44 protein-coding genes and 1 tRNA gene are annotated in these 48,795 nt (G+C 58.7%); 13 read left to right on the top strand and 32 right to left on the bottom strand.

The genetic code is table 11. From position 1 onward, the window contains the following. Nucleotides 1-312 precede the first annotated feature (312 nt). From tyrS to uvrA, 25 genes are all read right to left on the bottom strand, one after another. Nucleotides 313-1,572: a tyrosine--tRNA ligase gene (gene tyrS / locus HMPREF2943_RS07565; protein ID WP_070711252.1), complete on the bottom strand. Its 1,260-nt coding sequence runs from the start codon at nucleotides 1,570-1,572 to the stop codon at nucleotides 313-315. 37 nt (nucleotides 1,573-1,609) lie between these two features. Next, entirely contained in the window at nucleotides 1,610-1,789 is a 180-nt protein-coding gene (locus tag HMPREF2943_RS07570) for a Trm112 family protein (RefSeq protein WP_010190039.1), read from the bottom strand. 11 nt (nucleotides 1,790-1,800) lie between these two features. Continuing rightward, complete coding sequence (locus tag HMPREF2943_RS07575) at nucleotides 1,801-2,394, bottom strand: hypothetical protein (RefSeq protein ID WP_070711253.1); 594 nt, start codon at nucleotides 2,392-2,394, stop codon at nucleotides 1,801-1,803. Between the two features lie 35 nt (nucleotides 2,395-2,429). Continuing rightward, on the bottom strand, nucleotides 2,430-3,995 hold the full coding sequence (locus HMPREF2943_RS07580) for a vWA domain-containing protein (RefSeq protein WP_070711254.1): 1,566 nt from the start codon (nucleotides 3,993-3,995) through the stop codon (nucleotides 2,430-2,432). A gap of 38 nt (nucleotides 3,996-4,033) precedes the next feature. Next, on the bottom strand, nucleotides 4,034-5,161 hold the full coding sequence (locus HMPREF2943_RS07585) for a hypothetical protein (protein WP_070711255.1): 1,128 nt from the start codon (nucleotides 5,159-5,161) through the stop codon (nucleotides 4,034-4,036). 97 nt (nucleotides 5,162-5,258) lie between these two features. Then, nucleotides 5,259-6,296, bottom strand: coding sequence for an ornithine cyclodeaminase (locus tag HMPREF2943_RS07590; RefSeq protein WP_070711256.1), 1,038 nt, complete (start codon nucleotides 6,294-6,296; stop codon nucleotides 5,259-5,261). 26 nt (nucleotides 6,297-6,322) lie between these two features. After that, entirely contained in the window at nucleotides 6,323-7,840 is a 1,518-nt protein-coding gene (locus HMPREF2943_RS07595) for an amino acid permease (protein WP_070711257.1), read from the bottom strand. 213 nt (nucleotides 7,841-8,053) lie between these two features. Further along, nucleotides 8,054-9,478, bottom strand: coding sequence for an argininosuccinate lyase (gene argH / locus HMPREF2943_RS07600; protein WP_070711258.1), 1,425 nt, complete (start codon nucleotides 9,476-9,478; stop codon nucleotides 8,054-8,056). A gap of 32 nt (nucleotides 9,479-9,510) precedes the next feature. Next, nucleotides 9,511-10,725, bottom strand: a complete 1,215-nt coding sequence (locus HMPREF2943_RS07605) for an argininosuccinate synthase (RefSeq protein WP_070446924.1) — start codon at nucleotides 10,723-10,725, stop codon at nucleotides 9,511-9,513. A gap of 75 nt (nucleotides 10,726-10,800) precedes the next feature. Continuing rightward, nucleotides 10,801-11,286, bottom strand: a complete 486-nt coding sequence (locus tag HMPREF2943_RS07610; protein ID WP_070446922.1) for an arginine repressor — start codon at nucleotides 11,284-11,286, stop codon at nucleotides 10,801-10,803. 4 nt (nucleotides 11,287-11,290) lie between these two features. Further along, entirely contained in the window at nucleotides 11,291-12,208 is a 918-nt protein-coding gene (gene argF / locus HMPREF2943_RS07615) for an ornithine carbamoyltransferase (protein ID WP_070446921.1), read from the bottom strand. Beyond that, the gene (locus HMPREF2943_RS07620; RefSeq protein WP_070446919.1) at nucleotides 12,205-13,383 is read right to left on the bottom strand and encodes an acetylornithine transaminase; all 1,179 of its coding nucleotides are present in this window, start codon (nucleotides 13,381-13,383) and stop codon (nucleotides 12,205-12,207) included. Before HMPREF2943_RS07620 ends, argF begins: the two co-directional genes overlap by 4 nt. Continuing rightward, nucleotides 13,380-14,315 carry an acetylglutamate kinase gene (gene argB / locus HMPREF2943_RS07625; protein ID WP_070446917.1) on the bottom strand — a complete coding sequence of 312 codons (936 nt, stop codon included), beginning with the start codon at nucleotides 14,313-14,315 and terminating at the stop codon, nucleotides 13,380-13,382. The genes HMPREF2943_RS07620 and argB overlap by 4 nt, the downstream gene beginning before the upstream one ends. Nucleotides 14,316-14,333: 18 nt before the next feature. Then, entirely contained in the window at nucleotides 14,334-15,491 is a 1,158-nt protein-coding gene (gene argJ, locus HMPREF2943_RS07630; RefSeq protein WP_070711259.1) for a bifunctional glutamate N-acetyltransferase/amino-acid acetyltransferase ArgJ, read from the bottom strand. Between the two features lie 82 nt (nucleotides 15,492-15,573). Then, entirely contained in the window at nucleotides 15,574-16,617 is a 1,044-nt protein-coding gene (gene argC, locus HMPREF2943_RS07635; protein WP_070711260.1) for an N-acetyl-gamma-glutamyl-phosphate reductase, read from the bottom strand. Between the two features lie 144 nt (nucleotides 16,618-16,761). Next, on the bottom strand, nucleotides 16,762-17,214 hold the full coding sequence (locus HMPREF2943_RS07640; protein WP_070711261.1) for a hypothetical protein: 453 nt from the start codon (nucleotides 17,212-17,214) through the stop codon (nucleotides 16,762-16,764). A gap of 173 nt (nucleotides 17,215-17,387) precedes the next feature. Next, nucleotides 17,388-19,901 carry a phenylalanine--tRNA ligase subunit beta gene (gene pheT / locus HMPREF2943_RS07645; protein ID WP_070711262.1) on the bottom strand — a complete coding sequence of 838 codons (2,514 nt, stop codon included), beginning with the start codon at nucleotides 19,899-19,901 and terminating at the stop codon, nucleotides 17,388-17,390. Between the two features lie 29 nt (nucleotides 19,902-19,930). Beyond that, nucleotides 19,931-20,977, bottom strand: a complete 1,047-nt coding sequence (gene pheS, locus HMPREF2943_RS07650) for a phenylalanine--tRNA ligase subunit alpha (protein WP_070446907.1) — start codon at nucleotides 20,975-20,977, stop codon at nucleotides 19,931-19,933. A gap of 96 nt (nucleotides 20,978-21,073) precedes the next feature. Then, nucleotides 21,074-21,874, bottom strand: coding sequence for a TrmH family RNA methyltransferase (locus HMPREF2943_RS07655; RefSeq protein WP_070711329.1), 801 nt, complete (start codon nucleotides 21,872-21,874; stop codon nucleotides 21,074-21,076). A 115-nt stretch (nucleotides 21,875-21,989) separates the two neighbouring features. Further along, entirely contained in the window at nucleotides 21,990-22,442 is a 453-nt protein-coding gene (locus HMPREF2943_RS07660; protein ID WP_070711263.1) for an NINE protein, read from the bottom strand. 212 nt (nucleotides 22,443-22,654) lie between these two features. After that, a complete protein-coding gene (gene rplT / locus HMPREF2943_RS07665) occupies nucleotides 22,655-23,038 on the bottom strand; it encodes a 50S ribosomal protein L20 (protein WP_005323264.1) in 384 nt (127 codons plus the stop codon). Between the two features lie 56 nt (nucleotides 23,039-23,094). After that, nucleotides 23,095-23,289, bottom strand: a complete 195-nt coding sequence (gene rpmI / locus HMPREF2943_RS07670; RefSeq protein ID WP_039675593.1) for a 50S ribosomal protein L35 — start codon at nucleotides 23,287-23,289, stop codon at nucleotides 23,095-23,097. A gap of 36 nt (nucleotides 23,290-23,325) precedes the next feature. Then, the gene (gene infC / locus HMPREF2943_RS07675) at nucleotides 23,326-23,847 is read right to left on the bottom strand and encodes a translation initiation factor IF-3 (protein WP_080550383.1); all 522 of its coding nucleotides are present in this window, start codon (nucleotides 23,845-23,847) and stop codon (nucleotides 23,326-23,328) included. Nucleotides 23,848-24,096: 249 nt separating this feature from the next. Beyond that, entirely contained in the window at nucleotides 24,097-25,035 is a 939-nt protein-coding gene (locus HMPREF2943_RS07680) for a serine hydrolase (RefSeq protein WP_246817296.1), read from the bottom strand. Nucleotides 25,036-25,058: 23 nt separating this feature from the next. Next, complete coding sequence (gene uvrA, locus HMPREF2943_RS07685; protein ID WP_070644840.1) at nucleotides 25,059-27,896, bottom strand: excinuclease ABC subunit UvrA; 2,838 nt, start codon at nucleotides 27,894-27,896, stop codon at nucleotides 25,059-25,061. A gap of 76 nt (nucleotides 27,897-27,972) precedes the next feature. On the opposite strand from uvrA, the gene HMPREF2943_RS07690 reads away from it, so the two are divergent. The 4 genes from HMPREF2943_RS07690 (at nucleotide 27,973) to HMPREF2943_RS07705 (ending at nucleotide 33,039) form a co-directional block, all read left to right on the top strand. Continuing rightward, a complete protein-coding gene (locus HMPREF2943_RS07690) occupies nucleotides 27,973-28,575 on the top strand; it encodes an MBL fold metallo-hydrolase (RefSeq protein WP_070711265.1) in 603 nt (200 codons plus the stop codon). Between the two features lie 95 nt (nucleotides 28,576-28,670). Then, nucleotides 28,671-29,594, top strand: a complete 924-nt coding sequence (locus tag HMPREF2943_RS07695) for a DoxX family protein (RefSeq protein ID WP_070446965.1) — start codon at nucleotides 28,671-28,673, stop codon at nucleotides 29,592-29,594. 180 nt (nucleotides 29,595-29,774) lie between these two features. Beyond that, a complete protein-coding gene (locus tag HMPREF2943_RS07700) occupies nucleotides 29,775-32,015 on the top strand; it encodes a HelD family protein (protein WP_070711266.1) in 2,241 nt (746 codons plus the stop codon). 10 nt (nucleotides 32,016-32,025) lie between these two features. After that, nucleotides 32,026-33,039, top strand: a complete 1,014-nt coding sequence (locus HMPREF2943_RS07705; protein ID WP_070711267.1) for an App1 family protein — start codon at nucleotides 32,026-32,028, stop codon at nucleotides 33,037-33,039. An 85-nt stretch (nucleotides 33,040-33,124) separates the two neighbouring features. Here the strand turns inward: HMPREF2943_RS07705 and HMPREF2943_RS07710 are convergent, their stop codons facing one another. The 4 genes from HMPREF2943_RS07710 to HMPREF2943_RS07725 all read right to left on the bottom strand — a co-directional run bounded on the left by HMPREF2943_RS07710 (nucleotide 33,125) and on the right by HMPREF2943_RS07725 (nucleotide 36,816). Beyond that, nucleotides 33,125-33,565 (bottom strand): universal stress protein, encoded by a 441-nt coding sequence (locus tag HMPREF2943_RS07710; RefSeq protein ID WP_070446890.1) that lies wholly within the window; start codon nucleotides 33,563-33,565, stop codon nucleotides 33,125-33,127. 139 nt (nucleotides 33,566-33,704) lie between these two features. After that, entirely contained in the window at nucleotides 33,705-34,151 is a 447-nt protein-coding gene (locus tag HMPREF2943_RS07715) for a universal stress protein (protein WP_070446888.1), read from the bottom strand. A 111-nt stretch (nucleotides 34,152-34,262) separates the two neighbouring features. Beyond that, a complete protein-coding gene (gene uvrB, locus HMPREF2943_RS07720) occupies nucleotides 34,263-36,356 on the bottom strand; it encodes an excinuclease ABC subunit UvrB (protein WP_070446886.1) in 2,094 nt (697 codons plus the stop codon). 97 nt (nucleotides 36,357-36,453) lie between these two features. Next, on the bottom strand, nucleotides 36,454-36,816 hold the full coding sequence (locus HMPREF2943_RS07725; RefSeq protein WP_201828125.1) for a DUF4259 domain-containing protein: 363 nt from the start codon (nucleotides 36,814-36,816) through the stop codon (nucleotides 36,454-36,456). A gap of 104 nt (nucleotides 36,817-36,920) precedes the next feature. On the opposite strand from HMPREF2943_RS07725, the gene HMPREF2943_RS07730 reads away from it, so the two are divergent. Next, on the top strand, nucleotides 36,921-38,285 hold the full coding sequence (locus tag HMPREF2943_RS07730; protein ID WP_070711269.1) for a DUF4185 domain-containing protein: 1,365 nt from the start codon (nucleotides 36,921-36,923) through the stop codon (nucleotides 38,283-38,285). A 14-nt stretch (nucleotides 38,286-38,299) separates the two neighbouring features. Here the strand turns inward: HMPREF2943_RS07730 and coaE are convergent, their stop codons facing one another. After that, complete coding sequence (gene coaE / locus HMPREF2943_RS07735; RefSeq protein WP_070644851.1) at nucleotides 38,300-38,902, bottom strand: dephospho-CoA kinase; 603 nt, start codon at nucleotides 38,900-38,902, stop codon at nucleotides 38,300-38,302. A 113-nt stretch (nucleotides 38,903-39,015) separates the two neighbouring features. Then, nucleotides 39,016-40,476, bottom strand: coding sequence for a 30S ribosomal protein S1 (rpsA, locus tag HMPREF2943_RS07740; protein ID WP_010190105.1), 1,461 nt, complete (start codon nucleotides 40,474-40,476; stop codon nucleotides 39,016-39,018). 241 nt (nucleotides 40,477-40,717) lie between these two features. Between rpsA and HMPREF2943_RS07745 the strand changes: the two genes are divergently transcribed. After that, complete coding sequence (locus tag HMPREF2943_RS07745) at nucleotides 40,718-41,458, top strand: class I SAM-dependent DNA methyltransferase (RefSeq protein WP_070711270.1); 741 nt, start codon at nucleotides 40,718-40,720, stop codon at nucleotides 41,456-41,458. A 60-nt stretch (nucleotides 41,459-41,518) separates the two neighbouring features. Next, complete coding sequence (locus HMPREF2943_RS07750; RefSeq protein WP_070644855.1) at nucleotides 41,519-41,989, top strand: RDD family protein; 471 nt, start codon at nucleotides 41,519-41,521, stop codon at nucleotides 41,987-41,989. 3 nt (nucleotides 41,990-41,992) lie between these two features. Here HMPREF2943_RS07750 and polA read toward each other — a convergent pair whose 3' ends face one another. After that, the gene (polA, locus tag HMPREF2943_RS07755; RefSeq protein ID WP_070711271.1) at nucleotides 41,993-44,644 is read right to left on the bottom strand and encodes a DNA polymerase I; all 2,652 of its coding nucleotides are present in this window, start codon (nucleotides 44,642-44,644) and stop codon (nucleotides 41,993-41,995) included. Nucleotides 44,645-44,735: 91 nt separating this feature from the next. On the opposite strand from polA, the gene HMPREF2943_RS07760 reads away from it, so the two are divergent. From HMPREF2943_RS07760 to HMPREF2943_RS07785, 6 genes are all read left to right on the top strand, one after another. Further along, nucleotides 44,736-44,809, top strand: a tRNA-Leu gene (locus tag HMPREF2943_RS07760). A 67-nt stretch (nucleotides 44,810-44,876) separates the two neighbouring features. After that, the gene (locus tag HMPREF2943_RS07765; protein WP_070446871.1) at nucleotides 44,877-45,152 is read left to right on the top strand and encodes a hypothetical protein; all 276 of its coding nucleotides are present in this window, start codon (nucleotides 44,877-44,879) and stop codon (nucleotides 45,150-45,152) included. A 136-nt stretch (nucleotides 45,153-45,288) separates the two neighbouring features. Next, nucleotides 45,289-46,104 (top strand): DUF368 domain-containing protein, encoded by an 816-nt coding sequence (locus HMPREF2943_RS07770; RefSeq protein WP_070446869.1) that lies wholly within the window; start codon nucleotides 45,289-45,291, stop codon nucleotides 46,102-46,104. Between the two features lie 3 nt (nucleotides 46,105-46,107). Beyond that, complete coding sequence (locus HMPREF2943_RS07775; protein WP_070644859.1) at nucleotides 46,108-46,989, top strand: ABC transporter substrate-binding protein; 882 nt, start codon at nucleotides 46,108-46,110, stop codon at nucleotides 46,987-46,989. After that, nucleotides 46,982-47,935 (top strand): amino acid ABC transporter permease, encoded by a 954-nt coding sequence (locus HMPREF2943_RS07780; RefSeq protein WP_070446865.1) that lies wholly within the window; start codon nucleotides 46,982-46,984, stop codon nucleotides 47,933-47,935. The genes HMPREF2943_RS07775 and HMPREF2943_RS07780 overlap by 8 nt, the downstream gene beginning before the upstream one ends. Further along, nucleotides 47,935-48,699: an amino acid ABC transporter ATP-binding protein gene (locus tag HMPREF2943_RS07785; protein ID WP_070446863.1), complete on the top strand. Its 765-nt coding sequence runs from the start codon at nucleotides 47,935-47,937 to the stop codon at nucleotides 48,697-48,699. Before HMPREF2943_RS07780 ends, HMPREF2943_RS07785 begins: the two co-directional genes overlap by 1 nt. The last annotated feature ends 96 nt before the right edge of the window (nucleotides 48,700-48,795 follow it).

Consider the following 48,795-nt stretch of genomic DNA (forward strand, 5'->3'; position numbering starts at 1 on the left):
CTATTGAGTTCTCAAACATCATCCGCACACTCTTTGCACTAAATCTTTTTATTCACTGCTCTGAGTGGCTGGAGTTCAGACTCTAGCCAACAAGTTTGAATCTTGTCAACTGGGAGTTAATCTCCGTGTCACCAGCTTCTCGCGGCGACCTCGATAAATATACGCAGAGCTCCATATAACACCAAATCCGCTGGTCAACTTCTATATTTGGTCCTTTTGCGGCCTTACAGCGCTATCTCACCGGAAAACGACGAATCCCGCCGCACTATGCGACGGGATTAACCACTGCAGGATCTCCGGTGGCGGGCCTAACTAGTTGAGCTTGGCACCAGCAAAGTTCTTCTTGCCACGACGAAGCACAAGCCACGCACCGTGCAGCAAGTCCTCGGCGGCTGGTTCCCAATCATCAGACTCGATGCGCTGGTTATTGACATATGCACCGCCCTCCTTGATGGTTCGACGAGCTGCGCCCTTGGAATCGGCAAGGCCAGAAGCAACCAACAGGTCCACAATCGTGCGTGGCTCATCAGCAGCAATGTCAGCGACAGTGGTCTCAGACAGCACACCAACCAGTGTCTGCTCGTCCAATTCAGCAAGCTCCGCCTTACCGAACAAGGCCTGTGCGGCAAGCTCAACGGATTTCGTGGCTTCCTCACCGTGGACCAAATTGGTCATTTCCTGCGCCAGGCGGCGCTGTGCCTCACGACGGAAGGGCTCCTCGGCAACCTTCTGCTCGTACTCAGCGATTTCTTCCTGGCTGAGGAAGGTAAACCACCGCAAGTAGTCGATGACCACGGAGTCACCCGCGTTGAGGAAGTACTGGTACCAGGAGTAAGGCGATGTCTTCTCCGGATCGAGCCAGAGCTTTCCGCCACCAGTGGACTTACCAAACTTCTGTCCCTGGGCATCCGTCACGAGCGGAACCGTCAGGCCGTGCACCTTGGCTCCCTTGACGCGTCGGTTGAGATCGACGCCCGAAACGATATTGCCCCACTGATCACCACCACCGATTTGCAGAACACAATCAAACTCGTCGTGCAGATGGACATAGTCATTGGACTGCAAGAGCATGTAGGAAAACTCGGTGTACGAGATGCCATCAGACTCCAAACGGCGCTTGACGGTGTCACGGTCCAGCATGGTGTTGAGAGAAAAGTTCTTTCCCACATCACGCAAGAAATCGATGACGGTCATTTTCGAAGTCCAGTCAGCATTGTTGACCATGGTGGCGGCGTTATCGCCCTCAAAATCAATGAACTGACGCAGTTGCTTCTTAATGGCGACCATATTGTCGTTGATGGTCTCCTGCGAGAGCATGGTGCGCTCCCCTACATCGCGCGGGTCACCGATCTGGCCCGTCGCGCCACCTGCCAGGGCAATCGGATGGTGACCAGCCTTCTGGAAGCGGCGAAGCATAATCATCGGTACGAGGTGTCCGGCATGCAGCGAATCGCCTGTCGGGTCAAAACCGCAGTACAACGTGATGGGTTCTTCGCAGGCCTCACGGAGTGCGTCGAGGTCGGTGGACTGGTTAATGAGGCCGCGCCACTGCAGCTCATCAATGATATTCATGAAGGCTCCTTTGAAAATCGATTCGTTCTTTTGAAATCTAGTTCTGCCGCGGCCACGGCGTAGCGTGGTCCACCAGCATGACGGGGATGTCGTTCTCAATGGGATAGGCCACGCCAAGACGTTCATTGACCAAGACCTGTTCCTCGGCCAGATACTTCAACGGACCTTTATCCTGCGGACACACCAAGATGTCAAGCAGTTGCGAATCGAGACTCATAAGCGCTAAGCCTACACTTCCCTAGATTCCAAAGAAGGAAGGGTCCCACCATATTCGAGCTTGAGCGCCATGGAATGATTGCGAAGCTTGCGGACCGAGTTCTGGGAAATCGCCTCCTTGATTTGCTCCATTTCGCGGCCCAGGATGCTGAGCGATTCACTCATCTCCTCGACAGCAACCGGATCCTCCAGGTCTGTCACATCGAGGTAAGACCTCACCAGTTCTTTGGAGTGTTCTTCAATCATGTCGCGCACGAGGGCTTGCTGGTGCGGAGCCTCATCGAGTCGGTGCCAATTGTCTAACACCCACACCGCTGACTCATCGAAAGAATCCCACGCACGTTGGACAGGACTAGGAAGCTTGTGCGCTGTAAAGGTGTACCGGACTTCCTCCAAGGTATGGATAAGCTCGCCTTCCCCTGCCTTTGGTGGCTCCAAAACCTTCTCTTGCCGTGGCGGCGTCACGAATCCAGCAGCCATACCTGTGCAGATTGCGACGACCGGCCACAGGAAGCCCAAACCGCCGCCACTTAACACATGGAGGACAACGACGAGCGCGGTAACCGCAACGCCGACAACAACTTTTCGCGAGTTCAAGGCGTTCATGTAGGGCAGATCCTCCTGGGAAAGGTGGAGTTGGTTTACTGGTAGGCACGAATTTCTTCGAATGCGGCAGCGAGGTCACCGTTGAGCGCATCAAAGGTCTTGCCACCAGTGAGCTGAGCAAGTTCTTCCATCTCTTGGATATTGGCTTCACCATACAAGATGACAAAGACCGGAATCTCTTTTTTGTCCTCGGGCAGCTGCTCATAGGCTTCCTTGAACTGTGCAAATGTGCGCCCACGGGTAACTTCGCCGTCGGTCATGAGCACGACAGTGCCAATATCGCCGCCACTGGTATCCACTTCATCGAAAGCATTCAGGACGGCCTCGAAGGTCGCGGTATCACCATCCGCAACGAGGCGTTCCACGCGGTCTGCAAGCTCCTTGGTGGTTGCCGGCTGATCCTTATCCACGCGTGCACGAGTTGGCTGCTGGGGCTCTGAAGAATACGGAATCAGCTTGATATGCTCGCGATTTCGGAAGGCAACTTGGCCTTCGCCATCTGGGGTGCCGTCAGCTGAGCCGTCGATAAGCGGGAGCAAACTACTCTTGAGTAGATCCATACGCTCGCCTTCCATGGAGCCGGAGGTATCGAGGACCAAAGCCGTGTTGCCAGGATTGCGCAGTTCATGGGCAAAGGCAGCCTCCAGCGCATCAACGGTTTGCTCGTTTGCTGGGTAGGGCAGCTCAAAAACAGTGCCGGGCAAGTCAGAATTATCTACCCGCAAATGAAAGTCTGTGAGCTTGTCTGGATGCTCCGCAAACCACCCAGCAAGCGCCTGTACTTTTGCTTCTGCGTCTTTGTCTGAAGAGCTCACCAAGGAAGACAACGGATAGTCAGCCGAAATCACTCCATCGGAGGGGATGACCACCTCTATGTCTACTCCCTCATCTTTGAGCTGGTAAAGCACAGATTCATAGTTAAAGATTGCATCGGCTTGCTCCGGGTGTTCGCGGAAGCGGTCCGCTAACCAGCCAGAGGAACCTGATGTCAGGGTTTGGTTGCCAAAGAGCTTCTGCACTTTGCCAGTGGATTGCCTGATGTCCTTTTCCGTGAGGGCGCGTCCTGTGTCCGCAAAAGCAGTCGTTGCTGCCGATAGCGCGGAGAAACCCGAATTTGAGGTAGAGGGATCCGTCATGCCAAAAGTTATTTCGGAGTCGGCGATTTCTTGCCACGTCGGCTGCTTGCCGGTCCAGCCTTGCTCTTGTGCCACAGCGGACTGCACGCCGAGAGCTATCGGGGAACGTGCCACGCTGTGTTCTCTTCCCAGCTGGCCATCTGCACCAATAATGCGCGCATAGCGATTGGTGGCAAACCACGTCGCGTCATAGGTCCCCTCGAAACCACCTTGCTTAAGTGTGCGAGAATTCGCCAGCGTTCCGTCCTCGGTGGTCATGGTGATGTCGAAGCCGAGGTCTTGGGAGGCTTCGGCAAGCACGGGCTCCAGAGGTTCGAGCTCCGTTGCCGCCACGATTCTGAGACCCCCGCTGAATGAATTCCCAGCGCCGGGTTTCTGAGAGTCATCCAACAGATCACCCATCGAACAGGCCGTCAGCGCCATGGTGCCCACTAGGATGAGCAGTACTCTTAGTGACCGAAACATTCCCTCACAACCTTCCTGATGCTTGTTACTGCGGAGCCTTAACCGACTGCCTGCAGAATTTCCTCAAAATCAGCCCACCGCAGCTGACTATATTCTCCGCCATCCACGGGGATACTGTGATCGCTGGATGGATCAAATTTCGAGCTGAAGCCGGAGGCCTCTGTGCTGAGCTCGAGCCTCTCCATCACCGCAGGGATGCCGTCCTCATTCATTGCTTTAGCAAACAGCGCTCCCTCCTCAGTGCGAGGAATGACGATGCTGGTCAACGTCGTCGGTGGGTTCAGGGCTAAGGACGTATAGCGGGACAGGTCCTCACCCTCGTGGAGCAGGCGCACGTACTGATCGGTAGTTGCCAAGACCATGGGCATCTCCCCCTTATCTACCCGAAGAAAAGCATCGAGAATTCCCTGGTCGGTGGTCTCGCTGTAGCCTTGTTCCGCTACGAGACCCCGCATGATGTCATCAGCTTCCGCATCAATCTTCGCCTTGTCATCGCGTCCTAGCTTCTTCTCCGCGTAATCCGCCCCAACGGTGCGTAGGACACGGGCGTAGCGCAATGCGGCAAAAGACTGGCTTACCTGGGGCACTGCAACATCCACGACACGCGGCGAGCCGAAGGTTGGGCTAATGTCACGCCAGCGAGTGTTTTCCTGGGACATGTCCACCAAGGTCTCTACGTTCAACGAAGCTAGGTTGTCGGATTCCGTGACCAAGTCGTGGTTCTTCATGTCCTCTACAAGCTCGCTATGCACCAGCACCAACAACTGATTGCCAAATACCATCGGAGAACCTTCATCCAGTTCCGCCAACTCCGGGTTGGTATTGCGTAGGTCAGACACCCACGCAGCGCCATTGGGGTCCGTCAAAATGAAGTCATAATCCTTGTCCACGCTGCTGCTGTGCTCAACGAAGTCACGAGCCGGCACAACATCGAGGTCGAGCTCGATGTTGTGTTTCTCTAAAGCCTCGAGCAGGGCCGGGTCTTTAAAGGTAGCTTCCAGTTCTGGACTAATTGCGCCCGTGACAAGGGTCGTGTCCTTGAAAAAGTTGAACTTCGGCAGGGAATCTCCGCCACGCCCCACCACGAGGGAGGCCACGGCGAGGGCGATGAACACTGCGGCGAATACGAAGGATTTAGTACGCTTCGTCGACGATGTGCTGCTCATGATCTAAATCATAAAGTGATCTTCTTCTCATTGCTGGGTAAAGGAAGGGGGTGAGGGGGGTAAAGCGGGAGCCCGCTGTCCTGCCTCACCCAGTTCTTTAAAGAAGAGAAGGAACGTTCGCTACCAAAGAGTAGAGGTCCTTCGGGTCCTCAGGGTTAGCAATGATATCAATCTCGGACTCTAGGTCGGTGCCCCGAACAGAATCGCGTAGATAACGCAGAGCAGAGAAATCACTAATAGCGAATCCGACGTCATCAAAAAGCGTAATCTGCTCCTCGCTATCGCGGCCCGTGGCCTGGCCTGTCAGTACCTGATAAAACTCGACGACTGGGAAATCCTCCGGCTTCTGCTGAATCTCGCCCTCAATGCGGGTTTGCTCGGGAAACTCAACAAAGACTTTTGACTTGTCCAAAATCGAGCTTTCCAGCTCCGTCTTGCCGGGACAATCACCGCCCACAGCGTTGAGATGCACGCCCGGGAGAACATGGCGCTCAGCCAGAATCTGGTTCTGCGCTTTATCCGCCGTGCAGGTGGTGATGATATCCGCGCCCTGCACCACCTCATCGACACTCGTGCAGGCAGTGATACTAAAGCCCAGCGGCTCAAGATTGCGCCTAAACTTTTCTACCGCCTGTGGGTCAATGTCGTAGATGGCTATGTCATCAATCCCCATGACTCCGCGGAAGGCCAGTGCTTGAAATTCCGACTGGGAACCAGCCCCGACCATGGCCATCCTTTTCGAATCCTGCCGGGCCAGGTGTTTGGCAACCATGGCCGAGGTAGCGGCCGTGCGCAGCGCTGTGAGCAGAGTCATCTCTGCTTCGAAGGTGGGGTAGCCATTGTCGACGTCGGCAAGCACGCCGAAGGCCGTAACCGTTTGGAATCCGCGCGCGGGATTGGAGGGGTGACCGTTGACGTACTTAAAGGAATACTCCTTACCGTTGGAAGTGGGCATAAGTTCGATGACGCCAAACGGGGTGTGGGAGGCAACTCGGGCGATTTTGTCGAAGCGCTCCCATTCGCGATAGTCCGCTTCAAGGTAATCCACCATACCGGTGATGATGTTTTCTACTCCCTCGCGCTGTATCCAGCGTGCCATGTTTTCTACATCAACAAACTTGACTGCGTGATTCATCTCTTTCTCCGCTCTTGATTCTTGTCTTAGTTCTTAGGGTGAAGGTCCGTCTGCGGCGCAGCCGGGAAGCGCGATGTGGGCAGGTGCTTGGCCTTCCTCTCCGCCGCGATGGCATAAATGCGCTCACGCCAGGCAAACCACATGGCTGCGAATACCGGAATGAGCAGCAGCGTCGAAGCCAAGGCAAAAGTTCCGATTGGGTAATCGAAGGCCATGAGAAGGATGACCACGGCGATGAAAGCCAACACCGACCAGTCACCGGCTTGTCCGAATGGTGAGCGGTATGTCGGGCGGGTATAGCGACCCTTCTTGGCCAGCTGCACAAATTTAATGTGTGACATGGCTACTGCCGCCCACGACGCCAATGTTCCGAGCGCCGCGAGGTTCAACACGATTTCAAAAGCCATCTCCGGCACGACATAGTTGAGAAACACACCGGCGAGGCCGACGAAGGCAGCCATCACGATGCCGCCATAGGGAACGCCGGATTTAGACATGCGGGCACCGAATTTAGGGCCGGATCCAGCGGTGGACATGTTGTACATGATGCGGCCCGTGGAATATAGCCCGGCGTTCAGAGAGGAAATAGCTGCAGTGATAACCACCAGCTGGAAGATGGGCGCCGCATAGCCTGCCCCGAGGGTCTCAAAGAAGGTCACAAAGGGCGAAACCTCCGCCACGTAGGTCGTATACGGCAGCACCAAGGTCAGCAGCAGGACGCTGCCGAAGTAGAAGACCACGATGCGGAACAACACGCTGTTGACCGCACGCGGAATATGCTTCTCGACGTCCTTGGTCTCGCCGGAGGTGGTGCCCACCAGCTCGATGCCGGCGTAGGCGAAGACCACGCCTTGAATGACGATAACCGCAGGAAGCAGACCATTCGGCAGCCAACCGCCGGCATCAGCAATGAGGCTAAACCCAGTCGGATCACCATTCGGATGGCCTAAAATAACCACACCAATCGCCACCACCATAAAAATGATCAGCGCAACGATCTTGATCATGGAGAACCAATACTCCAGCTCGCCAAAGATCTTCACTGAGAGCATGTTGAACAGCAGGATGCTGCACACCACACCGAGAGCGAGCAACCATTGCGGGACGGCGTCAAGCCACGTGGTATATTGCCCAAACCACTTGATGTAGATGGCCACTGCGGTGCCATCTGCCACCAACGTCGCCGCCCAATTTCCCCAGTAGAGCCAACCGGTCACGAAGGCAGTCTTTTCGCCATAAAACTCACGCGCGTAGGAGACGAAAGAACCTGAGCTCGGGCGGTACACGATGAGTTCACCGAGCGAGCGCAAAATGATGTAGCCGAAGAATCCACACACCAAGTACAAGACGGCCAGGAAGGGTCCCGCCGTTTGGAGGCGCCCGCCGGTGCCGAGCAGCAACCCAGTACCGATGGCAGAGCCGATGGCAATCATCTGCAGCTGACGGTTGCTCATCCCCTTCTGGAGGCCGTGGTCTTCCGAAGCATAGACCGCCTTCTCTTTCTCATGAGACTCCGCGTTGGGCGGCCGAAGTGTTTCAGTCATAAGGGAGATAGTCCTTTCCGAATCCGGAACGCGATGGAGCTTCGCATTCCCTAAGGAAACGTTATAGGAACCTTATGAGACGCAACTCACTCCTACCCCCGCGCTGTGATGCACGACAACTATACGCAGTGGAAAAGAGCGCTCTGCGTCACCCCCACATAAGAAAAGAACCGCATGGCCAGAAGGACCATGCGGTTAGAGAAGCTGGCGCGTTTAGCGCAGCGGAGTCTGCGCCCAGTCGCGTGCGCCACGAGCACGCTCGCGAACCTTTTCGCGCTGCTCCACCACGCGGACACCGGCGGTGCCGCCCTTAGTAGAGCGCGATGCCACTGCCCCATCAATGGTCAACACCTCGCGGACCTCGGGGAGCAGGCGCTTGTCGACGCCCGCCAATTCCTCATCCGTGAGATCCACTAGGTCAACGCCGCGGGACTCTGCAATCTGCACGCACGCACCAGAAGCCTCATGAGCCTCGCGGAAAGGAACGCCTTGGCGCACCATCCACTCGGCCAGATCAGTGGCCAAGGTGAAACCGCGCGGGGCGAGCTCGCGCATGCGATCTTCGTGGAAGGTCAGGGTTTCGACCAATCCGGTCATCGCCGGCAGCAAAAGGTTCAGCTGCGCCACTGAGTCGACGATAGGTTCCTTATCCTCCTGCAGGTCACGGTTATAGGCCAAGGGCTGCGCCTTAAGCGTTGCCAGCAAGCCGGTGAGGTTGCCAATGAGCCGGCCGGTCTTGCCACGGGTCAACTCCGGTACGTCCGGGTTCTTCTTCTGCGGCATGATCGACGAGCCAGTGGACCAAGCATCATCCAAGGTGACGTAGCCATATTCCGGGGTGCACCAGTAGATGATCTCTTCGGATAGGCGCGACATATCCACGGCAATCTGGGTAAGGACGAAGGCCGTTTCAGAGGCGAAATCCCGCGCTGCCGTACCGTCCAGCGAGTTCTCTGCGGCGGAGTCGAAACCGAGCTCCTCGGCAATAGCCTCCGGGTCCAAGTGCAGCGAGGAACCAGCGAGTGCACCCGAGCCATAAGGAGACACGGCCAAACGCTTGTCCAGATCCTGGAGGCGCTCGATATCACGCAGCAACGGCTGGGCGTGTGCGAGCAACTCGTGCGCTAGCAGAACTGGCTGCGCCGCTTGGGAGTGGGTCTTGCCCGGCATAATCGCATCCGGATGAGCTTCGGCCTGACCAGCCAGAGCGTCCACCAAGTCGGTGACTTGGAGCGCGATATCGCGGATAGCATCGCGGATCCACATCCGGAACAGGGTGGCTACCTGGTCGTTGCGGGAACGACCGGCGCGCAGGCGTCCACCAACCTCGGGGCCTACAATGTCGATGAGCCCGCGCTCCATCGCGCCGTGGACGTCCTCGTCCGTCGGTAGCGGGGTGAATTCACCAGAAGCAACCTTCTCCCCTAGTTCGCTGAGGCCGTTGAGCATGGTGTCCAAGTCGGCGTCGGACAGCAATCCGGCCTTGTGCAGGACCTTAGCGTGTGCCTTGGAGGCCAGCACATCATAGGGGGCGAGGCCCCAGTCGAAGTGGGTGGATACGGACAGGGCAAACATCGCCTCGGATGGGCCGCCCGAAAAGCGGCCTCCCCACAACGCGCCCTCGTTAGTCTTGTGCATCGTTTCCTTACCTTGACCTTGGCGGAGCTTGCTTACTTGCCGGTGGGGAAACCGCCGTCGCGGTCACGCTGGTTGGAGATCTGCGTCGACAGGCCGTGCAGCTGAACAAAGCCCTTGGCCGCAGTCTGATCGAAGGTATCGCCCGTGTCATAGGTAGCCAGGTCGAAGGAGTACAGAGACTGACCAGAGCGGCGGCCGTTGACAGTGGCGGTGCCGGCATGCAGAACCATGCGGATATCGCCGGTGACATTCTCTTGGGTGGACTCGGTGAAGGCATCCAGGGAGCGCTTCAGCGGCGAGAACCAGAGGCCATCGTAGACCTCTTCGGACCAGCGGGCGTCCGTGAGGCGCTTGTAGCGGGCCAGCTCGCGTTCCACAGTGACATCTTCCAATGCCTCGTGGGCCTTGATGAGAACCATGGCGCCAGGTGCCTCGTAGACCTCGCGGGACTTGATGCCCACCAGGCGGTCCTCCACCATATCGAGACGGCCAATACCCTGTGCACCGGCGCGGCGGTTGAGCTCCTCGATGGCCTGAAGGACGGTAACCGGCTTGCCATCGATAGCGGTGGGCACACCCTTGTCAAAGGTGATGGTCACCTCGTCCGGGGCATTGCCCAGGTCCGGCTGCTCGGTATAAGCGTAGAGATCCTTTGTCGGCGGGTTCCACAGATCTTCCAGGAAGCCGGTCTCGACCGCACGGCCCCACACGTTCTGGTCAATCGAGAACGGGGACGCAGCGGACTGCTCGATCGGAAGGTCGATTTCCTCAGCGAAGGCAATCGCCTTATCGCGGGTCCAGGCGTAGTCACGCGCCGGCGCAATGATTTCCAGTGCCGGATCCAATGCTCGGAAGGAAACCTCGAAACGCACCTGGTCGTTACCCTTGCCGGTGCAGCCGTGCGAAACATGCGTACCACCGTGGGCCTGAGCGGCCTCTACGAGGTGCTTGACGATGAGCGGGCGCGAGATAGCAGACACCAGCGGGTACTGCTTCATGTACATGCCGTTCGCCTTGATGGTGGGCAAGCAGTACTCTTCTGCGAACTCATCCTTTGCGTCGACAACGATGGACTCGACAGCACCGCAGTCGAGAGCACGCTGGCGCACAGATTCCATATCCTCGCCGCCCTGACCAAGGTCGAGGGACACAGCGATAACCTCGCCGCCGGTCATTTTGGCCAGGTAGGGAATGGCGACGGAAGTATCCAGACCGCCAGAGTAGGCAAGCACAACGCGTGCAGTCATAGTAGTTTGCTCCTTTAAGACAGACAGGTGCTAAAAATTGAACTGATTTATATTATACAGACTTACGTATAAATGTTAAATAGTACGGCTGGTGAGCTTTTCTGCAAGCTCACGGCCTCCTAGTCCTTCACGGGCAAGGACAAAGATGGTGTCATCGCCAGCAATACAACCCACCACATCTGGCAGGCCCACGCGATCAATGAAGGATGCTAGGTACTGGGCAGCGCCCGCGGGAGTACGAAGCATCGCGATGTTGCCGGAGAAGTCGTGGGAGACCACGAGTTCATCGAGCATGCGACGCAGCTTCTCGCGCGGACCGTTGAGCTGGTCTTCGAATTGCTCTAACTCGCCGCCCACCACGTAGAAGGACCGGCCACCATCGCGTTTCACTTTCTTGGCGCCCAGCTCATCGAGGTCGCGCGACAAGGTGGCTTGTGTGATGTCGATTCCCTCATCGAGCAAGAGCTCGGAGAGCTGGACTTGGCTCGTGACCCGCGTGCGGTCAAGAATCTCCAAGATCTTTGCTTGGCGGGCATTGCGCGTAGTTGGTGTTGTCGTCATGCGCTTAGTTCTCCTCCTGAGCTGCAAGAAGCCACACGAGCAGCGCCTTCTGCGCATGGAGGCGGTTTTCCGCCTCGTCGAAAACACGGGACTGTGGTCCGTCAATCACCTCAGCGGTCACTTCGTTGCCGCGATAGGCCGGTAAACAGTGCAGGAAGATTGCCTCTTCCTTGGCACGGGACATGACCTCTGGGGTGACCTGGTAAGGCAGGAACGGGGTGCGACGGTCCTTGCCGTCATCTTCCTGCCCCATGGAAACCCAGGTATCGGTGATAACAACGTCGGCGCCGCCGACAGCATCAAGGGAATCAGTCACGGTCACCGTGCCGCGCGTGCGGGCACGTTCTACAAATTCCGGCTGCGGCTGGAAACCTTCCGGCGCAATGATCGTCATCTCCATGCCCGCGGTGGCAAAGCCCAACATATAAGAGTTAGCCATGTTGTTGTTGCCATCACCCAGGTAGACGGCCTTGCAGCCAGCAAGGTCACCGAAATTCTCGCGGCAGGTCACCAAATCCGCCAGGATCTGGCAGGGGTGTAGGTCGTCGGACAGAGCGTTGACGATAGGGACCGTCGCAGTTTCAGCCATCTCCAACAAATTCTGGTGTGCATAGGTGCGCCAGACAATAGCCTCGACAAAACGGGAGAGCACGGCTGCGGTGTCTTGGTAAGTCTCGCCCTTCCCCATCTGCGTGGACTTAGTCTCCGTGACGATGGCGTGGCCGCCTAGGTGAGCGATTCCTGCCTCGAAGGAGAAGCGCGTGCGCGTCGAGGTCTTGTCAAAAAGAACCGCGACTGACTTCGGCCCCTCCAAAGGACGCTCGGCAAAAGGGTCCTTCTTTAACCTCAGCGCGAGATCAAGGACCTCCGCTTGCTCCTGCGGTGTGAGGTCATCATCGGCCAAGAAATGGCGCACGCTCATCCAAAATCCTCCAGTACCTTATGCAGGCGCTCCACAGCCTGCGCGAGTTCTTCATCGGTAATCACTAGCGGCGGGGTCAGGCGCACGACCTCGCTACTTGGGGCGTTGAGAATAAGACCGTGTTGCAGGCCCGCAGCCACAACGTCCTTAGCCACCGACTTATTTAATACAACTCCTAGCATAAGCCCTCGGCCCCGGACAGACTGCACAGCCGGAGATTGAGCTAGCTCGGTGCGTAGCCACTCGCCCTTGCGGCTAACGTCGGCGAGGAAGGGGGCGTCGACAAGCTCCAGCACCGTCGCTGCCGCCGCACAGGAGACGGGATTTCCGCCGAAGGTCGTGCCGTGCGAACCCGGAGTAAAGAGATCCTTAGCCTGACCACGGGCAATCGTGGCACCAATCGGCATACCCGCGCCCAAGCCCTTGGCCATGGTGATGACATCCGGAAGGACGTTCTCATGTTGGAAGGCAAAGAAATCGCCGGTGCGCCCCACACCCGTTTGGACTTCATCGACAATCATGAGGATCCCATGCTTGGTGCACAGCTCGCGCACGGCGCTCAAGAATCCATCGGGCGCTGGAATCACACCGGTCTCCCCTTGGATGGGCTCCAAGATGATGGCGGAGGTATCCTCCGGGTTTTGCTCCACCAACGTGGTCAAATAATCAATATCGCCGTAGGTGTAGAACTCCACTCCGCCTGGGAAAGGTTCGAAAGCCTTGCGCTTTGCAGGTTGCCCCGTCATAGCGAGAGAGCCCATCGTCCGGCCGTGGAAACCATGATGCGCGGCGAGAATGCGGCGACGCCCCGTCAGGCGAGCCAGCTTAAAGGCAGCCTCATTGGCTTCCGCGCCGGAGTTAGAGAAGAAGACACGGGCGTCGCTGTCCCCCACCTTTTCCAGGAGCTTTCCGGCAGCCTCGACGACAGGTTTGCTGGCGAAGAGGTTGGAGACATGCCCCACGGTCGCCACCTGAGTGCTCACCGCTTCAACGATGGCCGGGTGGGCATAGCCCAGCGAATTCACTGCAATGCCGGCGAGCATATCAATGTATTCTTTACCGTCTTCATCAGTAACCGTGGCTCCCTTGCCAGATACGATGGCCACGGGTGGGGTGCCATAGGTGTTGCTCAGCACCTGTCCCCACCGTTGCGTCAGTGTGGTCTGCGCAGTCACTTGTTATCGTCCTTCCTAAAGATCGTGCCTTCTGGGTAGTCCTCACGGTTGTAATCAGTGGGCAGCACCATCGTGCCGATGCCGCCCGTAGTGAGCAGCTCCAGCAACACGGCGTGAGCAATACGCCCGTCGATGACATGGGCGGCGCTCACACCACCCTCGACGGCCATGAGGCAGGACTCCATCTTCGGAATCATGCCCGAATCCAAGCCGGGGAGCAGTGCCCTGAGCTTGTCAACCTCAATTTTCGATACCAGGGATTCGCGGTTGGGCCAATCGGTATACAGACCCTCCACATTGGTGAGGATAACCAGGCGTTCGGCACCTAGGGCTCGTGCCAGCGCGCCGGCAGCGATATCCGCGTTAATGTTGTAGACCTCGCCGTCATTTCCGGGAGCGATGGTGGACACCACCGGGATGCGCCCGGCCTCGATGATGTCCATGACAGCAGAAGGTTCGACGCTGACAATGTCCCCCACCATGCCAATATCGGTGGGCTCACCGTCGACGTCAACGAGCCGCTTGCGGGCTTTAAACAACCCAGCATCCTCACCGGAAGTTCCCACAGCATAGGGACCATGGGAGTTGATGAGATTGACCAACCCGCGCCCCACTTGGCCGAAGAGAACCATGCGGACCACGTCCATGATTTCCGGGGTGGTCACCCGGAAGCCACCTTTGAATTCCCCTTCAATGCCCAGCTTGCCTAACATCTCATTGATCTGCGGTCCGCCACCATGCACCACGACGGGCTTAGCGCCCACGGTGCGCAGGAAAACCATGTCGGCGGCGAAGGCAGCCTTGAGCGAGTCATCCACCATCGCGTTACCGCCGTACTTGACGACGACGATCTTGTCGCGGTAGTGCTGCAGCCACGGCAAAGCTTCCGCGAGCACCGTGGCGCGGTCAGCATTGCTTAATCCCTGAAGCATTCTTCCTCCCCGTGAGAACTAAGAGCTATACGCGGAGTTGATCTCCACGTAGTCATGGGACAAGTCGGTGGTACGCACGAAGGCAGTACCGCTTCCTCCGGTTCCGAGGTCCACGCGCACGTCAATGTCGGCGCCAGAAAGGTCAACATTGCGCGCGCCGGGCGCACCAGTGGACTTAACGCATACGGCCTGGTCATTGAAGAACACGGAAATATTCTCCGGGTCCATATCGGCATCCGCCACGCCCACTGCGGCGAGCACGCGGCCCCAGTTGGGATCCGAGCCGAACATCGCGCACTTGAAGAGGTTGTCGCGCCCTAACGTCCGCGCAGCGTTCAGCGCCTGCTCATTGGTGCTCGTTCCCTCCACGGTGATCTTTACGCGCTTGGTCACGCCCTCAGCGTCTGCCTGGAGCTGATCCGCGATATCGGAGCACACGGCCAGGACCGCTGCATCCAACCCCTCCTGGCTCGGTTCTACACCAGAAGCACCAGAGGACAGGATGATGACGGTGTCGTTCGTTGACGTCGAACCGTCCACATCGAGCGTGTTGAAGGTCTGATCACTGGCGGCCTGCAGGGCCGAGTGCAATGCTTGCGGGGAGGCCACGGCATCCGTGGTCACGCATACCAGCATGGTGGCCAGCGAGGGAGCCATCATACCCACGCCTTTGCCCATCGCGCCCATGCTCCAGCCGTCGGACTCGACGACTGCTTCCTTAATTACGGTATCGGTGGTCATGATGGCCTCTGCCGCAGCTTGACCGTGAGCCTTATCTGCACCCAAATTCCCGGCAACCACCCCGATGCCTGCTAGGGCCTGCTCCATGGGCAGTGGCTCTCCGATGAGGCCCGTCGAGCACGCAGCAACGTTGGCTACAGGAATGCCCGTGTGTTCGGAGACAGCGGCAACCATCGCCGCGGCATCCTTGTCTCCCTGCTCGCCGTTGCAGGCGTTAGCGTTGCCAGAGTTATAAATAACTGCTTGAAGTGTGCCATCGGCTACTGCCTCACGGGAAAGCTTCACGGGTGCGGCCACCACGCGGTTGCGGGTGAACACCGCCGCTGCGTCGAAATTCGGGCCCTGGTTAACCACGAGTGCCATATCAGGCTTTCCCGAGGGCTTAATCCCAGCCTTCGTTGCCCCTGCGAGAAACCCTGCGGGTGCGGTGATCATTTCTATTTTCTCCTTGTCTTAGTGGAATTCAAGTTCCAGCGAGATTGACTAGCAGTATGAATGCGCGTAAGCATTCGGACATCTAAGGTGCGACGGCTGCCTGCGGCAAACCCAGGGTTTCCTCCCAGCCCAAGGTCAGGTTCATGCATTGGACAGCTGCACCGGCGGTGCCCTTGCACAAGTTGTCTAGAGCTGCGGTTATCACCAGACGCTGAGCGCGTTCGTCCACGTGAGCCTGGATGTGGACCATGTTGGTCCCCACTACGTTCTGTGTTTCCGGCTGCTGACCTTCCGGCAGAACCAGGCAGAACGGCTCTTCCGCATAGAACTCGCGGAAAGCTTGAACAACGCTGCGCTTGTCAGCATCCCCCTGCAGCGGCGCCGTAATCGTCGCCAGGATGCCACGCGGCAAAGGCGCGAGCACCGGAGTAAAGCTCACCGAAACCGAATTCTGCGTAAAGGGCTGTAAGTTTTGCAGGACTTCCGGAGTGTGTCGATGAGTACCGCCCGGCTTATAAGCCTTGAGATTGCCCATTGTTTCCGCGCCTAGCTGGGCCACGGAGGCCTTCTTTCCCGCTCCGGAAACACCGGTAATCGCAATAACGGACAGATCCGGTTCAACCAGCCCTTTCGCCACGGCAGGCAGAGCGCCGAGTGTAATCGTGGTGGGGAAACACCCAGGGACCGCCACACGGTTGCTGCCTTTAAGCTTGTCCCGGTTGCCGGGAACTTCAGGAATTCCATAAGGCCATGAACCGGCATACTCCCCGCCATAAAATGCATCCCAATCTTCCTTGTTGCGGAGGCGGAAATCGGCGGCGCAATCAATGACAGTGACGGACTCCCCCAGCTGACGACCAATCTCCGCGGAATGCCCATGCGGCAAGCCGAGGAAAACGATGTCATGGCCCGCTAAAATTTCCGGAGTGGTGTCCTCGATGACGCGATTTGCCAACTGCGGCAGGTGCGGCATGAGTTCGGAGGCTCGCTGACCGGCATTGGAGTGCCCCGTCAGCGCGCCGATGTGCAGGTCACCTGAAAGGTACGCTGGGTGCGACAGCAAGAGGCGCAGAATCTCGCTTCCTGCATAACCCGTGGCTCCGGCGATAGCTACTGAAATAGTCATGCAGCCACAGTAGCAAATAATGCAGTCCGCCGTATGTTATTCAATCAAATTGGAAGCACTTTCTTCATTCCGCAGAGAAAAAGGCTCGGATCTCCGCAGTGTCCTGCGAAAATCCGAGCCTTGCAGTAGGGATAGGAGCGAAGCCTACATGACGCGGGAGGAAACCTGTCCGAGGCCTTCGGCGCCTGACACGGCCTTCTTTCCTGCGTAGCCCAGGTAACCCTGTGGGCCAACGAAGTGGATACCACCTTGGGCGTCCGCGATGGCGGTGACCTCATTGAATTGGTGAACTTGGCCAGGCTGCAAGCGCTTGAAGTTGGAAGTCGTGAGCCCCTGGTTGAAACAATCAGCCTTGGAGCGGCCCGCATGGTAGAAGAAGCGTGGTGCCAACTGCCCCGGCGGGTTGCATTCCGGACTAGTGGCACGTGCGCCATTGGACAGACAAGCGACGTAAGTTCCTTCAATATTCGCCGCTTCGCAGTTGACGGTGCCATCAGCATTGGAGAAACCCTGGGACAAGTCAGCGGAAGCATGTGGGGCGATGGTCAGTGCGCCGACGACCGCGGCGGTAGCTATAAGACGAGAAATCAAACGCATGGTGTGAACAATCCTTTCGGTGTGGAAACGCTGCCCCCTTGAGGTTATGAGCCAAGCCACACTACATCCAGTTCCAGGGGACCTGTCCCCACCCCTTCACTCCTTGCAGCATAAGAAAACCCGGCTCACATGGTGCGTGAGCCGGGTTAAGGAACCAAAGGTGCCAGTAAACGCTAAGCGCGCATCTCCGCACCAAGACGCTGCTTGGCTAGGTCTGCGGCAGCGAGTCGGTGCTCGTTAGCTTCTTCATCAGTCAGCGTGCGGTCATCTGCGCGGAACAAGAGCTGGAAGGCAAGGGACTTCTTACCTTCACCGAGCTGCTCACCACGGAAGACATCGAAGAGCTCCACAGATTCCAAGAGCTCGCCGGCGCCTTCCTCAACCACTCGGCGCACTGCCTCTGCCGGGGTATCCTCATCCACCACCAGTGCGATGTCTTGGTGCAAGGCCGGGAAGGAGGAGAGGACCGGTGCTGGGAACTTCTCCTCCAACGGCAGCGCAGTGACATCGAGCTCCATGGCGCACGTGCGGGCTGGAAGCTCAAGGGCCTCCAGTACCTGCGGATGCAGCTCGCCGGCATAGCCCACGACGGTTTCCTCGTCTGCAGCGAGGACCAAGGCGGCACAGCGGCCCGGATGCCACGGGAGCTGCTCGGCCGCCTTGACAGTGATGTCAACACCGGCGGCGCGGGCAACCTGGCGCGCGGACTCAATGGCATCTGCGTAGCTATAAGCACGACCAGAGCCCCACGGACCCTCGTGCTCAATGTTGCCGGTAGCGACCGTGGCCACGTGCAGCGGCTGTAGCGGCAGCGACTCCAAAAGCTCGCTCACCACGGAGTCCTCCGGGCGCGTCTCCACCGACGGCATCGGGGACGCATCAGCACGCTTGAATGCCACCTGTTGGAGACCGAAGAGGGCGAGGTCACTTCGGCCACGAGCCACGTTGCGGGCGATGGCTTCAAGGAGATTCGGAAGCAACGTCGTGGACAGAATGGCCTTATCCGATTCGAGAGGATTCTGCACGGCAACAGTGCGGCGGCGCGGGTCTTCCTTATCCAGACCCCAGGTGTCGAAGGTGTCGTTGGCAATGAACGGCGAAGGCAGAACCTCGGCATAGCCTGCATAAGCCAAGCCGTGTCCGATTGCACGGCGACGCTTCTGGGCCGGAGTAAGGCCATGACCTCCCACCGGGGTAGGCAGAATTGTCGGAATATCTTCGAGGCCCTCCAGACGCAGGATCTCCTCGATGAGATCCACATCCATGTCGATGTCGGTGCGCCAAGACGCGGGGACGACGGACATTTCTTCTTCGCCAGAGACCTCGCAGCCCACCTCAATAAGGCGCTTCACCACGGTCTCGCGGGAGTACTCAACGCCGGCGTATTCGCTCGGCTTGGCGGCGCGCAGTGTGATGGGCTCGCGCTTGGCGACGTCTCCCACGAGCGTCCTGCCAGTCTCGATGGTGCCGCCAGCAATCTGCTGCAGCAGCGCACACGCAACGTCGAGAGCAGCCTCTACGATGGCCGGGTCGACGCCACGCTCGAAACGGCGGGAGGCTTCCGAGGACAGCTTGTGGCGGCGCGACGTGCGGGCCACGGTAATCGGATCCCAAATGGCCGACTCAAAGTAGATATCAGTGGTCTCATCAGAAATCTCGGAGGTGGTGCCTCCCATGACACCAGCGAGGGACTGGATGCCGTTGTCATCGCAAATGACGACGTCGCCCGCCGAAAGCTCACGCTTGACGTGATCGAGGGTCTCGAATGTCTCCCCCTCGCTAGCATTGCGCACAACGAGGTCGCCGTTCACGACGTTGGCGTCGAAGGCGTGCATCGGTGCTCCGAGGAGCAGCATAACGTAGTTGGTGATGTCGGTCGCCAGATTGACGCTGCGCTGGCCGGACAGCATGAGCTCGCGCTCCATCCAGAAGGGTGTGCGGGCAGCGGGATCAATGCCGCTAACCTTGCGCAGACCAAAGCGCTGGGCCTTGGTTTCTTCGCGCAGATCGACGGCGATCAGCTCGCCCTTCGGCGCCGGTACAGCAGAGGTATCGACTCCAGCAACGTTCGGATCCTGCGCCACGTCGGGGAAGGCGAGGTCGAAAGCGGAGGCAATCTCCCGCGTCAGGCCACGTGCCGACAAAGCATAGCCGCGGTCTGGGGTGATGTTGACGTCGAAGACGGTATCGGACAGCCCAATGAGGGGGCGAGCGTCCTCACCGACCTTGTCGGCGACTTCCTCTCCCAGCACGATGATGCCATCAGCCTTCGCACCAAAGCCCAGTTCAGCCGCGGAGCACATCATTCCGTTTGAGATGTGATCATAGGTCTCACGGGCAGCAATCTTGAAGCCTCCCGGCAGCTCAGCACCCGGAAGGGAAACCACGACATAGTCATTGAGGCGGAAGTTACGCGCGCCGCAGATAATGCCCTGGAGTTCGCCGGTGCCATTGGCCTTGCCTACATTCACCTGGCAGTAGCGGATTGGCTTCTTGAACTGGGTGAGCTCCTCAATCTCCACGACTTGGCCAATAACGAGCGGGCCCGTGGTCTCCGGAAGAGCCTCATAGCCCTCGGTTTCGAATCCGACGCGGACAAAACCGGAGTCTAGCTCTTCGGCGGATACGTTCCAGCCAGAGTTTGCGGTGCCGAGGAGGCGGGTAACCCAGTCTTGGGAAATAAGCATTGTTTTCTTTCTATCCTTTCTCTGGGTTCCTATGCCTGCACGCCGAATGGCAAGGTAAAGCGGACATCGCCTTCCACCATGTCGCGCATGTCGGTGAGACCATTGCGGAACTGCAGGGTGCGTTCAAGGCCCATGCCGAAGGCGAAGCCGGTGTACTCCTCCGGATCGATGCCGACCGCACGCAAAACGTTGGGGTTAACCATGCCGCAGCCACCCCACTCGATCCAGCCGGCGCCGCCCTTCTTGTTCGGGAACCACACATCGACTTCAGCAGAAGGCTCGGTGAACGGGAAGTAATTCACGCGCATGCGAGTGGTGGTCTCCGGACCGAAGAGAACTTTGGCCAGGTGCTCCAGAGTGCCGCGCAAGTGGGCCATGGTCAGTCCCTTATCCACGGCAAGGCCTTCCACCTGGTGGAAGACTGGCGTGTGGGTCGCGTCGAGCTCGTCGGTACGGAAAACTCGGCCTGGGCAAGCGATGTAGAGCGGTACATCACGCTCGAGCATCGTACGCACCTGCACCGGCGACGTGTGAGTACGGAGAACCTGCTTCGAGCCCTCCTTACCCACATGGAAGGTGTCCTGCAACGTACGTGCCGGATGATCGGGCTTGAAGTTCAGAGCATCGAAGTTGAAGTACTCAGCCTCGACCTCTGGGCCGTCGGCGATTTCCCAACCCATGCCCACGAAGATGTCCGCAATGCGCTCCGACAGCGCAGTAATTGGGTGTAGTGCACCGGTCTGCGCCCGGGTAGTTGGGACGGTGACGTCGACTTTCTCCGCCTTGAGCTGCGCGGCGCGAGCCTCCTGCTCGAGCACTTCACGAATTTGTGCAAAGCGCTTCTCCATCTTGCCGCGCGCGATGTTTACCGCACGCCCAGCATCCTTGCGCTGATCCTTTGGCAACTGCCCCAGCGACTGGCGGGCCTGCGGGATATAGCCGCCATCACCAAGGTGCTCACGGCGGGCGGAAGTGAGCTCGTCGAGGTCGGATGCAGCCTCGAAGGCGGCAATGGCCTTCTGCGCGGCGGCCTCGAGGGCCTCTTCGGTCAATTCGATCTGAGGTGTGTCGGACACGTGCCTTGATTACCTTCTTCTCGCACAAAAACTAACGCGAGCTATCTTACCGTGCTCCCCGACTTCTGTGGCCACCAGCCCCAGCCCAAGGAGAGACTAGCGGTTCTGCTGCTTGGCAGATTCGTACAGGCAGATGCTGGCAGCCGTGGCAAGGTTCAGAGACTCTGCACGGCCCAGAATTGGAATGCGCACGCGCATATCGGCTTCATCCAACAGTTCTCCTAGTCCATGCGCTTCGTTTCCAAACAGCCATGCGGTGGGTTGGGAAAGGTCCGCATCCGCGAGGTCCACCTCGCCGTCAGCGGCCGTTGCCAGCACCTGCATGCCGGAGGAGCGCAACTTACCCAAGACATCTTTGATATTGGGATCACGAGCCACGGGAATATGGAAGAGTGAGCCAGCTGATGCACGCGCGACTTTACAGCCCAAGGGGTCGACCGTCTCACCCGCGAAGATGACGCCATCGGCGCCCATGGCATCCGAAGTCCTGATCAAGGTACCTGCATTGCCCGGCTCGGAAGTAAGCACTGGGACTGAGACCAAACGCGGCTTGCCCGCCAGGATTTTACCTGCAGTCCACAGGACAGGACGGCACACAGCAAAGAGGCCTGTGCTCGTGGCCGTATCGGAGAGGTGCTTGGCTGCCTTGTCGGAGATGGGATGAACATAGACGTCCATATAGCCGCAGGTTTGCACAATATGTGCAAAGCGTTCGGCGGCCTTTTCCGTTATGAAAACGTCCGTGGCTGCGCCTGTGGACACCGCTGCGTCGACAGCATTTTCACCCTCAATAAGGAAACGCTCTGCCTTCCGACGGCTAGCGGCACGATGCAATTTTGCGGCATTGACTATGCGCGGCGTGCGCTCGGTGAAGGCATTCTCAAAGTCCAGTTTCATAGCCTCCACCCTACCGAGGCCTCCTGCGAGCTCACGGATCGCATGGGCAGCACAATGCAGCTAGCCCACCTCTTCCAAGCTTGAGAGAGGTGGGCTAGAAAATATGTGCAAAAGACTACTTCTTCAGCGGGATGCCGTTGGAGTCTCGGTCATAACCGCCTGCACCGGCGATGATCATGATGAACTCAATAATCACCCAGATCCAGAGGATCCCCGCCGAGATTGCACCAATACCCAGCCACGACGTTAAGACGCTAAAGACACAGAGGGATACCTGGCCGATGGCGCGACCCGTGCGGCCAACGTAAAAGTTATGAGCGCCGAAGCCACCGAGGAAGAAAGCCAGCAAAAGGGCAACCAGCCAGGACTTCTGCGGCGCGTTGACCGGGGCCTGCTGAGAGTAATACTGGCCTTGACCTTGGTACCCGCCCTGCTGGGCCGGCAGGTTCTGGCCGTAGTTGCCGCCCTGGTACTGACTTCCGTTGGAGTCGAACGGATTGGAGTACTGAGGGTTATTGCCCGAAGCATTCGGGTTGTTCTGCTGGAAACCGCCGTTGGGGTTGGTCATGAGAAAGACTCCTTTTTAAGCCTGTAAACACAGGAAGAGAACGTGGGAACTTGATTAAGGTAACACAAAGCACACGCCATGTCCCCTTTTTCTTCACCTCACTGGGGCCTATTCCCCATTGGCTCCTGTTCCCATAATTGAAGCTTGGAACGCCAAACGCCCACCGTTTCCTTGTTGTGGGAAGCAGTGGGCGTGGGCAGGCTAGTGAAAGCTTAAGCAGCCTTCGGAGCGTTAACGTCCTCCGGCAGTGCAGCCTTGGCGGCCTCGCACAGAGCGGAGAAAGCCTCGAAGTCATTAACAGCAAGCTCAGCCAGGATCTTGCGGTCAACCTCAATCTCAGCCAGTCGCAGGCCGTGGATGAGGCGGTTGTAGGTGATGTCGTTCATACGAGCAGCAGCGTTGATGCGCTGGATCCACAGCTTGCGGAACTCAGACTTACGGGCGCGACGGTCGCGGTAAGCGTAAGTCATGGAGTGCAGCCACTGTTCCTTGGCCTTGCGGTAAAGACGGGAGCGCTGGCCGCGGTAGCCCTTAGCGGACTTCAGGATCGCGCGACGCTTCTTCTTGGCGTTAACTGAGCGCTTTACTCGTGCCACAGTAATACTTCCTTATCTTGATTGTGGTGTGTGGAAATGGAGTGTTTCGGCGCTGACTATGCGCGGCCGAGAAGGCGCTTGATGCGCTTGGTGTCTGCCTTGGCAACGTCCTCGGTGCCCTTCAGGCGACGGGTGCGCTTGGAAGGCTTGCCCTCCAGGAGGTGGCGGCGGTTGGCCTGCTCGCGACGCAGCTTGCCGGAGCCGGTCACCTTGATGCGCTTGGCGGTGCCCTTGTGAGTCTTCTGCTTCATGAGAATTAAATCCTTAAATCCTAAGTGGAGCGTGGTCTACTTCTTGCCTTTGCGGACGGGCCCAAGAACCATGGTCATGTTGCGACCATCCTGCTTGGGGCGCGACTCCACGACGCCAACCTCTGCGACGTCATCAGCCAAACGCTCCAGCAGACGGAAACCGAGCTCCGGGCGCGACTGCTCGCGACCACGGAACATGATGGTTACCTTTACCTTGGAACCCTTCTCCAGGAAGCGCACCACGTTGCCCTTTTTGGTCTCGTAATCGTGATCATCAATCTTCGGACGGAACTTCTGTTCCTTCACCACGGTTTGCTGCTGATTCTTACGGGACTCGCGGGCCTTCTGGGCCTGCTCGTACTTAAACTTGCCGTAATCCATGATCTTGGCTACGGGCGGCTTCGCGTTCGGGGCGACCTCGACCAAGTCAAGGTCTGCTTCGTACGCGAGCTTGCGAGCATCGTCTGTACGAACGATGCCCACCTGTTCACCACCGGGGCCAACAAGACGGACCTCGGGTACTCGGATGCGCTCATTAATGCGAGCTTCAGCGCTGATTGTGGTTCTCCTCGATTGTGGGGGCTAGTAGTGTGCCTACCGTGACCACAAACGAATAAATCCCGGTGCCATAGACATCCGGGAGTTTCTTTTCAAGCACGCGCCATAAATGGCGCCTACTCTTAACCTTTATCCTGCACTGGACAATTCATCCTGCGCGGCATCGGGTGGGAGAAACTCCGCTTGCGGCCCAAGTACCTCCTGGAGGAGGCGCTACGGGCGGTAGTGCGCACTACTCTATCACCGCGATCATCGTGAGCCAAATCGGCGTGCCGACGTGTTTGTCGATACCTCTCTTGTAGCGGTTGACGACGTCCCTACCACCGCTGATGGCGCACCGGGTTGCGCGCAACCTTCCAACGGCGTTAGTGCTCTGGCTTTCAGCGCCTCAGAGACCACTCGGTCAACTCCGGCGGCTAGCATGTCGAGGGCGGGTATCGCTTCATCGGCATACTCCCCAGGCATAGTGACCTCAATGGCCAGACCCACCGCGCTATTCTCCGCAGTTCCGCCGCCTGCAGTTTCTCGAACTCCAATTTGACGGTGAGTATATCCGTTATCAGTTTCAGATAATCCCCAGCCACCTTTGGCGCGGGTGTCCGGCAGCTTATCAAGCCCATTGTCTTGCCACTCCACGATGTCATCCATCGCGTCATACACTTGCTCAGCTTCTGGTATGCACGGCAAGTGCGCGCCGAACTTCGCTTGTTCTTCGAGCGACCACGTGGAATAGCCAAAGGGTTCGGCAAATTCACCGGTTGAGTCATACTCTTTCAACAGGGATTTCACCGCGCTGCCGGCATCCCCCTCGGTCCATTGGACGTGGGACCACAGTGCATAGGCTGCATCATTATCAGATTCTTTAATTGCGAGGTCCACGAGCTCGAGGCTAGCTCCATCACGCAGAGCGGCAATGGCGATGGGAACCTTCACGGTCGACCATGCAGGTTCATGGCCCTTGAGGCCAGCGTTGAACGTCTTCTTTTTATCCGCCACGGACACACCGGCACGAACGTCAAACTCGCTTTCTACGTCGGCGATAACGGCGCGCAGCTGCGAGGACACGTCGAAATTCGGCGTATCACCCTCACCTGCTTCTTCAGTAGATGGATGCTTGATGTTCTGTTCAGGGCTCGAACAGCCAGTTAAGGTTGTTGCCACGGCGAGGCAAAGAGCTAAAGCAGCCATGGGTGTGTTCTTCTGCCCCACCATCACACCATCTCCTGGAGGAACCCTCCCGTATAGGAGCCTTCTACCTGCGCCACGTCCTCCGGCGTGCCTTGGGCCACGACAGTTCCGCCACCGGAACCGCCTTCTGGCCCCATATCCACGATCCAGTCGGCGGCCTTGATGACGTCTAGGTTGTGCTCAATGATGATGACCGAATTGCCCTTGTCCACCAGCCCCTGGATGACGAGCATAAGTTTGCGGATGTCCTCAAAATGCAAACCAGTCGTCGGCTCATCCAAGATGTAGACCGTGCGTCCATTCGTGCGCTTCTGAAGCTCGGATGCCAGCTTTACGCGCTGTGCCTCACCACCAGAAAGCGTCGTGGCGGCCTGACCCAAGCGGACATATCCCAGGCCTACCTCCACCAAGGTGTTGAGGTAGCGATGAATTGAGGTGATGGGTTCGAAGAACTCGGCTGCCTCCGAAATCGGCATATCGAGAACCTCTGCGATGTTCTTACCTTTATAAAGGACCTCCAGCGTTTCGCGGTTATAGCGGGCACCATCACAGACCTCGCACGGCACGTAAACATCGGGCAGGAAGTTCATTTCAATCTTGATGGTGCCGTCGCCTTGGCAGGCCTCACAGCGTCCACCCTTAACGTTGAAGGAGAACCGCCCCGGCTTGTAGCCGCGGACCTTCGCCTCCTGGGTTTCCGCGAAAAGATTACGAATCTTGTCGAAGACGCCTGTGTAGGTTGCCGGATTCGAGCGCGGGGTGCGGCCGATGGGGCTCTGGTCCACCTGCACCAGCTTGTCTAGGTGTTCCACGCCCTCCACGCGTGTGGCACGACCGGGCACTTGGCGGGCACGGTTGAGCTTGTTGGCCAAGGTCTTGGCCAGGATTTGGTTGACCACTGTGGACTTTCCTGAGCCAGACACACCAGTGACGCAGACGAGGACGCCCAGTGGAATCTCGACGTCAATACCCTTGAGGTTATTCTCGCGCGCGCCGACGACCTTGAGCATGCGCTCGGGGTCAATCTCACGGCGTGTATCCGGGACCGCAAGCTTCTTCTTTCCTGACAGATACTGCCCCGTCAGGGACTCCTCCACGGATTCGATACCGGCGGGTTCTCCCTGATAGACCACAGTTCCGCCAAATTCGCCGGCGCGAGGCCCAACGTCGACAAGCCAGTCCGCTTCCCGGATGGTGTCTTCATCATGTTCCACCACAATCAAGGTGTTTCCGATATCGCGCAGGCGCTTCAACGTGGCGATAAGGCGCTGATTATCGCGCTGGTGCAGGCCAATCGAGGGCTCATCCAGCACGTAGAGGACTCCCGCCAGACCAGAACCAATCTGGGTGGCGAGTCGAATGCGCTGTGCTTCACCGCCGGACAACGTGGAGGCGCCGCGGTCAAGGGTCAGGTAGTTCAGGCCGACGTCGAGAAGAAAGCGCAGGCGAGCCTGGATTTCTTTGAGCACGGCACCGGCGATGATCTCCTCGCGGTGGCCCAACACGAGCGAGTCGAGGAACTCCGCCGCCTCCTCGATGGACAGCGCCGTCAAGCCAGCGATGGACTGCTCGCCATGTGCGGTGGAGGCTAAGCGCACCGCCAAGATTTCCGGCTTCAGGCGGGTACCGCCACAAGCGTTACAAGGCACGCGGCGGGTGTACTGAAGCAGACGGTCCTTCTGGGATTCGGAATCCGTCTGATCGAGCTTGCGTTCCAAGAAGCCGATGGCACCCTCGAACGGCGCGGTCCAGTTGCGCTGGCGGCCATAGCGGTTCTTATAGCGCACGCTGACTTCCACATCCGTGCCATAAATCAGCGCGTGGCGCTGCTCCTTGCTCAGCTCGGACACCGGGGTGCGCGGATCAAAGTCCAGGGCTTTCGCTAGCCCTTCAACCAGTTTGACAAAATATCGCGCATTGGGGCTCGACGTCCACGGTTGGATGGCTTCGACAGCCGGGGCATCCGGATCCGGGATCAACAAATCCACATCCACTTCAAGGCGCGTGCCCAAGCCATCGCACACCGGGCAGGAACCGAAAGGCGCGTTGAACGAGAACGCGCGAGGCTCGTATTCCTCAATGGTCAGCGTGTGGCCGTTGGGGCAGGCTGCTTTCTCCGAGTAGGTGTGCGTGAGCTCTTCGCGGTCTACGAAATCCAGGGTGACTAGGCCGTCTGCCAAGCGCAGTGCTGTTTCCACCGAATCCGTCAGCCGCTGCTTTTGAGAAGCCTTCACCTGCAGGCGGTCCACGACGACATCGATGTCGTGCTTGATCTGCTTCTTCAGCTTGGGCGGGTCACTGAGCTGGTAAAGCTCACCATCCACCCGAACGCGGGAATAACCCTGCGCCGCGAGATCTGCGAAGAGGTCAACGAACTCGCCCTTACGTCGGCGCACCACAGGGGCAAGGACCTGGAACTTAAGCTTCTCCTCGTGACTTAAGACCTCATCCACGATCTGCTGCGGGGTTTGGCGCTCAATGACGGCATCGCACTCAGGACAGTGCGCTGTACCCGCGCGAGAAAAGAGCAAACGCAGGTAGTCATAAATTTCAGTGATGGTTCCGACGGTGGAACGCGGATTGTGGTTGGTGGATTTTTGGTCAATGGACACCGCCGGTGATAAGCCATCGATAAACTCGACGTCCGGCTTATCCATTTGGCCGAGGAACATGCGCGCATAAGAGCTTAAGGACTCCACGTAGCGCCGCTGGCCCTCGGCGAAGATGGTGTCAAAGGCGAGTGAGGACTTACCGGATCCTGATAGACCGGTAAACACCACCAGGTTATCGCGCGGAATGTCGATATCCACGCCCTTGAGGTTGTGCTCACGCGCACCTCGTACGACCAAACGATCAGCCACTAGTTGCTGCCTTCCTACACAAAAGAATGTGTGTTCAGAGAGTTCTCACTCAGAATGTACCCGTATGGTTGGACTTATGAACAACGCGCTTGAGCTTCACAAAATTTCCGTGTCCGAGATGGACAACAATTGCTACCTGTTGTGCGCCGGTGACGAGGCGCTGCTTATCGACGCCTCCGCTGACGCCCCTGCGCTGCTCTCCTTGGCCGCCGACCATGGGGTAAAGATCACTTCCGTTCTCACCACGCACCGTCATTGGGACCACGTGCGCGCGCTCAAAGAGGTTCTGGATAAAACCGGTGCCGTGCATTACTCCTCTTTCCTGGACTCCCCTGCCTTGCCGGCACCCGTCGACGTCGAGCTGGAGCACGGCGATACGCTCCCATTCGCCGGCTACGAACTACCCGTTATTATTCTGCGCGGACACACCCCCGGCGGTGCGGCCATTACCGCAGAGATTGATGGGGTTACCAACCTTTTCGTTGGCGATTCACTGTTTCCTGGCGGAGTGGGCAAGACCACCTCGGAAGGTGACTTCGTGCGTCTGTACAAGGATGTCACGCAGCGTCTCTTTGATGTCTACCCGGACGAAGCGATCGTCCGCCCTGGGCACGGCGCACCCACCACGCTCGGCGCAGAGCGCCCGCACATGGACGAATGGTGGGAGCGGCGTTGGTAACAACTTATTAACTGCTGCACTGACAGCGGCACTTGCTTAACCCGCGTACTATGGTGTGACGAACGTCTTTAAAGATCTATTGAATGGAGCACGTTATGATTCGTAAATTTGCCCGTCCTATGCTGGCCTCCGTGTTTGTCTGGGATGGTGTGGATACGCTCCGCAACACCTCGGAGCACGTCGCGGACACCGAGTCCGCGCTCAAGCGCCTGCGCAAGGTGCTGCCCCGCGAATATGCAGGCTACATCCCAAATGACCCAGAGCTCGTTACCCGCGCACTCGGCGGTGCGAAGACCGCTGCAGGTACCACCTTGGCACTGGGCAAAGCCCCGCGCACCTCGGCTGCAGTGCTCGCGCTGACGCACGTCCCTAACCTGGTGGGCAACGCTTTCTGGACCGCCGATTCCAAGAAGGACAAGGAAGCACAGCGCAACAGCTTCATCACCAACACTGCCCTACTTGGTGCCTTGGCCATTGTTACGCAGGACACCGAAGGCAAGCCCTCCGTGCGTTGGCGTGCTGCCAAGGCCTCGGAGCGTGCCAACAAGAAGATCCAGCAGGCGCTGCCGGGTAAGTCCGAGCAGCAGAAGTTCGCAGAAGACTTCTCCAACCGCGCCAACGAGATTTCTTCTGATGTGACCAATAAGGCTAATGACTGGTTCGAAACCGCCAAGGACTACGTCGAGGACAACCGTGATGATTGGGAGTCCGCTGGCCGGGACTTCATCGACTCCGCGCGCTCCTTCGTCGAGGACAAGGCTGAGACCGCTCGTGAGTTCTTTGAGGAGAACAAAGATGATTGGCTTGACGCTGCACGTGACAACACCGAAACCGCCCGCAAGGGTCTGGTAAAGGCAGCCGGCAAGGCACAAGACCGCGCTGACGAGGCCCTAGCCAAGGCAGATTCGCTCGACGGAAAGCGCGCCCAGAAGAAGGCTCGCAAGCGCGCTGAGAAGCTCCAGAAGCAAGCCTCCAAGAAGCTGGATAAAGCTTTCAAGAAGTTTGGTGACCGCTTCTAAGCTCTCCTTCCTACGCTGCGGAAAGCCCCGCAACGCACCGCGATAATCACCGCGGTGGAGACAACAACGGCTCAGCTAGTATGCTGGGCCGTTGTTCTTTTTCCTGTCCACTCTTCCTTTATCTCCCTTCTTACTTCCCGTCTGTTCACGAGAAGCCTTCATACGCACCCAAGGAGCCTTGTGTCTGAATCTTCACCCGCGACTCACACCGGGAAAACCAGCGCCCACGCGAGCGAGCACAGCGCCGAAATAGCCAGCGAACAAGCCTATGTCGACGGCCTCTTTGAGCGTCTGGACAACGAGGTCCACGCTGCCAATGTACGCCTCAACGAGGTGCAAGCAGCCGTCGACCCTCATACCCCAGATGCTGATGCTCTCGTGCGCCGCGAAACCGAGTACCACGGCCTACAAGCCAAGCTGGATCGACTTAACGTCGCCCAACTCGGTCTAGTTTTTGGGCGCATCGACATTGATGCACCTGGCGATAACCCCACCCCGGAAGGCCTCGACCGCCGCTATATCGGCCGCATGGGACTTGATGCCCGGGAGGAGGACTACCGCACGCTTCTTTTGGATTGGCGTGCCCCGATGGCGCGGCCCTTCTACCTGGCAACCACTGCGCACCCTGAAGGGGTTCACGTCCGCCGGCATATCAGGACTACCGGTCGCACTGTCACCGGTATTAGCGACGAGATCCTCGAAGGAGACAACACTGCAGAAAGCAGCGATGTCGCTAGTGAATCCGCCCTCCACCACGTCATGCAGCGTGCCCGCACTGGCCATATGCCCTCCATCGTGGAGACCATTCAGCGCGAACAGGATGAGATCATCCGTGACAGCACGCGCGGAGTCATGGTGGTCGAAGGCGGACCAGGAACCGGCAAGACGGCGGTGGCGCTGCACCGTGTGGCTTACTTGCTCTACACCTACCGCGAACAATTAGCCGCCACGGGCGTGCTCATCGTGGGCCCCAATTCCACCTTCCTGGAATACATTTCCCGAGTACTCCCGGAACTTGGTGAGACCGGCGTTGTACTCTCCACCATTTCTTCTCTCTTCCCCAGCATCGAGGCTACACACGCTGAAACCTTGCTCGCCCGCGAAATCAAGGGTTCAGAGGCCATGGTGGAGATTCTCGGCAACGCGGTGAAGGACTACCAGCGTGTGCCCGAGCAGCTGCGCACGCTGGAGATCGATCGGCTCGAGCTCACCGTGGCCCCCCAGATGGTCAAGGCAGCACGAACCCGCGCACGGCGCTCGCGCAAGCCGCACAACGATGCCCAAGCCGCGTTTGCGGAACACCTCATCGAATCGCTGGCCCAACAGATGGCCGAACGCATCGGTTCTGATCCGCTGGGAGGCGCCAACCTGCTCTCCCGCGCAGATGTGGACCAGCTCCACGATGATCTTGCTGAAGAACCGCAGGTCCTGGAGCTCATCGACGAGTTCTGGCCCCATCTGGCGCCTACAGATGTGCTCGCCGAGCTCCTGAGCAGCACCGAACGCATCGATTCAGCGGCCAGCGCCTACGATGAGGAAACCCGGGGTGCCCTCTACCGCGAGGATGGCCGGGCTTGGGCGGCGTCCGACGCTGCGCTTCTCGACGAACTCGCTGTCCTCATCGGCATGCCAGACCCAGAAGCGGAACGCGCTGCAGAGGAGAAGGAATGGCGTGAGCAGGTCGCCGAGGCAGAAGATGCCCTCGACATTCTGAGCTCATCTGATTCCACCGACAACGATGATGACATGTTCGAAGCGGAGATTCTCTCTGCCCACGACGTCATCGATGCCGAGCACCTCGCTCGACGCCACGAAGTTCGGGATTCCCGCACCACCGCTCAACGTGCCCGCGAGGACTACACGTGGGCTTACGGGCACGTCATCGTCGACGAGGCACAGGAGTTGACCCCAATGGAGTGGCGCATGATTTTCCGGCGCAGCCCTTCCCGGTGGATGACGCTCGTCGGCGATACCTCCCAGACTGGAGCTCCCGCCGGCGTTGATGATTGGGGCGAGACTCTCGAGCCTTTCGTCGGCCAGCGCTTCCGATTGCACGGTCTGAGTGTCAACTACCGAACCCCGCGCCCGATCACGGAGCTGGCCAACCAGCTCCTTCAATCCATCAACCCCGAGGCGACGCCAGGCATCGCGGTGCGCGACGGTGTGGACGTTATCTGGCAGGACGGTGAGAGCGACCTTCAGCCCGCAACCTTCCAGGACGCTGACGGGCGCCTGCGCGCTGTGATCACCGCAGCCAACGTTGAGCAGATCAAAGGACTGGAGTTTGACCACGTCACCGTAGTCAATCCGGATGACATCGTGGAAGCGTCCCCGCAGGGTCTGCACAACCTCTACGTGGCGCTGACGCGTGCGACGCAGTCCCTCACCATCGCCGGCCGCTACGCGGAGGTTTTCCGTTAATCTGGTGCGCATGGCACTTTCCGATATCGCCCGCAAAGTCGAATCCACCGCAAATGCTTACTCGCTCAAGCGCTCAGCACGCAAAGGCTGGCGCCCCAGTGTTACTGGCTATGCCGGCTACGGCAACGAGGAATTCGTCCACGTGCTGGGGCGGGTCCTCATGCATGACCCTGCCGCCGAAGAGCGCGATACGTGGGCTCAACGCGGATACCGCCAGTTCTTCACCATTCAGGTCACGCACCACGAGGTTGAAGTTACGGTTGGCGGGAAAACGGTAGCGGGCACCACGAACGACAACGGCTATGTCGACGTGCTAGTCCATGACCACGGGCTAGAACCCGGTTGGCACGAGGTCACCATCCGTGCCAAGGGCGCCGAGGAAGCCAGCGCGGAGGTCCTCATCGTGGATAAGGACACGACCTTCGGTGTGGTCAGCGATATCGATGACACCATCATGGTCACGTGGCTGCCACGCGCGATGATTGCGGCGTGGAATTCTTGGGTCAAGCGCACTAATACGCGCAAACCAGTAGAAGGCATGGCCAGCTTCTACCGAGAGATCTACCAGCAGCACCCAGAGGCACCCTTCATTTACCTCTCCACCGGTGCGTGGAACACCTATGACACGTTGGTGAACTTCATGGCGGACAACGGATTCCCCCGCGGCCCGCTACTCCTGACGGATTGGGGGCCTACACCTACCGGCCTCTTCCGCAATGGCCTGGAGCACAAGCGCGTCCAATTGCGAAACCTGTTCATCGCTTTCCGCAAACTGCGCTGGCTGCTCATCGGTGATGATGGCCAGCACGATCCCTTGACCTATGCGGACGCGGCAGCGGAGCATCCTAACCATGTGGCAGCAGTTGCGATACGCAATCTCACACCGCAGGAGCAGCTGCTGTCCCACGGCTCGCTCGCTCCCTTGGTGAAGGTCAACGAGCAGTCTTCTTTCGATATCCCGCTCATTCAAGGCACCGACGGTAACGCCCTTGCCCGTGCCTACCGCACTCTTCCTTCCAGCTAGGAAGATAAGAAAAGGCGCGCAGCGGCCCAGGTAACCCTTTCTTTGAAGGTCTCTGGGCGCTGCGCGCCGTGCACGCAATAAAGCGTTAGTTGACGGTGTGGACAATCATGACATCGCAATCAGACTGACGTGCGACGTCCGCCGGTACCGAACCAAGCAGGCGGCCGGTCAGGGAGTTGATTCCACGGTTACCCACGATGAGCAGGTCTGCCTTGTTGTCGTTGACAATGGACATCAGGGCCTGAACCGGGGTGCCCGGGCGCACAGCGGTCTCCACCTTCGCCACGCCGAACTTCTCTGCGTGCTCCTTGCCAGAGGCGAGGTTGGCCTGGGCCTTCTCATCACCGAGAATCGTCACGGAATCCTGGCGCAAAGTCTTGGAAGCCTGCTCCTGGTTCTCGTAGTAGGCGCAACCGATGATGAGGGTGGCATCGAAGGCTGCGGCGATCTTGGCGGCGCGCTCCACAGCAAGCAGGGAGGACTTGGAACCGTCGGTGCCGACCACGATCTTGTTGTAATCGCTCATGATGACCTTTCTTCGCTGGCCTCAACCATGAGGCCACCGCTTGACAAAATTTTAAAGCTTTTGCGCACCCGCTAGTCTAACAACGCTGGCGCGTTCACGTCGATCAGCGCGCACGAGGCTCAGCGCGCCATGTTCTGCCCTAGTCAGTGGTGTTGACCACGACGACGTCAGCGTGGGCTTTACGAGTGAGCTCCGTAGCCACGGAGCCGAACACGCGACCACGCACCGAATGAATTCCTTTGTTACCCACAACGAACATATCAACGTCATGGTCCCTGCCGACCTCGAGGAGCGAATTCACCGGGTCACCGGACTTAGCGATGATCTCAATCCGCTCCGCCCCCTCGCTGTGCGCAATCTCCGCGGCATTGTTGAGGAAGCTTTCCGACATCTCTTCGCTCACAACCGGTACTCGGGCATCCTCTGAGTTCGGGGCGCCGAGCATCGAACCCGAGTGGTTGTAGAAAGCAGACACGATAATCAGTGTCGCGTCATAAGCGCGCGCCATGGATGCGGCAGAACGGACAGCGCGCATGGACGTCTGAGAACCATCGGTTCCGACAGCGATAACGTTGTAGCTCAGCATAATTCTCCTTATAAGTAGTGCTTAATCTTTAAATAGTATGACACGGTCTGCTATGCCGAGACGGGTTTTACCCGCACATTGAGTTGGCAAATTTCAGGACTAGGCGCGTCGTCAAATGCCGGCCTCCTTGAGACCGCGTTGCTCCTTTTTCAGATCAGCGATCTCATCGCGTAAGCGCCCCGCCAACTCGAATTTGAGCTCCCGGGCTGCCTCGCGCATTTGGGTCGTTAGGTCGTCGATAAGCGCCTGCACCTCGTCGGCAGCCATGGAGGACACATCCGGCTTGTCGACGATGGCCGTGGGATCCGCGTCCTGCCCCTGCTCATCGGCGTTCTCATAAACCTGGTCCAAGATATCGGCGATCTTTTTGCGTAGCGGCTGCGGGTCGATGCCGTGCTCCTTGTTATAGGCAATCTGCTTCTCACGGCGGCGCTCAGTCTCCTCGATGGCTTCCTGCATTGAGTCCGTAATCTTATCGGCGTACATGATGACCTCACCGGACACATTTCGGGCGGCGCGGCCAATAGTCTGAATAAGCGAGGTGGTGGAGCGCAGAAAACCTTCCTTATCGGCATCCAAGATGGCGACAAGTGAAACTTCAGGAAGGTCGAGGCCCTCACGCAGCAGGTTGATGCCCACGAGGACATCGAATTCCCCCAAGCGCAATTGGCGCAGCAGCTCCACGCGCTGAAGCGTGTCAATATCCGAGTGGAGGTAGCGCACCTTGATACCGTGTTCCAGCAAATAGTCCGTGAGGTCCTCTGCCATGCGTTTGGTCAACGTCGTGACCAGGACGCGCTCCTGCTTCGCGGTGCGGGCGCGGACCTCATCGATGAGATCATCAATCTGGCCCTTGGTGGGCTTGACCGTCACCTTGGGATCTACGAGGCCGGTGGGGCGAATGACCTGTTCCACGAACTCGCCGCCGGAAGCCGTCATTTCGAAATCACCGGGCGTCGCCGACATGTACACCGCTTGTCCCACACGTTCTTCGAACTCATCGAAAGTGAGCGGACGGTTGTCTACGGCAGAAGGCAAACGGAAGCCAAACTCCACGAGGTTGCGCTTGCGGGCCATATCGCCCTCAAACATGCCGCCGATCTGCGGGACGGTCACGTGAGACTCATCGATGATGGTGAGGAAGTCCTCTGGGAAATAGTCCAGGAGTGTCGCCGGCGCGGAGCCGGCGGGACGTCCATCAACGTGGCGCGAATAGTTCTCAATGCCGGAGCAAAAGCCCACCTGCTCGATCATCTCAAGGTCGTATTCGGTACGCATGCGCAGGCGCTGCGCTTCGAGCAACTTGCCGCGGTTCTCCAGCTCCGCGAGGCGCTCCGCGAGCTCCTCCTTGATGTCCTCGATGGCACGGGCCATGCGCTCTGGCCCAGCTACATAGTGCGTTGCGGGGAAGATTCTTACCTCGTCGACCCGCTCCAGCACGTCGCCCGTCAAGGGGTGGATGTAGTAGAGCTCGTCCACGTCATCGCCGAAGAACTCGATGCGCACCGCGCGCTCTTCATAGGCAGGGATAATATCCACGGTATCGCCCTTGACGCGGAAGGTTCCGCGCGTAAAGCCCACGTCATTGCGCTCATACTGAATATCCACGAGCAAGCGGAGGAAGCGATCGCGGTCGATCTCCTCCCCTTCCTCTAGCACAACAGAGCGATCAAGATAGGACTGCGGCGTGCCCAGACCGTAGATACACGACACAGAAGAAACCACAACCACATCACGGCGAGAAAGAAGAGCTGACGTGGCGGAGTGGCGGAGGCGCTCCACGTCCTCATTGATAGAGGAGTCCTTCTCAATGTAGGTATCCGTCTGCGCGATATAGGCTTCCGGTTGGTAGTAGTCGTAATAGGAGACGAAGTACTCCACCGCGTTGTGTGGGAGAAGCTGGCGCAGCTCATTTGCCAGCTGCGCCGCCAGCGTTTTATTCGGCGCCATCACAAGTGTTGGGCGCTGCTGCTTTTCGATGAGCCAGGCGGCTGTCGCGGATTTACCGGTACCCGTGGCACCCATGAGTACCACGTCGCGCTCGCCGCGACTGAGCCGCTCATCCAGTTCCGCGATGGCGGCGGGCTGGTCGCCAGCGGGCTGGAATTCGGACTCAACACGGAACTCGGCGGAGCGCCGCTCGATTTCGCCAACAGGGCGATGTTCGGAGACGGGCAGGATGGGGTGTTCAGCAGCAAAAGCCATGCTGACCAGTCTAACGCGCACACCACGAAACCTGCTAGGGCCCACTGGCTAGGCAACCTGTCTCACCTGTGTCTGTGAAGGGAGGCCTCACTGCATTTTAGGGCAACGCCGCGCGCGTCCTGCGCAACCACAGTTCAAGCTCACCCGTGGTTTCCCACAACGCATAAATCGGGGAACTGTTGGGCTCCATCGCTGTATTGATTTTCTTGCGCAACCAGGCCCGGGTCTGTGGTGTGCGCAAAGCTTTAACGTCATCCGCGCTAATTCCAGCGGGGAGCCTATCTTCAGGCGTGGTGGCCAATGCCCCCAAGGCAATGATTACCTCGGCATCATCGACGTCGATGGGAGAATCCACGCAGCTTTTCTTAAACGTATCAAGATCGAAGGAGCCATCACGGATTGCCGCGAGCACTTCGCACGCGGCGTGATTATCAAAAGGCCCAACATCCCACGTTCCCATGGAGGTGCAGATTAAGCAGGGAATGTGAACGGGATGCGAGCACAAGGTAAATTTTAGCCGCCATATCCTTTAAAAGTTGGCGCTCTCCTTTAGAATCTGCTGACATGAAGCTTCGTTCTCTTACCAGCGCGTTGACCATTGCCGGACTAGTGCCTGTCGCTATCGTGACCCACTCCCCTGCGGCCCACGCGTCACCGTGTACGGCCTACTCGAGGTCCGGCAGCTTCACGTCGAAACCCGAGACTTCCGGCTCTTCGCTCGGTGGGCTCGACGCCCTACTCGGCAGCTCTTCCCGGTCCAGCAGTTCGGGCAATACTGAGGCACCACAGCGCAGCAACTATAACCAGCGCCAGATCAGCGGCGGGCCAACCCAAATCATGCAGCTCATCACTGGTTCCGGTTCTCCAAACCGCACCGACCGGAAGTTTGATATTTCCGGAACTGACCTCGGCATCGCCTACTCGGATGGCGCGGGCAAATCCTACTATGTCTTCGGCGATTCCATGGATTGCTCAAGCGAGGGCGACGGGTGGCGTTCCAACCTCCTTTTGCGCACGAGCGACCACGACTATGGTGACGGCCTGCGCCTGGAGGAAGCACTAACGAACTCTGGATGGTCGGCTCAAGGCCGGGCTAAGGAGTTCATCCCTTCCCAGAAGGTGGGAGATAAAGACACCAACGGCGAGCGCACCACTATCCCCACGGCCGGCATAGTGGTCGACGGCGTGCACTACATCGACTACATGTCGGTGCGCTCCTGGCACGATCCGAAGACCGGCTGGTCCACCAACTTTGGCGCGACCGTGAAGTCGACTGATGGCGGAGTCACGTGGCGCGCAGTGCCAGAGGCCACCCGAACCAACACTAGCCACGGTGCGAACGCGCCGATTCCCGGCGGCGCCAACTACCGCAAAGGGTTTGAAAAACTTCAACAATCAGCCTTCATCGAGCACGACGAGTACATTTACCGCTTCACCACCGGCAACGGCCGCCGCGGCCCAGCATATTTGTCCCGTGCGTTGAAGTCGGAGTTTCCTAACGAGGAAGCCTTCAGCTACTACTCTGACGGCTCCTGGGTGAAGAATCCGGCGAGCGCCACCGAGGTACTCGACGGCAAGGTATCCGAACTCTCTGTGGCTTACAACCACTACTTGGGCAAATACATCACTATGTACGGGGTGGAGGGCGAAGGCATCGTTATGCGCACGGCCGATAGCCCAGAAGGCCCATGGTCGCCGCGCCGCATGCTGGTGAGTGAAAAGACCACCAAGGTCGTCAGCGGCCAGCCGCTCAATGACACCTATGCTCCCTTCGTTCTGCCGAACCAGGACGATCAGCACCTCTATTACACTCTGACGTCCTGGCATGACTACAACACCATGCTCATGCGCACAGACCTCGACTTCGTGGGCGAAGACATGGAAAACAACGACCACGTTGAAGTCTCTGACGTCGTAGCGACGCGTTAGTTAATTGCGCGTCCCTAGGCGAACCGGGAGCGGAGCTTGTCGACGACCCCGTCAACCTGCGCATCGAGCTTATCGCGAGCGCCGTTGTTATCAATGATGAAATCAGCAGCGGCGCGGCGCACATCGTCCGGGACCTGCGCCGCTATCCGGCGGCGCGCATCCCCCTCATCCAGCCCGCGATACTCCACGAGGCGGCGAACCCGCTCCTCCACATCGACGTCAACGACGATGGTGGCGTCCATATTTTTGTGTAGACCCTTGTCCACGAGGAGCGGCATGTCATACACCACGAAGTCGGCGCCAGCGCGGCGCGCGGAGTCGAAGCGGGCCTGGGTTTCCTCCTGAATACGCGGGTGCGTAATGGAGTTGAGGAGATCGGTCTTCTCCCGGCTGGCGAAAGCGCGGGAAGCCAGCAGCCCACGATCGAGGCTTCCATCGGCTTGAAGGATATCCTCCCCGAAAGCGTCTGCTAACTCAGCGAGCGCCGGTTGCCCCGGTTCAACGATGTCCCGAGCTATCTGATCGGCATCAACTAGCTCCCATCCGTGGTGCAGGAGAAGCTGCGCCACTGTAGATTTTCCGCTGCCGATACCGCCGGTGAGTCCAATGAGCTTCATACCGGCTTAGGATACGCGAAAGGCCGCCCCTCCCACAGTGGGAGAAGCGGCCTTTCTCAAAAGCTAGACCATCTCGGGTTCATCGCTGAGTGCGAACCGAGAAAGATCCATTCTTAGTTGCCAGCGAGCTTGTCGCGCAGAGCAGCGAGCTGCTCGTCGGATGCGAGGGAGCCGCCAACCTCTGCCTGAGAATCGGATGCCGGAGCTGCATCCTGAGACTCGGAAGAGTAGTTGGAGTTGGCAGCGGACTCAGCGGCCTCAGCAGCTGCAGCACGGTTGCGCTCGATCTGAGCGGTGTGCAGGTTGAAGCGACGCTCGGACTCGGCGTAGCGAGCCTCCCAAGCCTGACGCTGCTCGTCGTAGCCCTCGAGCCACTCGTTGGTCTCTGGGTCGAAGCCCTCCGGGAACACGTAGTTGCCCTGCTCGTCGTAGGAGTCAGCCATGCCGTACTTGGACGGATCGAACTCGTCAGTGTAGTCCTCGTCGGCCTGCTTAACAGACAGGGAGATACGACGACGCTCGAGGTCGATGTCGATGACCTTGACCATGACTTCCTGGCCAACGTTGACAACCTGGTCCGGAACCTCCACGTGGCGCTGAGCCAGCTCGGAGATGTGGACGAGGCCCTCGATGCCCTCCTCGACGCGAACGAAGGCGCCGAACGGAACGAGCTTGGTGACCTTGCCCGGGACGATCTGGCCCACAGCGTGGGTGCGGGCGAAGACGCGCCACGGATCTTCCTGGGTTGCCTTCAGGGACAGGGACACGCGCTCGCGGTCCAGGTCGACGTCGAGAACCTCGACGGTGACCTCGTCGCCCACGGTGACAACCTCAGACGGGTGGTCGATGTGCTTCCAGGACAGCTCGGAAACGTGAACCAGGCCGTCGACACCGCCGAGATCGACGAAGGCGCCGAAGTTGACGATGGAGGAGACAACGCCCTTGCGGACCTGACCCTTCTGCAGCTGGTGCAGGAACTCGGAGCGGACCTCGGACTGGGTCTGCTCGAGGTATGCGCGGCGGGACAGGACAACGTTGTTACGCTGCTTGTCCAGCTCGATGATCTTGGCCTCGAGCTCCTGGCCGATGTACGGCTCCAGGTCGCGAACGCGGCGCATCTCAACGAGGGAAGCCGGGAGGAAGCCACGGAGGCCGATGTCGAGGATGAGACCACCCTTGACAACCTCGATGACGGTACCGGTAACCGGCTCTTCCTTGGCGTGCAGCTCTTCGACGGCGCCCCAAGCACGCTCGTACTGTGCGCGCTTCTTGGACAGGATCAGACGGCCTTCCTTGTCCTCCTTGGTGAGAACAAGTGCGTCGATCTCGTCGCCGACCTCGACAACCTCATCCGGGTTGACGTCGTGCTTGATAGAGAGCTCGCGGGACGGGATGACGCCCTCGGTCTTGTAACCGATGTCGAGCAGGACCTCGTCGTGGTCAACCTTGACCACGGTGCCCTCGACGATGTCACCATCGTTGAAGTACTTGATGGTGGCGTCGACGGCTGCGAGGAAGTCCTCTGCGGTTCCGATGTCGTTGATCGCAACCTGAGGGGTGTTAGAAGTTGGCATGTAGTTATGCTCCGAATAAACGTAGGAGATCGTAATTGGACAGTTACGCGTCTCTTGAAAAGCGTCATTAAGCAGCGCAAATACGCAAGGCTTAAGATGGATTTCAATCCCGACTCGCAGCCGTGCCGAACTCTCCTACAGTAGCCCAGCGCGTCCCGAGTCATAGACACGCCCGTACAACCCTACATCCTCGCAGCTAAAACGGCAAATACAACACGGAAAAGAAATTGGAAAAGTGAGAATGTCTTCTGCAGCCTTTTCTGCTTCCTCAGCCAATCGCAATTTTTGGGATCGTGACGCCGATTCCTACCACGCGGAACACCCCGAATATCTATCCTCTTTCTACTGGTGTCCTGAGATGCTGCACGAGGCGGAAGCGCAGCTACTGGGCGATGTATCCTCCGATACCGTCCTCGAGCTCGGCTGCGGCTCCGCGCCTTGCACGCAGTGGCTGCAAGGACGCGCGCGCTTTGCCACGGGCTTCGATCTCTCGTCTGGAATGCTTTCCCATGCCGAGAGTGGCCTACCGCTCGTTCAGGCTGATGTCCTAGCACTTCCCTATCGTGACGGATCCTTCGACGTCGTCTTCTCCGCCTTTGGCGCCCTTCCCTTCGTGGCCAACCTTGACCAGGCACTGAACGAAGTCCACCGTGTTCTGCACCCTCATGGCCGCTTCGTCTTTTCTGTGCCACACCCCATGCGTTGGGTCTTCCCCGATGATCCACAGGACCTCACTGCGCAGCTGTCTTATTTTGAACGCGCCTACCTAGAGCAGGATGACAGCGGTGAGCTCAGCTATGCCGAGTTCCACCGCACGATGGGCGATTGGGTGCGAGCACTCCAAGTGCGCGGTGCATTTGAAATTCGCAACCTCATCGAACCCGAGTGGCCGGAGGAAAACACACTTACGTGGGGACAATGGTCGCCTGAGCGGGGAGCCATTTTCCCCGGCACCGCCATCTTCGTGTGCGAAGCACGGTAGGTCAGACACTGCTTCCCCTGGTATCGAATCAATCGGCTGCAGCGAACTAAGCTGACAGCCATGCTTCTAGAACGCCTCGGGATTTTCGCGCGCCGCGCAGTGGCCTGGTGGATTGATGCCTTTCTCGCCGCCGCCATCATCGTGGCACTCAAGTGGCTTATCAACCTCATCGCCGATGAAGTGCTGAGCGGTCGAGCAGGCGCTGTCTATGACATCGTTGCCCTCGCACTCGTCTTCTACGTCTACCGAGTGTGGGTAGAGGCCGCAAAGCAGACTTCCCTGGGTAAGTGGTCGCTAAAGCTAGAAGTCATTGCTGAGCATCCCGGAATCGGCAGCGCAGCCGTTCGCAACGGCTGGCTCCTTCTCACACTTCTCGCGTTGACAGGACTCCCCTTCGTGGAGGCAACCATCCTGGGCATCCTCGGCCTCAGCGTCCTGCTGCTGGGACAAACCCCATTCGACCTCCTTGCCGGATGTTTGGTCGAGCGCCGCACGCCCACCGAAGACGAGCGCGCGGTGGGCTTGACCTAAGCCCTAGTGCGCTGCGGCATCCCAGTTTTTGCCCACACCAACGGAGACTTCAAGGGGCACAGTCAACTCGATAGCCTTGTCCATCTCTCGCTCCACGATGCGCTGGACGTCCTCCGCTTCGCCGGGAGCCACCTCCACGACGAGTTCATCGTGAACCTGGAGCAAGACGCGCGAGGCCAAACCTTCAAGCGCCTTGTCCACGCGAATCATGGCCACCTTGATAATGTCTGCTGCAGTTCCCTGAATCGGGGCGTTGAGCGCTGCGCGCTCGGCGTTCTCGCGAGCAACACGATTATCGGAGTTCAGCTCCGGTAGGTAGCGGCGGCGCCCGAAGACCGTGGAGGTGTAGCCGTCCTTTCGAGCTTGCACGACAACTTCGTCGAGGTAGCGCTTTACACCACCAAATCGCTCAAAGTAGCTCTCCATGATCTCCTTGGCTTCCCGTGCGGGGATGCCCAGCTGTTGCGACAAGCCAAATGCGGATAGCCCATAGACCAAGCCATAGGACATGGCCTTGACTCGGCGGCGCAGCTCTGGGGTGACCTCATCGACAGGAACATCGAAGACCTTGGAACCAACGTAGTTATGGAGGTCCTCACCCTCCCGGTAGGCCTCAATAAGCCCAGGGTCGGCAGAGAGGTGCGCCATGACTCGCATCTCAATCTGCGAGTAATCGGCCGTAATCAAGGTTTCGAAGTCTTCACCGACCACGAAGGCCGAGCGGATCTGGCGACCAGCCTCCGTGCGCACCGGGATGTTCTGCAGATTCGGCTCGGTCGAGGATAGGCGGCCGGTTGAAGTCACCGTCTGGTTAAACGTGGTGTGAATGCGGCCATCCGGCTGAATGGTCTTGATGAGCCCCTCCAGCGTCGTCTTCATTTTCTGGTATTCGCGGTGCGCCAGCAGGTGATCCAGGAAGGGGTGCGGATGGGTAACGGCCAGCTGCTCAATTTCCTTAGCTGCGGTCGAATAACCTGTCTTAGTCTTCTTCGTCTTCGGCATATCGAAAGTATCGAAGAGCACCGCCTGCAGCTGCTTCGGGGAATTCAGGTTAAGAGAATCATCACCAGCCAACTCGCGGGCGGCGCGTTCCTGCTCATTGACCTGCTCAATGAAAGCATCACGCTGCGTTTCCAAGACATCGCGGTCAACTGCAATACCAGCGGCCTCCATCTGGGCCAGGATGGTCACGAGCGGCAACTCAAGGTCTGTATACAACTCGAAGGAATCAATCTCTTGGAGTTGACTAGTCAGTTCTGCCGCCAGCTCCATGATGGCGCCGGCCTGTTCTACAAGTTGATTGTCATCCAAGAGGGAAAGCTGCTCCGTGGCCACCCCCAAGGACTTCTGCAGATGGCGCTGGTACACGTCCGTCAACGCATACGTGCGCTGACCTGGGCGCAGGAGGTAGGCCGCCAGGGCTGTGTCATGGGCAATTCCACGTAGTTCAATCCCTCGCCCCGCCAGCATGTGCCAAGTAGCCTTTGCCTCGTGCACATACTTCGGCGCATCTGATGACAACCACGCGGCCAGGGCGGCGTCATCTTCTGCATCCAGGTCCGCCAATTCAATCTGGAGTCCTTCAAAAGCTGAATCGACCAGTGCTAGCGCTGCCGCATCTCCTGCACCTGGGGTTCCGTCACCCTGCACGAATACCGCGACATGCTTTTTACCTTCGAGCCACTTAGCCAGCGGCGTGTCCACCACGGTCACCGATACATCCGGCGTTTCCTCTGCCGCGGCAGCTTCGGCGGCGGCATCGTGCGGGACGGCGTTGAGGACCCGCTCGCGCAGGTTGGTGCCAAATTCCAACTCGTCGAAGCGAGCCGCGACCTCGCTAGCGACCGCTCCCTTGAATTCCAGGTCTGCCGGTCCAACCTCCAGGTCCATGTCCGTCACCATTTGGGTGAGCTTCCGGTTGAGCTTGACCTGTTCAATGCGGTCGCGGAAGTTCTGGCCCGCCACTCCCTTGATTTCCTCGGCATGCTCGATGAGGCCATCGAGGGAACCATACTGGGTAATCCATTTCGTGGCGGTCTTCTCCCCCACCTTCGGAACGGAGGGCAAGTTATCGGAAGGATCTCCGCGCAGGGCTGCGAAATCCGGGTACTGCTCGGGGCTCAGGCCGTACTTCTCCTTCACCGCCTCCGGTGTGAAGCGATGCAGCTTGGACACCCCGCGCATGGGATAAAGGACGGTCGTGGAGTCGTCGACAAGCTGCAAATAGTCGCGGTCACCGGTAACCAGGAAAGTCTCATAGTCCGCGCCCGCCTGTGTGGACAACGTGGCCACGATGTCATCGGCCTCGAAATTCTCGCGCGAGAGCGTGGTAATTCCCAACGTTTCCAGCACGTCACGAATGAGCTCAACCTGGCCGCGAAACTCTTCGGGGGCGGCCTCTCGTTGCGCCTTGTACTCGGGGAACATGTCGGTACGGAAGGTCTTGCGGCCCACGTCGAAGGCTACAGCGACGAAGTCCGGCTTCTCCTCGGCGAGGATATTCGCCAGCATGGACAGGAAGCCGTATACCGCGTTCGTGTGCTGGCCACCCGAGGTGGAAAAGTTCTCCGCGGGCAGTGCATAAAATGCGCGAAAGGCCATGGAGTGGCCGTCGATGAGCAAGAGTCGGGGCTGAGAAGTAGTCACCCGGCCCATCCTAACGTGTTGCACGGAGCGGCACCGTTGAGGGCCGTAGGCAGGCAATTAGGTTCACATTGGTCGGCTGCGCTACTATCGTTGCTTGTGCGCCCCTGTAGCCCAATTGGCAGAGGCAACGGATTCAAAACCCGTGTAGTGTGAGTTCGAGTCTCACCAGGGGCACAATTCCACCCCGCAACAGACCCTGTTGTGGGGTGTTAGCGTTTTCAACCGAAAGGAATCCGTTACCATGCGTCGCACTATCATCGCTGTGAGCACCGCCGTTGCCCTCACCTTGGGTGGTACCACCGTGGCTACTGCCGCAGATTCGAGTGCCGACAAGGAGGTTTCCTCCAAGGTGGAAGGCTCCTCCTACTACCAGGAGCTGCGTAAGTCTGCGGCGTCCTCGGACGATCCGCAGCTCAACACTTTCTACACCGTGCTTCTCGACGGCCTTGTAGGCCTCGCTGCCTTCGCCATCTTGGGTTCGATCTACGGCGAGGTGGCCAAGCGCTTGCCGATGTAGGCAACGTATAACCTTCTATGGGCTGAATAGTTTGCATAAGCCCTTCGCGGAGTGAGAGAATAAGGAGTCATCTGCCCATTCCTCTCCTTCGGCACGGCATCCCCACCGAGGAGACTGTCAACGTTACTTTCGGTTTATGCACTATATTCTTAACGCCATTTGCGGCGCCCTCATTGGCATGGCCGAGTTGGTCCCCGGTATTTCCGGAGGCACCGTGGCGCTCATCGTAGGCATCTATGAACGCGCTTTGCACAACGCCAATGATCTCATTTCCGGCCGTTTCAAAAAGGTTGAGTGGGGCTTCCTCCTCTCAGTCGCCGCCGGCATGTTCCTTGCCGTCTTCGGTTTTTCCACGCTGCTCCACAACTTTGTGGAAGGACAAGTGTCCTTGTCCCGCGCATTGTTCCTCGGCATGGTCGCCGTGTCCATCATCGTTCCAATAAGCATGATGTCGCGGTTTACGCCCGCGTCCATCGCCGCATTCATCATCGCCACCGTCGCGATCTTCTTCGTTACCGGCTTTACTTCAACTCCTGTCGAAGACCCCAGCCTGATTGTGGTGTTCTTGGCGGCCATGGTGGCCGTCTGCGCGCTCGTTCTCCCCGGCGTATCGGGCTCACTCATCTTGCTGACGATGGGCCTCTACCAGCCTGTCATTGGCGCGGTCTCTGACCGGAACATGACCATCGTGGGCGTCTTCGCCCTCGGCGCGCTGTGCGGCCTTGTCGCGTTCGTCAAGGTTTTGAATTACCTACTCGATACCCACCGCGATCCGACCTTGGCCGCCATGGCCGGCTTTATGCTGGGCTCGCTTCGCGCATTGTGGCCGTGGGGCGCAGACCAGGATGCTTCCACACCGCTTATCCTGCTTATGTTCGCGCTCGGCGGCATCATCGTCGCTATTTTCATCGCCGTGGATAGGCGCAAAGCCGCTAGCTACCAAGAGAGTTAAAGCATGAGAAAGAAAACGGCCATCGTAGGAGCAGCCGGGTTGTTAGCTTCGGCTACCCTCTCCGGCTGCGTCACCAACGAGGAGCCAGCGCTGCCAGAGGGCTGGTCCGCGCCCAACGTGGACGAAGTTCCCGAGATTGCCGCGATGTATCAGGACACCGATGGTGTCCTCACCGTCGGCACGAACCCACCGTTCGCGCCGTTCGAGTTCAAGGACTCCGACGGCTCGATCATCGGCTTGGAAATGGACCTAGCCAATGCAGTCGCCCAAGTATTGGGGCTCAAGTTCCAGCCAGTGGAACAAGACTTCTCCATGATCTTGCCGGCGGTTCAGTCGGGACAGATTGATCTCGGCGGTTCCGGGTTCACCGATACCGATGAGCGCCGGGAAAACTTCGATTTCGTCGACATCCTCTACGCCGGCATCCAGTGGGCAGAACTCACCGACGGCCCCCACAAGGTCGATCCATCGAATCCCTGTGGCCTTACCGTCGCGGTGCAGCGCACGACGGTGTCGGAGACCGACGATCTGCGTCCCAAGCAGGAAGCCTGCGATGGTAACTTGACCATCCTGCCCTATGACACAAGCGATAACGCCGCCCTTGCGGTTTTGATGGGCCGCGCGGACGCCCTCTCTGCGGATTCACCAGTCTCCGCATGGGCTGTCAACCGCTCAGATGGACGTATGTCCATGGTCGGCAAGATGTTCGACGCCGCACCCTACGGCTTCGCCGTGCCAAAGGATTCAGACCTCGGCCCTGCCGTGGCGGCGGCACTCCAGCATCTCATCGATACCGGGGCATACGCTGAAATTCTCGATAAATGGGGTGTTGACGACGGACTCGTCGAACACGCAATGATTAACGAAAGGCCGATCAATGACTAACTCCTCTCTCCCGGCAGCGTCGAATTCATCGGCTTCGACTGCCCCAGAAAAGATCGAAGCCCGCCCACTGCGTCACCCCTGGCGCTGGGTATTCGCCACTGTCCTCGCTCTGCTTGCCGTATGGTTCATCATCTCCTCGGCACGCAACGAAGCCTTCGGGTGGGGCACGTATTTCCAGTATCTTTTCGATACTCGGATTGCCACCGCTGCCCTGCACACCATTGCCATTACGATTCTGGCAATGATCATCGGCGTCGTAGGCGGCGCTGCCCTCGCGGTGATGCGCATGTCCCCTAACCCTGTGCTAGGTGGCGTGTCGTGGGTCTTCCTCTGGCTCTTCCGTGGCACCCCAATCTACGTGCAGCTCGTCTTCTGGGGTCTACTTTCAGCCCTCTACCAATCCATCAACCTTGGATTCACAGAGATTTCCCTCACCGAGGTACTCAATAACGCATTCCTCTTGTCCGTCTTAGGCTTAGGCTTGAACGAAGCCGCATACATGGCGGAGATTGTTCGCTCCGGTATCTCTTCTGTTCCGGAGGGCCAGAAGGAAGCCAGCAAGGCCCTGGGAATGGGATGGTGGATGACCATGCGCCGCACTGTGCTCCCGCAGGCCATGCGCATCATCATCCCGCCGACCGGCAACGAGTTTATTTCACTGCTCAAGACTTCTTCACTTGTGGTTGCTATTCCCTACACGGCGGAAATTTTCGGCCGCGCCACGGACATTTCGGCTGCGCTCTTCGAGCCCATCCCCCTGCTTATGGTCGCGGCGACGTGGTATTTGGCCATCACCTCTCTGCTCATGGTGGGCCAGTACTTCTTAGAGCGCCGCTTTGAGCGCGGCGCCACCCGCGAGCTCACCGGCCGCCAGTTGGCCGCGCTGGCGGATGCCGAAGGAACCATTCCCCGCAACGTCTCTGTCATCCCGGAGGTAAAGAACTAATGCCGACACCCATGATTTCCGCACAAAATGTGCACAAGTCTTTCGGCCAACTTGAGGTTCTCAAAGGCATCGATCTCACAGTCATGCCGGGTGAGGTCACGTGCCTTCTGGGGCCCTCCGGTTCTGGTAAGTCCACCTTCCTGCGCTGCTGTAATCACCTGGAGAAGGTCACGGCCGGCCGCCTCTACATCGACGGCGAACTGATTGGTTTCCGCGAGCGCAACGGCGTGCTCTATGAAATCTCCGAGAAAGAAGCCGCCGCCCAGCGCCAAGATATCGGCATGGTTTTTCAGCAATTCAATCTTTTTAGCCACCGCACCGTGCTGGAAAACATCATCGAGGCCCCCATCCAGGTAAAGAAGCAGAACCCGGAGCAGGCAAAGAAAAAGGCCATGGAGCTGCTGGAAAAGGTTGGCCTCGCGCACAAGGCGGACGCCTACCCAGTCCAGCTCTCTGGTGGTCAGCAGCAACGCGTCGCCATTGCTCGCGCGGTTGCGATGGACCCGAAGCTCATGCTTTTCGACGAGCCCACCTCCGCCCTCGACCCCGAGCTCGTCGGTGAGGTGCTCCGCGTGATGAAGGAACTTGCCGCCGATGGCATGACCATGCTCGTTGTCACCCACGAGATGGGCTTTGCCCGGGAGGTCGCCGACACCATCGTTTTCATGGACGGCGGCAGCGTCATCGAAACCGGCACCCCACAGCAGGTCTTGGACAATCCTCAGCACCAGCGCACGAAGGATTTCCTCTCTTCGCTGCTCTAGCGCACTGCACCACCACGCACGCACCACCGCCGCAACTGCCCTTGTTGCCAAAGTTTCTCGCCCTCACCTCAAGATCTGGCCAGATCTTTGGCAACA

Source organism: Corynebacterium sp. HMSC072D12 (genome assembly GCF_001813925.1).
Classification (GTDB): domain Bacteria; phylum Actinomycetota; class Actinomycetes; order Mycobacteriales; family Mycobacteriaceae; genus Corynebacterium; species Corynebacterium aurimucosum.

Bases quoted from the DNA above. Each gene is read 5' to 3' on its own strand.
- tyrS (WP_070711252.1), bottom strand. From the start codon at position 1,572: ATGAATATCATTGATGAGCTGCAGTGGCGCGGCCTCATTAACCAGTCC.
- HMPREF2943_RS07570 (WP_010190039.1), bottom strand. From the start codon at position 1,789: ATGAGTCTCGATTCGCAACTGCTTGACATCTTGGTGTGTCCGCAGGAT.
- HMPREF2943_RS07575 (WP_070711253.1), bottom strand. From the start codon at position 2,394: ATGAACGCCTTGAACTCGCGAAAAGTTGTTGTCGGCGTTGCGGTTACC.
- HMPREF2943_RS07580 (WP_070711254.1), bottom strand. From the start codon at position 3,995: ATGTTTCGGTCACTAAGAGTACTGCTCATCCTAGTGGGCACCATGGCG.
- HMPREF2943_RS07585 (WP_070711255.1), bottom strand. From the start codon at position 5,161: ATGAGCAGCACATCGTCGACGAAGCGTACTAAATCCTTCGTATTCGCC.
- HMPREF2943_RS07590 (WP_070711256.1), bottom strand. From the start codon at position 6,296: ATGAATCACGCAGTCAAGTTTGTTGATGTAGAAAACATGGCACGCTGG.
- HMPREF2943_RS07595 (WP_070711257.1), bottom strand. From the start codon at position 7,840: ATGACTGAAACACTTCGGCCGCCCAACGCGGAGTCTCATGAGAAAGAG.
- argH (WP_070711258.1), bottom strand. From the start codon at position 9,478: ATGCACAAGACTAACGAGGGCGCGTTGTGGGGAGGCCGCTTTTCGGGC.
- HMPREF2943_RS07605 (WP_070446924.1), bottom strand. From the start codon at position 10,725: ATGACTGCACGCGTTGTGCTTGCCTACTCTGGCGGTCTGGATACTTCC.
- HMPREF2943_RS07610 (WP_070446922.1), bottom strand. From the start codon at position 11,286: ATGACGACAACACCAACTACGCGCAATGCCCGCCAAGCAAAGATCTTG.
- argF (WP_070446921.1), bottom strand. From the start codon at position 12,208: ATGAGCGTGCGCCATTTCTTGGCCGATGATGACCTCACACCGCAGGAG.
- argB (WP_070446917.1), bottom strand. From the start codon at position 14,315: ATGCTTCAGGGATTAAGCAATGCTGACCGCGCCACGGTGCTCGCGGAA.
- argJ (WP_070711259.1), bottom strand. From the start codon at position 15,491: ATGATCACCGCACCCGCAGGGTTTCTCGCAGGGGCAACGAAGGCTGGG.
- argC (WP_070711260.1), bottom strand. From the start codon at position 16,617: ATGACTATTTCAGTAGCTATCGCCGGAGCCACGGGTTATGCAGGAAGC.
- HMPREF2943_RS07640 (WP_070711261.1), bottom strand. From the start codon at position 17,214: ATGCGTTTGATTTCTCGTCTTATAGCTACCGCCGCGGTCGTCGGCGCA.
- pheT (WP_070711262.1), bottom strand. From the start codon at position 19,901: ATGCTTATTTCCCAAGACTGGGTTACCCGCCTCCTCGGCACCGCAAAC.
- HMPREF2943_RS07655 (WP_070711329.1), bottom strand. From the start codon at position 21,874: ATGAAACTGGACTTTGAGAATGCCTTCACCGAGCGCACGCCGCGCATA.
- HMPREF2943_RS07660 (WP_070711263.1), bottom strand. From the start codon at position 22,442: ATGACCAACCCCAACGGCGGTTTCCAGCAGAACAACCCGAATGCTTCG.
- rpmI (WP_039675593.1), bottom strand. From the start codon at position 23,289: ATGAAGCAGAAGACTCACAAGGGCACCGCCAAGCGCATCAAGGTGACC.
- HMPREF2943_RS07680 (WP_246817296.1), bottom strand. From the start codon at position 25,035: ATGGCTGCTTTAGCTCTTTGCCTCGCCGTGGCAACAACCTTAACTGGC.
- HMPREF2943_RS07690 (WP_070711265.1), top strand. From the start codon at position 27,973: ATGAACAACGCGCTTGAGCTTCACAAAATTTCCGTGTCCGAGATGGAC.
- HMPREF2943_RS07695 (WP_070446965.1), top strand. From the start codon at position 28,671: ATGATTCGTAAATTTGCCCGTCCTATGCTGGCCTCCGTGTTTGTCTGG.
- HMPREF2943_RS07705 (WP_070711267.1), top strand. From the start codon at position 32,026: ATGGCACTTTCCGATATCGCCCGCAAAGTCGAATCCACCGCAAATGCT.
- HMPREF2943_RS07710 (WP_070446890.1), bottom strand. From the start codon at position 33,565: ATGAGCGATTACAACAAGATCGTGGTCGGCACCGACGGTTCCAAGTCC.
- HMPREF2943_RS07715 (WP_070446888.1), bottom strand. From the start codon at position 34,151: ATGCTGAGCTACAACGTTATCGCTGTCGGAACCGATGGTTCTCAGACG.
- uvrB (WP_070446886.1), bottom strand. From the start codon at position 36,356: ATGGCTTTTGCTGCTGAACACCCCATCCTGCCCGTCTCCGAACATCGC.
- HMPREF2943_RS07725 (WP_201828125.1), bottom strand. From the start codon at position 36,816: ATGGGAACGTGGGATGTTGGGCCTTTTGATAATCACGCCGCGTGCGAA.
- HMPREF2943_RS07730 (WP_070711269.1), top strand. From the start codon at position 36,921: ATGAAGCTTCGTTCTCTTACCAGCGCGTTGACCATTGCCGGACTAGTG.
- coaE (WP_070644851.1), bottom strand. From the start codon at position 38,902: ATGAAGCTCATTGGACTCACCGGCGGTATCGGCAGCGGAAAATCTACA.
- rpsA (WP_010190105.1), bottom strand. From the start codon at position 40,476: ATGCCAACTTCTAACACCCCTCAGGTTGCGATCAACGACATCGGAACC.
- HMPREF2943_RS07745 (WP_070711270.1), top strand. From the start codon at position 40,718: ATGTCTTCTGCAGCCTTTTCTGCTTCCTCAGCCAATCGCAATTTTTGG.
- HMPREF2943_RS07750 (WP_070644855.1), top strand. From the start codon at position 41,519: ATGCTTCTAGAACGCCTCGGGATTTTCGCGCGCCGCGCAGTGGCCTGG.
- polA (WP_070711271.1), bottom strand. From the start codon at position 44,644: ATGGGCCGGGTGACTACTTCTCAGCCCCGACTCTTGCTCATCGACGGC.
- HMPREF2943_RS07765 (WP_070446871.1), top strand. From the start codon at position 44,877: ATGCGTCGCACTATCATCGCTGTGAGCACCGCCGTTGCCCTCACCTTG.
- HMPREF2943_RS07770 (WP_070446869.1), top strand. From the start codon at position 45,289: ATGCACTATATTCTTAACGCCATTTGCGGCGCCCTCATTGGCATGGCC.
- HMPREF2943_RS07775 (WP_070644859.1), top strand. From the start codon at position 46,108: ATGAGAAAGAAAACGGCCATCGTAGGAGCAGCCGGGTTGTTAGCTTCG.
- HMPREF2943_RS07780 (WP_070446865.1), top strand. From the start codon at position 46,982: ATGACTAACTCCTCTCTCCCGGCAGCGTCGAATTCATCGGCTTCGACT.
- HMPREF2943_RS07785 (WP_070446863.1), top strand. From the start codon at position 47,935: ATGCCGACACCCATGATTTCCGCACAAAATGTGCACAAGTCTTTCGGC.